Here is a 57,671-nt window from a genome sequence, read left to right as displayed (position 1 = left end):
ATGACGGTATGCGGCGGCGTGACGATAAGCTCGTCATCCCGCTGCTTGTTAGCGGGATCTCTTGTTAGCGGCTGAGATACCGCGAATGAATCGCGGTATGACGGTTCGCGACAGCATGACGATAAGCTCGTCATCCCGCTACGTGTTAGCGGGATCTAGAGATACCGCGAATGAATCGCGGTATGACGGTTCGCGGCGGTATGACGATAAGGTTTATACCTTGTCATGCAAGTACTAGAATCCAGTAAGCTTATTTATGCATGTAAAAGGCTATTATTTTGTAAAGTCAAAGTTGCTTTTGGTTTTAAGTTAAAGTACAATAAATGCAAAGGCTCATATAAACTGGATCCAAGTACTTGAATGACATCAGAGAGAGGGTAACCGAGGTTCATGCGATACACGCTACCAAAGTGTTTAAATAATTAATTAGGTTAAGGTTTGGTATTCAAACAGTCGTACACATGCCAGTCAAAATAGGTACCAGAGGAAGCAAGCTTGCAGTTGCCCAGGCTTTGGAAGCAAAACAAAAGTTGCTGGATTCTTTTCCTAACTTATCTATTGAAATTGTTAAAATAAAAACTTCTGGAGATAAGTATGCAAACGCAAATCTTGCTGAAATAGGAGGCAAAGGATTATTCATTAAAGAAATTGAGACTGAATTGCTCGAAAATAATATAGACATGGCAGTTCATTCGCTAAAAGATATGCCTGCGTTTTTCTCAGGGGGTTTAACAATTCCTTGTGTTTTAGAAAGGCTAAGTTCATGCGATGCGTTTATTTCTCATAAACACAATAGCCTTGAGTCTTTGCCACAGCAGGCTACTATTGCCACTTCTTCAATAAGAAGAAAAGTTCAGTTATTAAATGTTAGACCAGATTTAAATATAGTACCGCTACGTGGAAATGTAACAACCAGATTGCAAAATCAAAGTTTTGATGGAATAATTCTAGCTGAAGCAGGACTCATAAGATTAGAAAAACATCACTTGATTACAGAGGTATTGCCACCAAAAGTTATGTTAAGTGCAGTGGGGCAGGGGGCGGTTTGTATTCAATGTAGAAGGAATGATGTAAAAATTATCAATCTTTTAGAGAAAATTAATAATAATATGTCTTTTATAGGAGTGAAATCAGAGCGCAGTTTTATGAAGACAGTGAATGGTTCATGTTTTACACCACTTGCAGCTTTGGCTGAATATGTGAGCGAAAATATGCTACACCTTCGTTGTATGTTAGCAAGTGGAAAAAATATATACTTCACTGAGCGCACTTCATTTATAGAAGATGCGGAGAAAATGGGTATGGATGCAGGATTAGAGTTGAAATCAAAATGCTTATAAGCTTACCTAAAGTACGTGGAATCTATCGTTATGATGTCTTAATGTCTAAAGCGACGTGGTTAAATGTTGGTGGACGAGCTGATGTATTATTTAAACCATGTGATATTGAAGATTTAACATACTTGATTAAAAATACTGAACTGCCAGTTAGCGTTATTGGTGCAACATCCAACATAATAGTGCGAGATAGTGGCATTCGAGGAATAACAGTAAAATTAGGTAAGGAGTTTACATATATTAAAAGTAAGGGTAACAACTCTATTGTAGCTGGGGGAGCTGTGCTGCTCAGCAACCTTGCTCACTTTGCGGGAAATCAGCAGATTAGTGGGTTGGAGTTTCTAGTTGGAATTCCAGGAACAGTTGGTGGCGGAATAGAAATGAATGCAGGTGCATATGGTAGTGATATCGCAAGTGTTGTACAATCCATAAAAGCAGTGAATCTAGAGGATGGAAACCTATATGAGTTCTCCAGCGAAGAAATGGGGTATTTTTACCGTGGACATAGCCTAAAAGGAAATTGGATTTTTGTTGAAGCTGAGTTTAAAGGAATAAACTCAGAGTATGAGCTTATACTGCAAAGGTTAAAGGAAGTTATTGAGAGGAAAAATAAAAGCCAGCCAATAAGAGGAAAAACTGCTGGGTGCATATTCAAAAATCCAAAAAACTACCGAGCATGGGAGTTAATTGATAAATCTGGCTGCCTAGGGTTAAATATTGGTGGAGCTAGAATCTCTAAGAAACATTGTAACTTCTTGCTCAATTACGATAATGCAACTGCATCTGACTTGGAAAACCTTGGCAACAAAGTAAAAGATGCAGTAAAGGATAAATTTAATGTTGAACTTGAGTGGGAAATAAGGGTTTTGGGTAGCTATTAGATAGTTTTTATAGCTTATGTATATTCGTTCAGGAGAACGGCAAATAAGGTAAACAAGTAATCTAAAAAAATAATCATAGAGAAACCGTGAGGTAATGTGGTTAATCTTGTAGAACTTTGCAAGAATCTAGAGAGAAAAATAGCAAAGTTATACCAATTCTCATTATTAGTGAATCAAATAAGCGATATTGTAGAGTTATTTAATTGTGGAGTGAGAAAGAAAGGCAATAGTATGGCTTTTTTTCCATTGTTATCTATCCGTTTATTGTGCAGTGGGAATTGGTATTAGCTGAACGGACACTATTGTTATACTATATCTTATATACAATTGTGCAATATGGACAATGGCAACAAATTTACTAGCGAAATTCAGTGATTTATGATTGATAATTAAAGTTCTTAATTAGTAACCGTTCACACTTAATTCTTCAATCTCACTAATAGAAAGGCCAGTAAATTTGACAATAGTGTTGACATCAACATTGTTAGCCAGCATTGCTTTTGCGACTTCGATTTTTCCTTCGATTTTTCCTTCAATTTTCCCTTCCTCTTTACCGATTTTGATGCCTCTTTCTTCGCCAATTTGGATGCCTTTTTCAGTAGCAAGGTCAAGTCTGTATTCAAGAATGGCTTCTTCTTTCCGTAGATCCATTATTCTTTCTTCATAAGCTACTAAATCTTTTTCATTCCAGCTAAACCTGTCTAATTCATCGTAGGCTAACTTTATTATTGGTGCTTTTTCTGCTATTTTCCTTAAGTCTTCTTCCGTAGTTTCATCTGCATATTTGAAGAAAAATAACCAACGATCCACTATGCTTTCTAGCTGTTCTTCCTTATTCTTAGGAAATTTAGGTAGTTCAATAAATACAAATTGAAAATCTTTTAAGTCATGCTCATTGGTTTTCTCATCTCTTATAGTGTGGCTGGATATATAATCAAGCTTATCAGGAAATAAATTACAATTAGAGATAGCAATAAAGAAAACCTTCTTTAAATCAATGTACTTACCAGATTTATCAGCTTGCCTTGAGTAAGCCTTAGCAGCATATAGTTGAGCTCGTTTTTCGAAGCCTTTATCGCGAGTAAGCTGCATTTCAATCACATACCTGGCCCCACTAGAATCCCTGCAAAGAACATCAACTATACTTTGTTTATCAGATGCAATTTCAGGATCCATTATAGTACTGAGGAATTCCACTTCTTGTATAGTATTTATCTCAGTAAACCCTAAAATATCATTCAAAAAATGTATGAGAATATTCTTATTTTTTTCAGTGCCAAATATTTTTTTGAAGGTCAAATCCAGCTTAGGGTCGAGAAACTTAGATAAAGCCATAGCCAAAGTGCTTAAAAATATTAATAATTATACACTATTATTAACAATTATTCAACCATATTTTTGAAGATAGCTATGCCGCCGCGAACCGTCATACCGCCGCGGTATCTCTAGATCCCGCTAACAAGCAGCGGGATGACGAATTACTTAACCGTCATACCACCGCGAACCGTCATACCGCCGCGGTATCTCGGCATAGATTCCGCTAACTAGTAGCGGAATGACGATTGTGTATCGTGTTTTGCTAAAAATCACAGAATGCAGTCTGGTTACCTTATTAGAAGTTTAGCTTTAACTTTAAATGGACTACTCAACCGTGACAGACTTAGCTAAATTTCTTGGACAATCTGCATCTAACCCTTTTTTTGCTGCAGTAAAGTAAGCAAGGAATTGCATAGCAACACTGTAGATGATTGGAGAGATAAAATTATCAGTGTCTGGAAGTTGCACCACATCTGCGCAAACTCCCCTTAGGAATGGCGCTCCTTGTTTATCACTGAAGGCAATTACTTTGCCTTTTCTTGCAATAATCTCTTGTATATTAGATAGCGTTTTAAAGAATAAATCATCATAAGGGATAATTGCTATAACAAGCACAGTAGAGTCTATTAAAGCAATAGAACCATGCTTCATTTCTCCCGCTGCAATACCAGTTGTATTGATATATGAAAGCTCTTTTATTTTCAATGCGCCTTCCATTGCAACTCCGTATGAACTTCCTCTGCCGATTAAAATAACGTTATTGTGTTCTAATATACTGCCCGATATATGTTGTATTTTCATCACATTCAAAACGTGCTCAACATACTCGGGAATAGAATTGATAGCACTGCTTAGCTGTTTTATTCTCTCTCCACCCAGTATACCTTTTATTTTTCCAAGCTCCACGGCAAAGCATGCTAAAGTTGCAAGTTGCGCAGAAAAGGTTTTTGTTGAAGCAACACCAATTTCTGGCCCAGCAAGAGTATGTAACACAATATCTGAGATCTTTTCAATGCTGCTGCTAAATGTATTAGTTATACTTATGATTGTTTGCTTCTGTGATTTCGCATAACGCAGCGCTTCTATGGTATCTGCAGTTTCGCCAGATTGAGAGATAAATAACCCAATGCTGCCTTCTTCCAGCTTGACGTTGCTATACCTAAATTCTGATGAGATTTCTAGATATACTCGAACTTGAGCGACATTTTCCAGCCAATACTTTGCTATTAGCCCAGCAAAATAAGATGACCCGCATCCAACTATAGTAATGTGATTCAGTTCAGAGAATAATTTTTTGTTGACCTCTTTATATTGCTTGTAAAATTGGTTTATTGTTTTGTTTAATGCACAAGGTTGCTCAAAAATCTCTTTTAACATGAAGCTAGGGTAACCATTTTTGCTAATTAGAAAATCACTTGGACTACTATTTTCTATACTGCGTTTAACTTGTGTACCATTGTTGTATATACTAACTCCACTAGATTTTATCACTGCAATGTCATCATCTTCCAAATGCGATATTTTTTCCACAAATGCACTTAAAGCATTAGAGTCAGATGCAGCAAACACTGTGTTACAGTTATAGCCTATTGCTAAAGGCAAATTTCTCTTCGCAACAAATAAGGCGTCTGGATATTCTGTAAATAATAAGACCAAGGCAAATGAGCCGTGTAGGTTGTTTAAACACTTAAATAGAGAATCAACTGGCGACAATCCTTCATCAAGATATAAGGTTAGCATGTTTGGTATGATCTCTGTGTCAGTGTCAGTATGGAATGGCATTCCCCTTTCTTCTAGACCCTTTTTTAGCAGATTGTAATTCTCAATTATGCCGTTATGAGCAACAACAACATTATTTGTACGAATGGGATGAGCATTTTTAAGGCCTGGAACTCCATGTGTAGCCCAGCGAGTATGTGCTATACCAACTGTACTGTGAGACATCTTGCTGTCATCAACAACTTCACATAACCTTTCGACTTTACCTTCTGATTTTTTGACTTCTATCTTACCTTCGTTATTTATGATTGCTATACCTGAGGAATCATATCCCCTATATTCCAATTTTTGTAACCCAGTTAGTAAGGTTGGTATTACTGAATCACCGCTACTTACTACACCAAATATTCCGCACACAAATGGATCACCAAACAAACTTTTTTCTAAACATGTTAAGCATTTTTGCCTTTATTACTGGTTGATTTATATTCTTTTTATCATTCTTTCGATTTTACCTTTTTAATTGGTTTAGCTGCTACTTTTTGAGTTTCTTTGCTTAAAACCTCAGATATAGCGGACTTTAGAACTTTTATCTCAACTTTTGGTGCTATTTCTATTATAAATTGTGCATTTGCCTCATCAACTTTATTAACTTCACCTATTATTCCACCAGAAGTAATGACTGTATCACCACGTTTTATTTGATCTATCATCTTTCTATGTTCTTTTAGTTTTTTTTGTTGTGGGCGAATAATGAGAAAATAAAATACCACAAATATTAAAATCAATGGAGTAAAACTAGCAAAAGATGCGCCGATACTTGATGTATTGCTAGTTGCATCTGCTGCAAAAACTTCAGAAATGAGCATATTTAATCCTAATTGTTAATGATAAAAACAAACCTATTTAAGTATTAATTACAATACCATGCCATGTCAAGTTTGGTGGAAGCATTTCTCAATATCGGTTGCGAATTCTAAGTTATGCTAAAACTAATATGGCGGGAGTGATGAGACTTGAACTCACGACCTCATGCGTGACAGGCATGCGCTCTAACCAACTGAGCTACACCCCCCTAATTTCTTTTTAGCGTTTTCGGGCTTCAACTTTAAAGCTAATAAACATGTTGCCCTTTGTCAATATTTTTTGTTTGCGCTTTGCTGTCTTTTCTATTACTATGTAAATAATTTAATTTCACACATGGCTTGTACAAGTAGTCCCATTAGGGTTATGCCATGGAAGATAAACTATTTGGAGGAATGATATATGACAAATTTGCCTAAAGTCACTGTGCGTGATTTAGCTGAATCTGGTGTACATTTTGGTCACAAAATTAGTCGCTGGAACGCAAAAATGGCTCCATATATATATGGGGTACATCAAGAAAATCGTATACATATAATTGACTTGCGAAAAACATTACCATTGCTACAGGTGGCCATGAAGGCTTTATATGACGTTGCATTTCAAGGTGGTCGCATTCTATTTGTTGGTACAAAGTTTCAAGCTTTTGATATTATTGCAAGTGAAGCGATTCGTTGTGGTCAATATTATGTGAATCATCGTTGGCTTGGTGGTATGCTTACTAATTGGGGCACTGTTTCTTCTTCGATAAAAACCTTGATGCAATATGAGAAAATATTAAATGACGAGGATAGCATTTTAACAAAGAAAGAATTGGGAAACATTGAAAAGAAAAAGCAAAAGCTTGATAAGGCGCTTGGCGGTATTAGAGAAATGGGAGCAATTCCTGATATCTTATTCATCATTGATACTAATAAAGAGCATATAGCGGTTAAGGAGGCTAAGAAGTTAGGAATTCCAATAGTTGCAATACTTGATACTAATTCTGATCCAGATGGTATTACTTATCTAATACCTGGAAATGATGACTCAAGAAAATCAATAGAGCTCTATTGTAAATTAGCTACCGACTCTATATTAGCTGGAATAGAGTCTAGTCTAGCAAAATCTGGAGTTAAGATTGATGATATAAGGGGTGATGAGTTTATTCAAGAAAAAGAAGACGGTATTGTGCAAACTAAAAAGAGACGTAGTAAAGTTTACAAAGAAGAAGAAAGGGAGGTAGTAACAAATGAAGATGAATCCAGATGATATAAGAGAATTACGTGATAGAACAGGGCTTGGCTTAAGTGACTGTAAAAAAGCATTAGAAGAATGTGATGGTGACATTAAGAAAGCCGTTGATAAGTTACGTACAATAGGTCTTGCTAAAGCTGACAAAAAATCTGATAGAGTAGCTTCAGATGGACTCGTTGTTATGTGTTTGACTGAAAATTATGGTGCATTGGTTGAACTCAATTGCGAAACAGATTTTGTTGCAAGGAATGAGAAATTTATAGAGTTAGTTTCAAATTTAGCATCAATTGCTCATCAAGAACGCTGTACTAGCGTTGATGAGTTAAAAAATGCCAAGTATGAAAGCATTGGCACAGTGCAGGAAGCTATTATGAATGGTACGTCAGTTCTTGGTGAGAAGCTAGAGTTAAGCAAGCTTTGTTACTTAGAAGCTAAGGATGGAGTTATTGCTGGCTACGTACATGGTGATGTGTGTGGCTTAGGTAAGATTGGTGCTTTAATTGCATTGCAATCATCTGGTGATAAGGCGAAGCTACAAGAGATTGGGAAACAAATAGCTATGCATGTAGTTGCTATGAAGCCTGAAGCTTTGTCTATAGATGATTTAGATCAAATGAAGTTGAAAAATGAACGTTCTATAATTGAAGAGCAAGTGAGGGGCTTAAATAAACCTGAAGAAGTAGCAAAAAAAATAGTAGATGGACGAATGGCTAAGTACTATGAAGAAGTTGTTTTACTAGAACAAAAGTTCATAAAGGATGATAAAATGAAAGTTTCTGATTTTATAAAGTCAAGCGAGGTGAGTGCTATTAAATTATCTAATTACAAGTTACTTGTTTTGGGTGGTGCAAACTAAATGGTAAAAAATGTTTCCCTCAACAAATGAAAAAAGCGAAATAAAATATTCCAGAGTGTTATTTAAAATCTCTGGTGAAGCTTTAATGGGGTCACAGTCTTTTGGCTATGATATGGGAATAATAAGCCAATTATGCAAAGATATAGCTGATATTAACAGGCTTGGAGTTCAGGTATGTATTGTTGTTGGTGGTGGTAATATCTTTCGTGGCACATCTGCGTCTTTAAGTGGCTGTGAAAGAGCAAGTAGTGATTATATTGGAATGCTTGCAACTATAATCAATGCTTTAATTTTACAAAACTTTTTAGAAAAAAATTTAATAGCTTCTAGGGTATTATCTGCAATACCCATGGCCACTGTATGTGAACCTTACATAAGAAGGAAAGCTATTCGTCATTTAGAAAAAGGTAGAGTGGTAATTTTTGCAGCAGGCACAGGCAACCCATTTTTTACTACAGATACAGCTGCAGCCTTACGTGCTGTTGAAATGAATTGTGATGTTATTCTAAAGGGTACGCAAGTAAATGGTGTATACTCCGCTGATCCGAAAAAAAATGAGGATGCTGTAATGTATGATAGGCTTTCTTACACGGATTTATTGACTCGTGATTTAAAAGTTATGGATGCATCAGCAATTTCACTTGCTCGTGAGAATTCTATTCCAATTATAGTTTTTTCTTTGAAGGGAGAAAAAATAGTCAATATTATTAAGGGTCAAGGTACTTATACTATAGTTTCAGATTGTAAACATTAGGTAATTTATGTTAAATGAAATAAAAGCTAAAACAAAAGAAAGAATGCTAAAAACTATTCAGTCCTTTCATGATGATATTAAAGGCGTACGCACTGGTAGAGCTAGCGCATCGTTGCTTGATGGTATAGTTGTAAATATCTATGGTGGACATCAAAAGTTAAATCAGGTTGCAGGTGTTTCGGTTATAGATAACAAAACTCTATCAATTAAAATTTGGGATATTAATGTTGTCGGTGAAGTGAAAAATGCTATATTAAATGCCAACTTGAATTTAAATCCTGTTGTTGAGGGCAATACCATACGTATAGCTCTTCCGGACTTAACACAAGAAACCCGTGAAAAATTAGTGAAATTATTGCATCAGTTTGCTGAAAATGCACGGATTGCCATTAGAAATATACGTAGAGATATTATGGAAGAAATAGAAAAAATGAAGGAAAATAAAGAAATCTCAGAAGATGATTTTCATGGTGCTAAAAAGGAAATACAAAATATTACTGATAATAATATAAAAAAAATTGATGGTGAATTGTCCATCAAAGAAAAGGATATACTGAATCACTAAATGATATGGAGAAAGCTTACATAGCAAATGATGTCATTCCAGTGCTTGACACTGGAATCCAGTCTTTACTATACAACTATCTGATGCACTTGTTTGAAATCAAATTTCCTGGATCCCAGTGTCGGAGCACTGGGATGACACCAATTTTGCATTCAAGTATCAACTATTGGTGTCACTACAGTAACTCTCTTCCTGTCATGCAAGTAGCTGACACCTTCCAGGTGTCCATTGAAATCCAAAAAATTTCACTCAAGTCAAAATTAGGTTAAATTTAAATGTTGAATCAAGAATCTTTACCGAAACATTTAGCAATTATTATGGATGGTAATGGTAGATGGGCGAACAATCAAGGAAAGGTAAAAATTGATGGTTATAAAAAGGGCAGTGAAGTTGCATACGATATTGCCAAGTATTGTACGGACCTAACCATACCCTACTTAACTTTGTATGCATTCTCTATGGAGAATTGGCTTAGACCCAAAAACGAAACTGACTGTCTATTTGATTTATTTTACTCCGTTTTAACTAATGAAGATAAAGTCAATTTCATTTGCAACTGTAACATTAAGTTGAATTTTATTGGCAATTTAAGTCTGTTATCCAGTAAAATATTGGATCAAATTAAAAAAGCAGAAGAAATGACACATAAGAACGATGGTTTATTACTCACTGTGGCAGTCAGTTACGGAGCAAAGCAAGAAATTACACAAGCTATAAGCAATATTATAAAAGAAAATATTGCTTATGTATCAGAAGAGGAATTTGAAAAATTTCTGTATACTAAAGATTTGCCAAAATTGGATTTATTAATTCGCACTGGCGGCGAAAAAAGGTTAAGCAACTTTTTATTATGGCAAGCAGCTTATGCTGAATTGTATTTTTGTGATACTTTATGGCCTGATTTTTCTTGTCAAGATTTGAGTAAAGCATTAGAAGATTATACAAAAAGAGAGAAAAAATATGGTAGATAATAATTTTATAATTAGAATGTTGTCCTCAATAGTAATATTATTCATATTTTCCTTTGCTACATATTTTAGTGATTTATCGTTTTACCTATTGATTTTTTCAATAGCAGTTTTATCTTCTTTTGAATGGTATAATCTAACCCAAGGAAATAAAATTTTATACGTTTTTGCATTATTATTGATTGCACTACCAAGCGCCTCATTAATATATTTATATAATCTACCACAGGGAAAATACGCATTAGTATGGTTCGTCTTAACCATTTGGGGAATTGACGTTACTGCCTACCTATTTGGTAAGAATTTTGGTGGAGCTAAAATTTGCCCAATTCTTAGCCCTGGAAAAACTTGGACAGGACTTCTTGGTGCGATTTTAGCTGGAGTAGTGTGCACAATTTTTGGATCAATATTTTTTGGTCTATTTTCAATTTTTTATTCTCCAATCATTGGCCTTGCAATTGCTATTCTAGCGCAACTTGGCGATTTCACTGAGTCGCTTGTTAAAAGAGCTTACGGTGTTAAAGATAGTGGAAATATGATACCTGGCCATGGGGGAGTGCTCGACCGTATGGACAGTTTCATTTTTACTGCCCCTCTTATTGCTATTTACATAAGCTAAGTCTGCAGAAGTGCCATTAGAGTTCATCCCTAGTCAGCTCCCCAACCGCTTCTACAGTGCAGTCATGGACAAACGTCTTTTCACAATAAGGGCAGGCTATTTCCTCTTCTTCTCCCATATCTAAATATATTAATGGATGGCCAGAACCCTCATCATTCTCATCACCATGACAACAAACTTTTCTATTATTAACCCTCACTTTTGACATGCTGCTCCTTTAGCTTATAACATTTTATATATTGAATATACCCATTCAGAAATAAAAAACAACAAGCACTATTCTCCATTTTTTATCCTATTCAGGTTAATCAATTCGTTTTGAACGCCTTTTGATACAAATTTGCTAACATCTTCTCCTAATCTTGCTATTTCCTTTACAAAACTTGATGAGATAAATTGAGTATCTTCAGAAGCAGGAAGAAATATGGTTTCGATTTCAGGAAGAAGTTTATAATTTACCCAGCTCATTTGAAACTCGTAATCAAAATCCGATACTGCTCTTAATCCCCTAATAATAACAGAAGCATTCTGCTCTTTGGCAAACTTCACTAGCAACCCATTAAAAGATATAACATCTGCATCAATTCCTAGTCCTTTGATTTCATTTTCAGCCATGCTTGTGCGTAGCTTTGTGTCAAAGGCAGTATGCTTATTAACGTTTTCTGCAACTCCTATTATTAATTTATCGACTAGTTTACACGCTCTTTTGATTATGTCAATATGCCCAAAAGTTATAGGGTCAAATGTGCCAGGGTAGATTCCTATTTTGTCATTAATGTTCATCCTTTATTTTTATAAACTACTTTAAAAACTTTTGATAGACATAATAACATTTTTTATCTAAAAATAAAAGTATACAGTTGGCCTGATAGCTCAGTTGGTAGAGCAAAGGACTGAAAATCCTTGTGTCGCTGGTTCGATTCCTGCTCAGGCCACCTTCTCTTTCTTGGCAAACTTGCCTTTTTGTTATAAAATACTCTATATCGTAATATAAATATTAGGGAGGCAAGTCATAGTATATAAATATTATAATAAACTATTTAATATCTTATTAATTATAGTTCTATTATTAAGCAATATTACTTATGCTGGCGTTAGTGAAAAACCGGCATCTCAACATGTAACCAGAAAAGAAGAACCAGTGTCAACTGTCTTGACGGCAGAAAATACAGTAAATAATGACGTAGTTGTTGGTTTGTTGAAAACGGAAGAAGCACATGAACTTGGGCTATCTCAAAATATCTATGAGATGTTTAATAACTTTGGGGTTAAGACTGTACTGATTGATTATAATAAGATAATTAGCCTTAAAAAAATTCAGACAGAGTCACTTAATCTCGCAAAACAAGATGAAACATTGGCAAAGAAGCTAACATTAGACCGAATAAAAGTTGAAGTTGCAAAGTTTGTTAAAGAGCACAAAATAAATAGAATATTTATTCCGGATAATTTACACTCAGCACCCACTCCTTGTCGCCAGCTTGTTACTGAAGCAATTGTAAAAATAGTGGATGATAACCCTGTAATTCATTTGCTTGGCATATGTGAAGGCATAATGAATGCAAAGGGAATTGAAGTAGTGAGTGTTGTGAGTGATGAAGAGAAACGAAGATCTCATTTAAAATCAGCACCTAATCCACAGAAAGAGGATGTACCTCTCCAGCAGATAAAGATCGTTCCAAATAGTCGTTTAGCAGAAGTAGTAGCCAAATTCCTAATACCTAATGAAAATGGCTGGTTTTCAACATATTTTCCAGATGCTCATTCAGGAGCAGTAAGTAATACACCAGAAAATAGAAGAAAATTGGAGTCACTTGGATATAAAGTTGCAGCATTTTCCAGTGAGGGGGTAATAGAGGCTATTGAAGATAAGCATGGTAATGTTCACTTTCAAAGTCATCCAGAAGCCCTTGTTGTGAAGTCAGATAAAAACCTCTATTTATCAAATCACAAGGAACGTCAAGTGTCTACACTAGTTGCTATAGCGATTATGAATGATTTTCTTTATCGTGCTTAATGGCTATAGCTTTAGGCTTACCGACGATTTGATAAACGATAGATTTGTCATGTATCCGTTCAGGCAATGGCGTCAACTTAAGGAAAAATATCAGCGATAGTGTATAAAATTTCTCTCCAAATTTTTTATCATTAAATTATCCAAAGAGTGCAAGGGACAGCACTTTTGTTTCTGTTTTATTTCAACAAAGAAGTCTAAAATGTGTCCTTTTTAGGTGAAATATGCAAAAAGGAAAAAACCTTATTCTACAAATTTAAAATATAATATACTCGAAAACTTTTCAGAAAATCCATTGTGTTGAGTTTTACACGAACAAGAAAACTTCCTTTTTCGACAGTATTTTCTATGATTTTAAAGTTAGTTAAAAAAAGTTTGGGAATAGAATGTGAACTTATGGAGCCATTGACATGTGACCTTACCCAGAAAAAGTGGAGAGAAAGTTTGGAATGTTTTTCACAAAGAGAATGATGAATCAAAATGCTCAGGAATGCAATAGTTAATAGTGACGTTGTTTGTTATAAAAAATTTCTATGTATTCAAATATTGCAGTTCTAGTTTGTTGAGCAGAGTGTTGTGAAGTATCAATAAGTATTTCTCTTTTCAATGAGCTAAAGAAGCTTTCCACAACAGAATTGTTGTAACAACAACCTTTATGACTCATCTATGTTTTTTATGGATAAGAGATATTGATAACCTTGCAAAGTATATTGTGAACCTTGATCACTATGTAATAGTAGATTTTTGGCAGGTTTACGCTTGTTAACGTCCATTAATAAAGAGTCCATAACCAATTGTTTATTTATTGAACTGCTCATTAACTACCATGCGTGAATATAGATCGATTATTGTTGCCAAATATAGCCATCCTTCTTTGGTTTTTATATAAGTAATCCCATACTTTATTTGGTTGATCGACAATAAAGTTTTGGTCTAATATATTGGGAGCTACTGTCCGTTTGTTGTTTCTTAATTTTAAATTTTCTTCTCAATATAGCCTGAATACCATTTTTCTGCATAATACTTTGCACTGTTTTTAAGTTGCAACTTTTACCCAAAGCCTTTAATTCAGCATGAATTTTAGGAGCTCCATATCTACATTTAGAAGCTTGATATATTTTTTGAATATCTGCTAATAACTCTTTATTTGCTGATTCTCTACTGCTTATTTTCCTTGTAGTCCACTTATAGTAGCCACTAGCAGAAAACCCTACATAATTCCTGCACTTTATAGTGTTTACTATGCTCTTTTATGAAAAAATATTTTACTCTTTTTGACTGGCCAGGGCTTTTTTTAAAATGTCTCTTTCTCTTGTTACTTTTGCTAACTCTTTCTGTAAATCAAATCTCTCTTTGTCATAAGGTGCTACATCTGGAAATGCATTTGCCGCTGACTTTTTTTCGTTATATTTCTTCATCCATTTTCCTAATACACTATCCCTTATTCCTAGATCTCTTGCTACTTTTGCAACTGGTTGACCTACCTTTCTTTGTTCATTTGCCAGCTTAACAGCTTCCAATTTGAATTCTGCCGTATATTCTCTTGCCATTTCTAATCCTCCAAAATTTTATTTTACCCAAAAAAACTCTTTTCTTTCTCTCCACTTTTTCTGGGTAAGGTCAGTATGGGAAAAGGTGAAAGATGTACTAAAAAACCCAGAGATGATAAAAAAGGAATACCAACGTAGAGTATTAGAAAATAAAAATGATGAATCATCAGAGAAAAAGTTTGCAAGAAGAGAAAATCAAATAAAAGAAGGTATCGAAAAATTAATGGAAGATTATTATAGTCAAGAAAATGCAGGAGAGAAAGGATATATAAGCGAGGAAGAATTTAAACAGACAATGAGAAAAATGAAAGAACGCTTACAAGGGATAGAAGAAGAGAAAAAAAAGGTAGTTGATCAGAAGGCAGTAGAAAAAGGAATAAGTCTTATTATAAATAGCATAAAGAATTTTTATTCTAGTGTAAAATCGAACCTGGAACAGCTAGATTGGCAAACTAAGCGCGGCATTATTAAAGCATTAATAGGACAAATTAACATTGGTTGTGATCAGGTAGAAGTAGGATTTCAGATCGAAGAACCAGCACAGGATGGGGGAATTCTTAATTTGTATCATTGTACTACACATCATAATAAGGGGGTTGGCGAAGGGTGTCAAGTAATTCCGTTCCTTATGGGTAAAAAAAGAGAAACTCTAAGTTGCAGCCGCACAATGTTTCTCTTTTCTGCTGTTGATGATTATTTCGCCTATTGTAACTGCCGCTAGAATAAAGCAATAATATACCTGTGTTAATAAAGAAATAGGTGATACAGAGGCGATGCTACCTGCTAGCAATAGTTGGGAACCATAAGGTAAGATACCTTTTGTAGCACAAGCAAAAACATCTAATAAGTATGCGCTGCGATGTGGCGCAATACTGTGTTTTTGTGCAAGCCTTTTTGCAATGCCACCACTTAGTAAAATAGCAATGGTATTATTGGCAACTAAGGTAGTAAACATAGACGCAATTCCTGCTATCACAAATTCAGCTTTAGTTTTTGTGATATTGCTTTCATCGATGAGTTTATGCAACGCTTTTTGACCTTGCTTGTACATTATATGGCTCAATCCACCGATAAATAGAGCAAATATCACTATTTCGTTTACTTTTTTGAAACCGTCATACACGTCATGAGGAAATTGAATGATAGCATAGTCAAAAAAAGTTATTCCTAGCACACCAGCAATAATTATGTTTATAGTTATTGTTACTAAAGTGGCGACTTCAAGCAGCACCATGATTATTAAAGAAATGTAAGGAATAATTTTTATTATAGAATAATAATCTAAATTTGATATAGAAATAATTTTTGTACTATTTGAGGCAACTGCTAGGTAGATGAGTGTTATAATGCTGGCAATAAGTGCAACTTTAGAGTTCATTTTAAGTTTATCTTTTGCTGAAGCTTCCTGTGAAGAAACAGATGCAATGGTGGTATCAGATATCATCGAAAGGTTATCGCCAAACACGGCACCACCTACTACAGTTGCAGTTCCTATTTCGAGACCAAAAGCTCCACTTTTTGCCAGATTAACAGCTATAGGTACCATCAGCGCAACAACTCCCATAGATGTGCCAATTGCAGTTGAAATAAAAGCAGAAGCCAAAAATACTCCAGGCAGCAGTAATCTTGCTGGAAGGAAATTAAGAATTAAATTAGCAACAGTGTCTGCGCTACCGATTGATTGAGTCACCGCAGAAAATGCTCCAGAAAATAAAAAAATTAAACACATAGTAAGGGTGTTTTTGTCACCCATGCCCTTGATAACAGTATCGATGTTATGCTGAATTTTATTTGTACCACGTGAGACAGCAAAAAATAGTGCTGGTAATAAGCAGATTACTGGTGAAACCTGATGAAGTGGATTATCAGTTCCGATAAAAGAAAAATAAGCACCACTTCCAAGATACAAGATTAAAAAAATAATCAAGGGGACAAAAGCTGTCATTTTGCTGTACCTAAACTTATAACTATAACTAATTAAGTGGTTTTAAGCAAGTTTGGTTTTCACTAGTTCTACAGGAAGTCAATAGCAGAGTTTTAAACTTCATATTTAATCTACTAAATAAATAGCACATGTAGCTTATTGCTTGACAATAGGATCTAATTGTTGTCTAGATTCCAGCATCACGCGCACAACTGTACGAACATTTGTTTGCGAAGAAATGTTATAGCTGGTTTTGCTTCAAACACAAAGATATCATCCGAGTAGCTGAATACTTGGATCCAGAAAATTTTGCTGCGAATAAGCAAATTTGTTTGGTGAGCATAGAAAGTGGAATGTGTAAGCGCAGCCTCAACAGGGTGTCATCCAAGTAGCTGACTACTTGGATCCAGATTGGATACTGAGTTGGTGAGTATAAAAGTATAGCTAACGCGAGCTCTACGTCATACCGCCGCAGAATAATTAACCGTCATACCGCGATTCATTCGCAGTATCCCTTCGCGGTATCCCTTAGCCGCTAACAAGCAGCGGGATGACGGTTGTCGTTTAGCCATAAACATTAAGGAATTTACCAAATAAAAAAAAAGGCAAAAGAAGCCCCGTGGTTGGCTAATTACTTACATTATACTTTCAAGTATGGCGTTTTTTTATTCTAAACGCTTAATAACCGCGATTTAGCTGCTTTTTAATGCAACTAACCTTTAGTCATAAATGTTTAAGAAATTTACTAAACAGAAAAAAAGGCAAAAGAAACCCTAGGGTAGCTAATTATTCACTATCCATTTTTTAAGTTGGCGTTTTTTGATGTTTTAAATGCTTTATAAGCGTATTTCAGCTTGTATAGGTAAAAACCTAGAAATTTGATAAAGACATAGAGTGCACATAGTGCAAAAAATTAAACATGAGACGCCAGATACGTGAGTTTTTTTGTCATTTAATCTGTACAGAGAAGATAAATAAATAGCTTCAGTTTCATGATAAGGAGGCTGGCGGAGTTTGTCAAGGAAGTTTTTTCGTTTCTAATGGTTGTTAACGTGCTGCCAAAAACTATGCAAGAAGTCTATTGAAATCGCGTATATCAATCGTTGTAAAATCACACAATTGCTCTGTAGAGCTATGCCCTGTAATAATTACTATACCATTTTGCTCAGAGCGTATTGAGATTAAGTTCAGCACTAATTCACACGTTGCACTATCAAGATTACAAAATGGTTCATCTATCAGCCAAACGTTTGCATTAGAAATCAAGAGGCGAGCAAGCGCAACTCTCCTTTTCCAGCCTGCAGAAAGTTCGCCATATCTAATATTAAGTACAGGTTGCAACTGCAAGCAACAAATAGCTGCCACAATCAATTCTCTAGTATTTCGTATTCCTGCCCAGAATTCTACGTTTTGAGCAACAGTTAAGCTATCTTTACAGGCATTCTTATGGCCTATATAGACCATAGAAGATATATAGGATTTTGGATCATCATATATATCTTTTCCGCAGTGCCTTATATTGCCTGATACCGGCGGTAAAAGTCCAGATAAACTTCTAATTAAGCTGGTTTTACCACTACCATTTGGACCAGTGATTAGAATCTTTGATTTTAGCTCAGCTTTAAAACTGAGATTCTTAAATAGTACCTTATTATTACGAGTGCAGGATAAATTTTCACATTCAAGCATGGATTATCTGCCCTTTCCCTTATGTTTACCTTGAGTTGAAGCCTGAGCTTTTACAAACAGCTCCCAAAATCCTTTCTGTCCGCCTTCTCTATGTATCAATTGTGCAAAACGCTGCATTAAACCATTACCCATCATAACCATCTTTGTCCATTTACCTACCGGTTTTGCTATGTCAACTATTTCTGGATCTTCTTTATAAACTTGCACATCTTTTTGTTTCTCGCGTAGCGTTTCTTGTTGTTTCAGCAACTCTTTTTGCTTATTTTTTTGATATAATTCATTGAATTTTCTGTCTTCTTCCCACTCTTCTTTAAAAACTTTTCTAGGAAATATGATTTTTCTAATGCGATTTTTGTATATTTTTCTCAAAAAGAGAAATACTGCAGCTACAGCAAGTAATGTTACGCTATATAATATGATCTGTGTAAGTGGCATTTCCTGTATCTAATTCATTAAAAATACCCTTGCTATTATACCATAATTATAGAAATTGTGCAATTTTTTTGCGGGTAAAGACAATATAAAAGCAGTACTGCTCTATTTCGAAAATTGCGCAAATATCTGACGAACGGGCTTGTATGTAATAAGGTTTATTTCTATACTTCTTAAAGAATTTAGAAGTAAAACAAATATGAACTGCTATAAAACTCATACGTGCAATGAACTGAGGAAGAACGACGTAGAAAAGGAAGTTACCCTTTCTGGATGGTTATATCGTAAGCGCGACCATGGTAACCTAATTTTTGTTGATTTAAGGGACTTCTACGGAATCACTCAGCTAGTATTTAATAATGACAAAGACTTTTTTGATGAGATATCAAATTTAAAATTGGAGAGTGTAATTACTGTTACAGGAATAGTTGAAGCTAGAACTGAAGATACGGTAAACAGCTCTATTTCTACCGGAGAAATCGAGGTGATAGTCAACAATTTGCGCGTTGAATCGGAAGTTGAGTTCCACTTTGATGAAGAAATAGCAAAAGAAGAAAGAAGTATATTGGCAAGCATTACCGGCGAGCAAGAATACCCAGAAAACATGAGATTTAAATATCGATTTCTTGACTTAAGACGTGAAAAAGTCCGCAACAATATTATTTTGCGCTCACAAATTATTGCAGAGCTCCGCAAGCTCATGATAGAGCGAGGATTTTTAGAGATTCAAACTCCAATACTCACTGCTTCCTCTCCTGAAGGAGCACGCGACTACCTAGTGCCAAGCAGGCTAAATCCTGGCAAGTTCTATGCATTGCCACAAGCTCCGCAGATTTTCAAACAGTTGCTCATGGTTTCAGGGTTTGATAAATATTTCCAAATTGCACCATGTTTTCGTGATGAAGACGCAAGGGCTGACCGTTCTCCGGGAGAGTTTTATCAGCTAGATCTTGAAATGTCTTTTGTGACTCAAGAGGACATATTTGACGTTATTGAATCTGCTTTATATAAAGTGTTCGCCAAATTTTCTCGCAAGTCTGTCGATAAAGATTTTCCACGCATTACATACAAAGAGGCAATGCTTAAGTATGGTTCTGACAAGCCAGATTTGCGTAATCCACTATTAATCAGCGATGTTACAGAAATTTTTCGTGATTCAGGGTTCAATATTTTCAAAAGCAATATTGAGCGTGGTATGGTAGTGAGAGCCATCCCTGCACCTAAAACAGCAGAGGAACCACGCAGCTTCTTTGATAAAAAGATAGAACATGCGCAAAAAGAATTCGGTGCTAAGGGTCTTGGATATATAACGTTTGATAAAGATGGAACTGCGAAAGGCCCAATTGCTAAATTTCTTGATGAAAATAGGCTAAACCACATAAGAGAAGCAACAAACATAGAGCCAGGAGATAGTGTATTTTTTGCTTCTGACAAAGAGAATGAGGCGGCAAACATTGCAGGAAAAGTACGCACTCTTTTAGGGTCAGAACTCAGTCTTATAGATGATAATATCTTCAAGTTTTGTTGGATCATTGATTTTCCATATTTTGTATATGACGATAAAAGTAAAAAAATAGATTTCTTTCATAACCCATTCTCCATGCCACACGGTGGTCTGAAAGATTTAGAGGACAAAAATCCACTGGATATCCTTGCTTACCAATATGATCTTGTTTGCAATGGAATAGAACTGTCAAGTGGGGCGATTCGTAATAACAAACTGGATATCATGTATAAAGCTTTTGCCATTGCAGGTTATAGCCGGGGAGAAGTTGATACAAGATTCGGTGCACTTGTACGTGCATTCAGATTTGGTGTTCCTCCTCATGGTGGAATAGCACCAGGAGTTGATAGAATAGTTATGCTGCTTGCTGATGAGCCAAATATTCGTGAAGTAATCTGTTTTCCTATGAACCAGCAAGGTGAAGATGTTCTAATGGGTGCTCCTTCCAAGGTGGAGGATAAGCATTTACGTGAATTATCCTTGAAGGTTATTGAATGAAAAATTTTATAGCAAGGAGCACCGGTTAATGATATATTAGGTTATGTTAAATTGAAAGACCATGAATAATATCCGAAAAGCAATACTATCGGGCATGATCTGTAACATGATTGTGTGGTATGAACTCACTCTTTTTGGAGTATTAACAGATACAATCATCAACGTTTTTTTCCCATCAGAAGATCATTATTTGAGTACACTCAAATTCCTTGGTGTTTTTGCAATTGGTTTTGCGTTTAGACCAATTGGTGCAGTAATTTTTGGTTATATGGGAGATAAGTATGGCAGAAGAAAGACTTTACTTACTTCAGTAATATTAATTTCAATATCATCCACAATTATGGGAATTATACCTGGGTATAAAGAAATAGGGTTGCTTTCACCTGTATTGCTTGTGTTTTGTAGAATAGTGCAAGGAATAACTGCAGGAGGTGAAACAAGCATTAATACAGCATTTACGATAGAGCATTCAAAAGATAAAAAAAATCTAGGTTTCTTAGGAAGTATGAAGCCCTTTAGCGGAGCCCTTGGAACGCTCTTATGCATAACAATGATATTTATCTGCAAAAGAGTTACAGGTGAGAACTATGAAATATGGGGATGGAAGTTGCTTTTTTATTTTTGCTTTTTTTTGGGGACAATAGGTTTTTTAACTAGGTACATATTAAAAGAAAGCTTAGCATATAAAACTAATAAGTACGCTAATAATTTAGCACATTCACCATTGTTAGAACTAGTAAGAAACTATAAAAGACCGCTTATTATTTCAATCAATCTGGGAATTGCTCAGAATGCAATTGTCTACGCAGCAATAATGTTTTATAATATATCAATAAAAGAGCTAGTTATTTTATCTATTAGTGTTAAAGATTTAATGAGGATAGTAATACAGGTTGTATTTGCAGCATCTGCGGTACTTTTTGCAATTTTATCTGATAAAGTTGGAAGAAAACGCGTAATGATTCCTGTACTGATTATGCTATCTCTGATTGGTACATGTGTATTACCATTATTATCTTCCGTTAACCACTATGTCGTAATAATAACTTACTTATTGATTACTATACCAGTAGGTGCATCTTTTGGAATATATGGTTCTGTTATTTGTGAACTGTTTCCAACAAAAGTAAGATGCACTGGCGTAAGCTTAGCAAATAATATATCTGCAGGAATTTTTGGTGGCCTTTCTCCATACATATGCATGTGGCTTATAGAAAAAACCGAAACAAAACTTGCAGCAGGCATTTATCTTACTGCCTGCACATTAATTAGCCTAATATCTGTGCTTCAAATTAAAGCCAAAGACAGAAAAGTTGATTGGTGAAATCGTTTCAGTCGAAAAATAGCGCTTCAATGGATTTTTCGATGTGTTTAGTGATAGGAGCGGTGATAGTGATTTCTTTATTGTTTGGCAGTTTTAAAGATAAAGAATGCGAATGAAGGTGAATTTTATTTGCTATCCCATCAATAAAAGCTTTTTTACCACCATATTTACCGTCACCAAGAATAGGGCAATTTATATGAGCTAAATGTGCACGTAACTGATGGGTTCTGCCGGTAATTGGTTGTAATTTTAAATAAGCAACATTGTGTTTGGATTTTGCTATAATTGAAAAATGCGTAGTGGCATTCTGAGGTGAATTTTCATCAACGACCACTTTTTCTTGACCTGAAACATATTTTTTCACCAATGGATAGTCTATTGTTCCACTATCCTTGCTCGGTATGCCAGAAGTTAATGCTAAATAAGTTTTTTTTACTCTTCGTCCTTTAAATTCTTCCATAAGGTATCTGGCAACATTAGCGTTGCGTGCGAATATTATCACTCCACTCGTATCTCTATCTAGCCTATGGACAATTTTAAATGTTTCTCCCTCTCTTATTTGGTCAAGCAAATCACTCATGCTAATCTTTACTTTTACGCCACCTTGAACGATGACCCCTGCGGGTTTGTTTATAGCTAGTATATATTCGTCTTCATATAATATGTTCTCTCTTAGTAGATTCACTAACTTTTCATTATATTTGCGATCAGAATTAGCGTTTTCAATATAATTCAAGTGCTTCAGCGTTATAGTTTGCCCAGAATTTACTCTATCACTGGACTTTGCTTTGCAATCATCAACTTTGATTAATCCTTTCCTTAAAGATTTTTCAATTACAGATTGCTTTAGATCAGGAAAGATTCTTCTGATGTACCTATCCAGCCTAACGTTATCGTCTTCTATTAATATGGTTTTTATACTTTGTAGCATTCCATTATTTATAATGAATATCTAGTGAAATGTCAATTATTGGTGTCATTCCAGTGTCAAGCACTGGAATGACACCGAAGGGGTTACTGCCGTCATAAAGGAACCAGTGTCAGCTACTCGGATGACAGGAGAAGGAGACTACTGAGATGACAGCTAGCCTGACAACCGTCATCCCGCTGCTTGTTAGCGGGATCTAGAGATACCGCGAATGAATCGCGGTATGACGGTTCGCGGCGGCATGACGTAGAGCTTGCGTTAGCTATACTTTTATACTCACCAACTCAGCTGGATCCAAGTAGTCAGAGCACTGGGATGACAAAAAAAGGAGGGCACTTGGATGACGGGAGAAGGAGCTATTTGGATGACATCGTTTACTATACAATGTTTGTACAGTTCTGGATAAAAAAATTAGCTAACAAATTTATAAACATCAGTATACAGCTCATCAACGCTTGGTTCTTTACTATTTTTGGCAAAATCTTCCGACTTTTTTACTAAATCACGTATTTCCTTATCAATTACTTTGCACTCTTCTTCTGAAGCCATTTTATTATCTGTCATGTATTTCTTTAAAGTGCTTATAGGGTCATGATTTTGCTTCATATCTTCAACTTCTTCTTTTAAGCGATAAGTAGCAGGATCTGACATTGAGTGACCGCGATATCGATATGTCTTCATTTCAAGCAGGATAGGCCCTTTTCCGCTGCGTGTGTGTTCCGCTGCTTCGCTTGTAGCCTCATAAACAGAGAAAAAATCCATTCCATCAACTTGTTTTCCAGGAATACCAAAACTTTCTCCTCTTTTATATAACTCTGTTACTAAAGTTGACCTTTGCACGGAGGTTCCCATTGCGTATTCATTATTTTCTATGATGTAAACCACAGGCAACTCCCACAAAGATGCCATATTAAACGATTCATATACTTGTCCTTGATTTGCAGCACCGTCGCCAAAATATGTAAATACCACATTATCTTTTTTCTTATATTTATTAGCAAATGCTATTCCTGTGCCAATTGGAACTTGTGCTCCCACTATTCCATGCCCGCCGAAGAATTTTTTTTCAACGTCAAATACGTGCATCGAACCACCTTTACCTTTCGAGCATCCTGTTTCTTTGCCGGTAAGCTCTGCCATTACAACATTTGGATCAGAATCACATGCGAGCATTAAGCCATGGTCTCTATAACTTGTGATAAAAGCGTCACCTAATTTTGATGCAGCTTGAGTTCCAACTGCAACTGCTTCTTGTCCTATTGATAGGTGACAGAACCCGCCTATTAATCCCATCCCATATAATTGTCCTGCTTTTTCCTCAAATCTGCGTATGAGTAGCATTTTCCTGTAGAATCCAATTATCTGTTCTTTAGTGAAATTTTCTGCTTTCATATCGATTTCTTTTTCATTAAACTAACACAATACCAGGAATTTTAAATTTTTGCTAATGAACTATTACCACTGGCTTGAGGCTTTTCACGTTATCTCTGTTATCATGTGGATGGCAGGTATGCTTTATTTACCCAGGCTTTATGTCTACCATGCAACTGTAAAACCGGGATCGGAAAATGATAGCTTGCTTCAAACAATGGAAAAGAGGCTACTTAGATATATCATAAACCCTGCAATGCTTTTCTCACTTGGTCTTGGAATTACACTAATGGTTATTAGGGAAGCATATCGTGAAGGATGGTTTCATGTAAAAGCATTTGCAATACTTTTGATGTTAATTATTCATATGCTACTTGCAAAATATAGGAAAAATTTTGCAATGGGTTCGAATAAGAAGTCACATATTTATTTTCGCGTTTTAAATGAAGCAGTTACAGTATTGATAATAGTTATAGTTATTATGGTTGTTGTAAAACCTTTTTGACTGACCTTACCCAAAAAAAGCAGAAAGCTCGTATCTGTTCAGATGCATGGCTAATGTACAATACTGAAATAAAAATTCCAGTGCTCCCTTTCTTGTCATTCCAGTGCTTGACACTGGGATCCAGCTTTCTTTACAAATTCACCAAAAGTGCTTCATTCTATAACGCAAAACCCATACTCACCAAACTCAATGCATTACTTGCAATTAAGTTTCCTGGATGCCAGTGTCAAGCTACTCGGATGACACCATTCTTTTTCCTGGATCCCAGTGTCAAGCACTGGGATGACAAGAAGAGGGCACTGCCCTCTTGGATGGAAGCCAGTGTTAGCTACTTTCATGACACCCTGACAACCGTCATCCCGCTACTTGTTAGCGGGATCTAGAGATACCGTGATGGTATGAAGTAGGGGTTGCCGAGAACTTGTCATCCAAGTGCTTGACACTGAGATCCAGTTTTTCGTATAATTTTGTCAAAATCTATTGTGCTAGCAAGTTCACTAGCGTCACGCGCTGGTCTGTTAGACATTTACGTGTAGGGTGAAGAAATTTTGAAAAAGACATACCAAATATGAAAGGCCTATATATTAAAACTTACGGCTGTCAGATGAACGTTTATGACTCCGTTTTAATGGAAAATGTAATTAAACCTTTGGGGTTCAACGTTGTTAGTGATGCAGGGAAAGCCGATTTAGTGATACTGAATACTTGTCACATTAGAGAGAAGGCAGCAGAAAAACTTTACTCAGAGCTTGGGAAGATTCATTCGTTACGAAAAGAAATGACTATAGTGGTGGCTGGGTGTGTAGCGCAAGCAGAGGGAGAAGAAGTGTTCAGAAGGGCTCCTTTTGTTGATATTGTTGTTGGTCCGCAGAGTATCGCTACCTTACCGGAGCTGATAGTCAAAGCAAGCAGAAGTAAAGGTCATGTAATAAACACTGATTTTCCTGAAGTTGCAAAGTTTGATAAATTGCCAGATGAATGCTATGGCAATAGCCAGGGGTCTTCTGCGTTTCTTGCCATACAAGAGGGTTGTGATAAATTTTGTACGTTTTGTGTAGTCCCCTATACTCGTGGAGCTGAGTATTCACGGCCAGTGAATGAAATATTTCGTGAAGCATTGAAATTAGTTGCAAATGGGGCAAATGAGATCAATTTGCTTGGTCAGAACGTCAATGCTTACCATGGGGAGTGCGAAGGGGAAGTGTGGGATTTAGGAAAATTAATTAGTCATATTGCTAAAATTGAAAAGCTAGAGAGGATTCGTTATACAACTTCTCATCCAAGAGATATGCATGAATCTCTCTACTTGGCACATGCGGAAGAGCCAAAGCTCATGCCGTTTGTTCACCTGCCTGTGCAGTCTGGTTCGAATAAAATATTGCACGCGATGAACAGGAAACACACTGCAGAGGAGTATTTGGAAATAATAGACAGATTTCGCAAATTGAAACCTGAAATCGAATTTTCTTCTGATTTTATTGTTGGTTTTCCTGGAGAAACCGAAAAAGATTTTGAAGAAACTATGAAATTAGTAGAAAAAGTTAGATATGCTCAGGCTTATAGTTTTAAATACAGCCCAAGACCAGGCACACCGGGAGCGGAAAGAAAAGATCAAGTACCAGAAGAGGTTAAAACAGAGCGCCTTCTTCGTTTACAGAAATTAATTAGTAAGCAACAACTTGAGTTTAACCAGAGTATGGTAGGTAAAACTATACCTGTTCTATTTAGCGATAAAAAAGGTAAACACCAAAACCAAATTATTGGTAAAAGCCCATATATGCAATCAGTGTGCATTGATGATTCTGAAGATAAATACAGGGACAAAATAGTAAATGTGAAAGTGTTGGAAGCTCGGCAGAGTAGTTTGCTGGGGTGTGCATTTCACTGATTTTAAGCAGCGTTAAATATAAATCTTAAGCAAAGAGTATTGAAAAAATGCAATCATAATCTTTTTCAAAAGTTACAAAGTTTAATTGCTACCTCTGCTGAACGGGTACCTTAAACCTACAAATTTGAGCTTACCTATATCAATTTTTTGTACAAGATGAGTTAGTAACAACTTTATGTATAAAATTGAAGAAGAATAAAAATACAATAACGAGCATTAAATTAAATATTCCCACCTTTAAAAAACCCTCTTTATATATTTCTAAAGATTCTAAATAATTTATTTTACCATTTACTGAAGGAACTGACATAAATTTTGATATTGCAACTCCGGCTAGGTTAGAAAACGCTAATGACAGCATTACTATACCCATCACTACTCCTCTAAGGTTTTTGGGGGCTAGTGTAGTTGCTTGTTCTTGGACTAATGGAGCAATACATAATTCTCCCAGTCCCATAAAGGAGATAGCAATTATTAAATATAAGTATTCTACTTTACCTTCAATGTTAGAGTTTAAACATCCTATGTACAGTGTGAAAAAACACATAGCCATTGTCAGAAGGCCAAGGGTAAACATGGAAGTTGCATATTTTTGCTTAAACTTCATGTATGTTCCAAAAAGAAAGCCAAATATTATAATTGACAAAGGATTTATGGCTTGAGAAACTGAAGCTGGGATTGTTATACCTAATACATTGTTAATAACGTTTCTTTCGGTGAATAAGTTAACCAAAGAGCTAAGCTGCATTTCTAAAGCAAAAAAACACAAGAAAAATACCACAAGAATAGATAATGCCACTAATTTTCGTCTTTGTTCTGCTGATAATTTAGATATTATATAAATAAATATGCCCAGAGCTGTTATTCCAATAAATATGAGCATATTAGTAAAAAATTCACTATGTATAAGCATTTTAGCAATTATTGATGATGACAAAAAGCTTCCTATCAATACTATACCAAAAATTTTAATCCCTAATATGCGCTTATTCATAAGCTCTGGATAAGGAGAAAGGCCGCTATCTCCTAAAAGATTCTGAAATTTGAGAAAAAAGATTAGCCCTATAGACATCCCAATACCAGCTAAACCAAAGCCGTAGTGCCAGCCAAACAAGTGGGCTACATAACCACATGAAATAGAAGCCAATATTGCTCCAATATTCACACCTACGTAAAATAAAGTAAAGCCTCTGCTACGTTCAGAATCGTCTTTGCCATAGCATGAACTAAGTAAGTTAGTTACGTTCCCTTTAAACATACCAGTACCTATGGCTATTAGAGATAAACCTAAATATAATAAACCTGGTTCAAACTTAACCAATGACATGCAAGCATGACCTGCTATCATCACTATCCCTCCAAGCAACACCATGTTGCGGAATCCCATCAACTTATCAGCTAAAAAACCTCCAAGTATTGGTATAGCATAACCTGTTGCAGCAAATAATGAGTAAATAGTAAAGGCCCTCTCATCAGTGAAACCTAAGTGAGAAGTCAAAAATAGGACCAAAAGTGCCCTCATTCCATAGTAAGAGAAACGTTCCCACATTTCAACAAAGCACAACATTTTTAAAAATTGTGGAAACTTATCTGTCTTCTGATCCATAAAATACCCCTAAAGCTTGGGTTAATGTTAAGTAAAACAATAAAAACTGCAAGTAAAACTTAAAAAAAGGTATTGGAAGCTTGGCAGAATAGTTTGTTGGGGTGTGAGCTACGGAAATATTTTTGAATTTGTAATTTTTCAGAAAGCCCTATATTCTTTAGTTTTACATAGCGAACATGAAGTCAAAGCATTATCCTGATACAGTAAGTAGTCCTGATTTTTCATCGTTAGAAAAGGAAATCATAAAATTTTGGCAGGAAAACAAAGTTTTTGAGCGGTCAGTTGAAGAACGTTCCAAGGATAATTGTTTTGTCTTTTACGATGGGCCTCCGTTTGCAAATGGACTTCCGCATTATGGACATTTACTCACTGGTTTCATCAAAGACGCATTTGCAAGATATCAAACTATGCTTCAAAAAAGGGTTGAACGTAGATTTGGCTGGGATTGCCATGGATTACCGGCTGAGATGGGAGCAGAAAAGGAACTTGGAATATCTGGCGGAACTGAGGTAGAGAAGTTTGGTATTGATAAATTTAACGATCATTGCCGTACTTCTGTGATGAAATTTTCATCAGAGTGGGAGAAGTATGTAAATAGGCAAGCAAGGTGGGTAGACTTTTACAATGACTATAAGACTATGGATAAATCATTCATGGAGTCGGTCATGTGGGCATTCAAGCAGCTTTATGATAAGGGTCTGGTGTATGAATCAATGCGCGTTGTACCATATAGCTGGGCATGCGAAACTCCATTATCTAATTTCGAAACAAGGCTTGATAACGCGTATAGAGAAAAAGTTAGCAAAGCTGTAACTGTTGCATTTGAGCTTTTAGAAAACCCACAGCAATTTAAAAGTGTTAAACGAAAGTGTAAATTACTTGCTTGGACTACAACTCCTTGGACGTTGCCGAGCAACTTGGCTTTGGCGATAGGGAAAGATATTGAGTATTGTGCAGTTTCAGTTCACTCCTTGATGTCATTCCAGCGCGTGACGCTGGAATCTATTTCTGGATCCCAGTGTCGAAGCACTGGGATGACAGAAGTTAATGAAAGGAGTTCAGTGAACAGTGAAATTTATATTTTTGCTGAAAGCTACCTAGAGAAATTTATCAGCCACTCTGAACAAAACAATATTCCATATGAAAACTGCAATATAAAACTTAAAGCGAATGATCTTGCAGGTCTTCCTTATAAACCACTATTTGATTACTTTAAAGATACGAAAAATGCATTCCGCGTTTTCATCGCTGATTATGTGACAGAAGAAGATGGTACTGGCGTTGTGCATACTGCTCCTGGATTTGGTGAGGAAGATTTTTACCTTTGCCAAAGCCATGATATTCCAGTTATTTGTCCAATTGATAACAGTGGAAAATTTACTGCTGAAGTTTCAGATTTGGCAGGGGTTCATGTTTTTGATACCAATGATACAGTAATAAAAAAATTAAAAGAGCAAGGGAATTGGTTTAAAACTGAGCAATATATTCACAATTATCCACACTGCTGGAGAACTGACACTCCTTTGATCTATCGCACTATGCCTTCTTGGTATGTTGCAGTTACAAAATTCAAAAGCAGAATGGTAGAGCTAAATAAGAGAGTTAATTGGATACCAAACCACATTAGAGATGGTCAATTTGGAAAATGGCTTGAAGGGGCACACGACTGGTCAATTTCACGCAATCGATTCTGGGGTACGCCAATCCCTGTATGGAAATCAGATGATGCGAGATATCCAAGAGTAGATGTATATGGTTCAATAGAAGAACTGGAGAGAGATTTTAATGTTAAAATAGACGACTTGCACAGACCATTTATCGATACTTTAACAAGACCAAATCCTGATGATCCAACAGGAAAATCAGTTATGCGCCGTGTACCTGACGTGTTTGACTGCTGGTTTGAATCTGGCTCGATGCCATTTGCGCAAATCCACTATCCGTTTGAAAATAAGGAGTGGTTTGAATCTGCGGATTTTATCACTGAATACATAGCGCAAACCAGGGGGTGGTTTTATACGCTCTTTGTATTGTCCACTGCTTTGTTTGATAGGGAACCATTTAAGAACTGCATATGCCACGGTGTTGTTTTGGATGTAAAAGGGCAAAAATTGTCCAAACGTTTGAATAACTATGCAGATCCAATGGAGGTTTTTGATAGATACGGTTCTGATGCACTGCGTTTTCTTATGCTTTCTGGATCTATTGTTTGTGGTGGTAATTTGCTACTCGATAAAGAAGGAAACTCAATACGAGATGTTCTGAAAAACGTAATAAAACCTATTTGGAATAGCTATCACTTTTTTACCATGTATGCAAATGCAGATGGGATTAAAGCTGAAGTTTGTAAGGATTATCAAAGCACTATTGATCGTTACATGATTTCCAAGTGTTTTGAAGCTGTAGAAGGTATCCAAGCTTCTATGAACAACTATAACTCCCAAGAGGCTTGCAAAATTTTAATGAACTTTTTTGAAGTGCTAAATAATTGGTATATTCGTCGCAGTCGCGAGCGTTTTTGGAAAAGTGATTTGGATCAGGATAAAACTGATGCTTATAATGTTCTATATACGGTTTTTTATTACATACTAAGAGCTGCAGCTCCTTTGTTGCCACTTATAACAGAGAATATATGGCAAGGGCTTAAGTATGAAGAAACATCTGTTCATTTGGCTAATTTTCCACAATTAGAGAAGTTTGATAGTCAGCTCATTGCCAAGATGGATTTGGTGAGAGAGATATGCAACTCTGCACTCTCTATTAGAAACACTTTTAACATACGTATCAGACAGCCACTTGGCAGTATGATCATTTATCATCAGTCTTCCTGTAGTTTTCTTGAAGGTGAGCCGTTTTCTGTCATCCCAGAGTTCTCTCCTGTCATCCGAGTAGCTGACACTGGGATCCAGAAAGAAAAAAGTGCTGGAATGACACCAAGCATGAATGAATATCAAGAGATGATAAAAGATGAGGTAAATGTAAAAAAACTGGAGTTAGTAAACAGACTTGAAGATATTGCATCACTAGAGTTAAAGCTAAGTTTTCCGCTGCTTGGAAAGAGAATACCAGATAAAATTAAGAAACTAGTTCAATATGTCAAAGAGGGAAAATGGAAGCAAGTTGAAAATGAGCAAGTTTTTTTAGGTAATGAGTCAGAAAATTACATCATAGAAAAAGGCGAATATGAACTATTGTTAAAAGCAAATAGTGGATATTCTGCTGTGTTTGATAACAACAAAGGAGTTGTCATTCTAAATACTGAACTAAATGATGAATTAATTCTAGAAGGGTTAGCGAGAGATGTCGTGAGGCTCATTCAAGAAACCAGAAAACAAGCTGATTTTCATATATCAGATAGAATCAGAGTAATAATCAAAACAGAAGAAGAGAAAATTAAGGAAGCAATAAATACGTGGTTTGAATATATAAAAGAGCAGACCCTTGCCTTATCTTTGGACATTAATACAGAAATTGGAACTAACTTCTATTCTAAGGAATATCAGGATTTAAGTGTTGGTATTAGGTTAAATTATTAGTAGTTGAAAGTTGTCATTGTTTATGCTATACTTAGGTTACTTGAGGTAAGGTTATAATGTGAATAAGGCTGTTGCAGATGATTATGAAAAAGTTGTTGATTTGAATAACAATAGTGATGATTTAGGTAAAGTAGAATCTGTTGCTACTTTGGAGGAGGAAGAAGAATTTTTTGATGCTGTGGAAGAACAAGAGCCGTTAGCTAATTTTAACGTTCCACTCAGTATATTTCATTATAAAGATTATAACTCTGATTTTTTTACTTCTTGGTATAATATATCAAGTAGAATATTTAAAGAGGTAAATCGAGCTTGCCCGGAGAAGAAAGTATTAAATTTAGCTCTATCAGTTTTAATGTTTCCTTATATAGTTTTCACTGCGTTAGGATTAGCCGTATATAATAAATTAAAAACAAATGATAAGACACAAATCAGTTCAGAGGAGAATAAAACAAAAAAAAGTGAAGTAAGTGAAAGTACAGCAAAAAGATTGGCATATGGTGTTCTTGCTGCAATAGTGATTCTTGTTAATATCGCTGTGCTTGCAGCATTACTTATTCCTGCAACACTCGCTTTGGCTACTTTTTATCTTTTAAATAAAAAATTATCTCATTTTTTGATTGCTGCTATTAAAATAAGTAATGGGTTATGTCAAAATGAACACCAAAATATTGAGGTGTCTTTTCATGAGATAGAGGCTATTGAAGCAGACATTAAGTGGAATATGGAAGTTAAGTTTCCACCGCAATTTAAACAACTAGTTAGAGATTTATACGAAGATAAAGATGGTAGTTGGTTTAATGTTGCACGTGATTCAGAACATAATACCATACTGAAATTATCAGCTAATATCCACTTAAAAAATGGTCTTAAGCCTTTACGTAATGAGATCAAGAATGTGCTTGCAACTTCTATTCAAGAATTTGCGAAGACTATGGAAGAACTGATAAAACTAGAAAAGAAAGAGATTACATATGATAAATTGAAGGAATTGTTGGACGAATTCAGGTTAAAAGTGGTAAGTAGCATAGATTTTAAGTTGACAACTCACTTAATATACAACGCCTATCAAGTTGCCTTTATACAAGCAATTAAGTTTCAGCGAGATAGACGGGGAGAAGATTTTTCGCTGGAAGATGAGATAAAAAATTCTTTAGTGAGACAGGAATTAGAGAGCCAAGGTAAGGAATTACCAAGTAGAAAAGAGATTATAATAGAAGATTTGAAAAACGCAGGAATGGAAGTAGAAGACTCAAAAGATGATGAATTTTCTGTACATGAGGCGGAATGGAAAAAGCTTATAAAGGAAGGCGAAATAGTTAAAAGGACAGTAATTGATATTTATAAAAATAAGCATCTCCAAGCAACAGAGAAAGCCTTAGGTAATGCGAAAGAAGAAATTGAACGTTTAAGAGGAATAGGTCAAACAAGGTATAACAATATATATAAGAAATTAAAAGAAATACATGAAAACAGTAGCTTAACAAATGACACCTTAAAAAGGGGGTTAGAAGACCTTTTTAAATTCGAATATCATGATCAAGAGATTGAGCGCAGGCTGATAAAATCAGTAATGAAAAAAGTTCAAGGTAAGTTAAGTCAATCAGATATACCGGATAAGGAGAAGCAAAGCCTAAGGAAGCAGCTTGAAGATTTAGAAAAAAAAGTAAAGGTTCCATCGGATAAGGAAGCTTCAGCTAAAATAAATGACTTTATAGAAAAGATGTATTTAGAAATAAAAAAATATAAAGTGCAAAGGTTACTTCGAGAACAAAAAAAGGGTGTTTTACGTTTATGCAAGAAATTAAGAAAATATGGTGAATCAGGTCTAGCAGAAATAATTGAAGCTTTTCGCGTGCAAGATGAAGGACATTTAGAAAAATCTACATTAGAACAAACACTCAAAGATCAAAATAAGCGTTTACAAGCTGAACAAAATAACAGGGAAAAAGGGCATCCGGGTACAAGATCAATAGAAGTGCTCTTAAAAAGGAATGAAGAAATTCTGAAAGCATTAAAACAGTTAGAATTAGGCAAAAAAGAATTATTGATAAATGAAGAAACAAAAAATGATTATAAAGAAGAACTAACGTCTCGTGAAAAAATAAAATTTGCAGTAATAGAAGATGATTTACTGAAGGTATTCAAGCTTGAAACTTTTGATGAAAAAGAAATCAAGAAGTTATTAGAAAGAGCAGAACTGGAGTACTGTTTAGCAGAAAAACGCATCAAATATCCTGTAATTAAAACAAAAGATAATATCAAACATTTTAGTCAAAATTTATTGTCTCCTTTGATAGACAATTTGACAAAAAATATAATAAATAATATACCAGGAAATAGTGAAGGTTGTATACAGAAAGTTAAGAACTGGAGTAAAGTTATGTTTGGTGCAATAAAGATTGGAGCATCAAATGCTTATAAAGAGACTACAGAGAGAAAAGCGTTAAATGTGGCACATAATACTTATAAAGAAGGAGAGACATTTCTTCAATGTTTTCAGTCAAATTATGAAGGTATTGGAGCCTTTTTAGGTAATTTATTTTCTGATGATGGGGTAACATTTAAAAATGATGTGTGGCCTAAAATAGAAGAGCATTTGCATGGAATGTGGGATAGATTTTTCAAGGATATTGAATTCAATATTGGAAATAAATTGGATGAAGTAAGTGTGACACAGCAACGGCAGGAAACTATGATTGTGACTCAACGATAAGTTCTCAAAGTTCCTCCGGTATTTTCACATACTAAATTAACTATAGCACTTGATTCTTTTTGGATCTCTTTTTCAGTTAAAGTGTGGATTGGAGAGCAAAAAGTAACTGACAACGCTATAGACATCTTATTCGGTTCTATATTATTTCCATGGTATACATCGAATATCAAAACTTCTGTGATGAGCTCTGAGCTTTTTTTTATCACATTGATTATGTTACCTACTTCCACATCCTTATTTACTATAAATGCAAAATCACGTTTTACACTTTGGTATTTATAATCGATAAATTTCTTTCTACTTACAGGTAAATTTTCAATATTTTCTAGTATTACCTCAAAACCTACAACTTTTTGCTTGATATCAAAAAGATCTAATATATTAGGATGCAACTCTCCAAAATAACCTGCTACTTTATTCTTAAAAGAGAGAGTGACTGACTTTCCTGGGTGGTAATGTTCTTTTTCTGCTTTCTCTATCGTTAAATTATCACAATTAACGTTAAAAAACTCCAAAGCTGCTATGCAATCAGCCTTTGCGTCAAAAACATCTACTTTCCTATCAGTATTATAATGGTTTCGCGGTAAATTATTTCCTGACCTAATTCCACTTAAAACATACTTAGACTGAGCTTCACCATCGTAAATCGGCCCGATTTCGAAGATTGCAAGATCAGATATTCCATGGGCAATATTATCAGCAGTAACTTGCAATAAATTTGGCATAATACTTGGTCTCATTATATTAAAGCTATTGTTAAACGGATTATCGATGATAAATAACTTATTCGAGTAACCAAATTTTTCAGCTGTTGATTCACTCATAAACGACCAGGTTAGCACTTCATGAAACCCTCTGTTTGTCATCAAAATACGCAAATTGTCGTATGTACTATCTACTTCTTCAACATTATTTGGTAGTGGTTCTTCTTTTATTTTGTCATAGCCGTATATCCTTGTTACTTCTTCGATTAGGTCAGCAGGTATTGTCACGTCCGGTCTCCAGCTTGGTACTTGTACATTCCAATTGCCTTCGGTTTTTTTATCAATACTAAACCCTAGTTTCGTTAAGATATCAAGCACCTCATCAGGCGATACAGACACACTTCCAAACTTGTTCACATCCTGATAATCAAAGCTCACCTTGGTGTCAGCACTATCTAAACTGCCAGCAGACACTACGCTTGAGGTTTCTCCACCACATAAGTCCAGAATCATTTTAGCTGCAAGGTTGAGTCCATCAAAAGTAAATCCAGGATCAACTGAACGTGCAAATCTGTAACTAGCGTCTGTGGAGATGCCGAGCTGCCTTGAAGATTTAGTAATAGAGATGGGATCGAACCAAGCAGACTCTAAAAAGATATCAGTAGTTTCAAGAGTACATTCACTGCACTTACCACCTATAATTCCAGCAATTCCATGAATATTTTTATCACCTGCAATAACGCTTATGTCTTTGTTTAATAAGTATTCTTTACCGTTCAAACCAGCAAATTTTTCTCCGTCGTTTGCTTTGCGTACTGTGAGCTCTCCTTCTATTTTTTTTGCATCATACGCGTGCATTGGGCGGCTGAAAGATATCATAATATAGTTCGTGATATCAACTATTGCAGAAATGGAGCGCATTCCTATCGATTCCAGCCTATCTTTTAACCATTTTGGGCTTTCTTGATTTTTTACATTGGCGATGTATATTCCACTAATAAAACTTTCCCCGTCAGTAACTTCAACATCGATTGGTGAATTTATGGAGCTGGTAAGTTGTGGAATGCTTAAAGTCTTTAATGTCCCAATTCCAGTTGCAGCAAGGTCGCGAGCTATTCCATAAATGCCTAAGCAATCTCCACGATTTGGAGTAACATTTATATCAATTACAGGGTCACAATTGAAAAATTTATCCCCTACTTTATAATCATCGGAAAGCTCGATTATTCCTTCACTTTTCTCTTGAACCAGCGCAAGTTCAGAAGCAGAGCAGAGCATCCCTTCACTTAGCATTCCTCGTATTTTTGTGGACTTAATTGTGAGATCACTTTCTGGCAACGTGCTACCAAGAGATGCAAGTACAGTTTTCATACCTTCTCTAACATTGTTTGCTCCACAGACTATTTGTAGAATTTTACTTCCATCATTTACTTTACATAATTTTAATTTATCAGCATTTGGATGAGGTACGACTTCTAATACCTCTGCAACGATAAACCCAGTCAATCTGGAATTATCGATCACATCTTCTACTTCTAACCCTATGTGAGTTAATTTATCGATAATTTCTTCTAAACTAGCATTGGTTTCTAAATACTCCAGTAACCAAGATAACGTGAATTTCATCGATCTAACAAGAAATAAAAAAGTTATTGTAATATAAAATGTAGTGCTTTTAAAGCTTGTTGTAGTGGAATACTTCTACATCATAAACAATGATGTAGAAGCTTTTGTAACTTTATATCTTCTTGCGAAGAGAAAGAATTTTTTCTATGTCACCTTTTAAATCTATCTCCGGAAAGAATTTAAGACTTCCATAATCCCAGGCATCCTCATCAATGTTACCATCAAAAACGAAGTGTTTTATTGCATTATGGCTTTCATCTAGTACGTTGAGTCCTATGTAATAATCGCGAGTATCTTCGTCAAGGAAACAATCTACAAATTCGATGTATCCGTTACCAAATTCCTGCTCCAAATTTAAAAGATGATTAATGTTAATAAAATCTATTTCGTTCATTATATACCTCACTAAAAATTAAATTATAATCAAAATAAGATATTAAGTCAAGATATTGAATAATTTAACAAGATTAGTAAATTTTAAAATACAGAGCTGACTGTAATTAACATTCTAATTACATATTGTGTTAATATGTTAATGTTATAATAATACAGAGCCTTATCTTAATTCTTGACTTTGTCCTATAAAATTCATACTTTATTTACTGTTTATAATTCAGATTAAAATGGCACTAAATCCACTGGAACAGTTTAAGGTATATACAATAATAGAGTTACCTAGGTTATTTGGGTATGACGTAAGCTTTACCAATTCATCTTTTTTCACGATGATTTCGGTGATATTGATGATACTCTTTTTGCTTTTTGGAATAAAGAAGGGGTCAGTAATACCAGGATATTTGCAAGCTGCAGTTGAGTATGTATATGATTTTGTTATTTCAATAATAGAAAATAACACTGGAAGCAAAGGCTTGCAGCACATTCCATTGATATTCACAGTATTTATTTTCATTTTATCGTGTAATTTAGTTGGTGTTCTTCCTTATAGTTTCACGGTCACAAGTCATGTGATAGTCACCTTCGCTTTATCGATGGTGGTTTTTATTTATATAACGATTGTTGGATTTAAAGAAAGGGGAGTAGAATTTTTACGCATATTGCTACCAAAAGGAACTCCTTCGTGGCTTGCACCTATAATAATTATTATTAAGTTGTTTGCTTATTTAGTAAGACCGATTAGCCTATCAATAAGGCTTGCAGCAAATATGATTGCTGGTCATACAATCATCAAAGTGATAGCAGGGTTTATTGTAAATATGAACATATTTTTCACTCCTGCGCCGTTTTTGTTCATAATTGCATTGATAGGATTTGAAGTATTTGTTGCAATTTTACAAGCTTATATATTTACTATATTAACATGTGTATATTTGTCAGATGCAGTAAAGTAATTGACTTCCTTGTAGAATATTTTACAATTATATTATAAAGAAATAATTAAAGGTAATATATGGATTTAGTAGCTTTAAAATTTATAGCAATTGGTTTAGCTGTGTTTGGAATGCTCGGCGCTGGTTTAGGTATAGCTAATATCTTCTCTGCTATGTTAAATGGGATTGCGAGGAACCCTGAATCAGAAGGTAAAATGAAAAGTTACGTTTATATTGGTGCTGCCATGGTTGAAATCATGGGATTGCTTGCGTTTGTACTTGCAATGTTATTAATATTTGCTGCTTAACAGATGCCACAGCTTGATGTTTCAACCTTCTTTTCTCAAGTTTTTTGGTTTTTAATTTTTTTCTCTTCACTTTTTTTCGTAGTAAGTTGTTTATTTTTGCCAAAGTTAGATGAAATAATAAGCACTAGAAGTAAAGAAGTATTGGATTCTTTTAATAGTTCTGTTCATCTTTTAAGACTCACGGAAGATCAGGTTGCCAAGTATAACGCAGCTTTAACCCAAGCTAGAATACAGGCAAAAAAAATCATAGATGATGCACTTGCTCAGGTAGAAGAAATGAGAGCTAATGTAAAGAATATATTAGAAGAGGAAGACAAAAAAAAGAGCAAGCTTATTGAAGAAAAAGTGGCAGAATTTAAATCTGAATATACTGATCAGTTAAAACAAATGGCTACTAGTATTGCTTTAATTTATTATACTAAATTGACCAATTCTGAAATTGAAGAGGAGTTTGTTGCTGATTTGGTGTCCAAAGAATTTTAGGGGTTTTTATGTCTACATCACTGATTATCGGTCTTGCCTTTTTGGTAATTTTTGTCCTTTCGTATAAATTGCTGAAGAAAGTGATAAAAAATGCGTTTAACAATAAGCGTAACAAAAGCAAATTTTCAAGTGAAGAAACTGAAAAATTCAGGAAAGATATGTTGGAGTATTACAAAAAATCTTCTGAAAAATACAAAAAATTAGATGCAGAAGTTAATGAAATGATGAATGAAGCACTTGATAAAGCTAATAGTATCATTAAGCACAATAGACAGCAGCTAGATCAGACATTAGATGACAATGCCCATTCTAACTTGAAGAAAGTCACTGACCAAGTTGAAAAAGCTCTTGGAGATTTACAGGCTAACACAGCGAGTATAGCTGCTGATGCTGTAAAAAAAATAATGCATGAACGTAAAGATGATAAGCGTAGTAGCGAGGTCATATCTTCATTTTCACGTGACTTAAATAAAAAATTGCATTAGGTTTAATGCCTATACTTCAAGCTGATAATGTAGAAAAAATTAAGTTTGATTCTAGTTTATGCAAAGAGCAAGAGAAACTTTTTTACTATAAATTTAATATAATTCCTTGGCAAAAATTAAATGATACTACTTTTTTTATGGTTGAAGACACAAGTCTAGATATCACCCGTTGGGTCGAAACTCATTACGGTATTGACTATGTATTAATAAAAGTGGATAGCGAACAGATTTTAAATCTTCTTAACTCGCACTTTGGTATTTCAGAATTTGCAAGCAACTACTTATATTACAAGAATCCTAATTTTTCAGCCAAAAGCATTAAACTAAGCTCAATATTTTTTGCTTCTTTCTTTATTGTAACTTCAATTTTAACACTCACAGAGAAATGTACATATTTTGCTTTGATGTTGATATTTATAATCGGATGTTCTAGTTATTTATTCAAGTTTATAGCTACAGTTTTTAGCTTATGTGAAATCTCTAATCAAAAAGTGGATTATAGTAAGTTGAATGAACCTATATATACTATTTTACTGCCTGTATTTGAAGAAAGTGCAGTAATAGGGCAATTAATTGAAAGCGTTAAAAGTTTGGATTATCCAAAGTCGAAATTAGATGTAAAGCTTCTGGTAGAAAGTGATGACCAGGAAACGCTAGCAGCTATAGAAAAGTACACTTTACCACAGTATTTTGAAGTAATAAAAGTGCCTCATTCTTTGCCTAGAACAAAAGCCAAGTCATGCAATTATGCTATGAGCTTTGCTAGAGGAAAGTATGCAGTAATATATGATGCGGACGATAAACCAGACCCATTGCAGTTAAAAAAAGCACTGATTGAATTTAATAAGGGCGACGATAAGCTTGCCTGTGTACAGGCGAAATTAAATTACTATAATTGTGATTATAATTTTCTCACAAAATCCTTTTCTCTGGAGTATATGAACTGGTTTCAATACTTATCGCCTGGATTCCAAAAAATGAACATGCCGATGCCTTTGGGTGGTAGCAGTAATCATTTTTCAGTAAAAATTCTAAAAAAAGTGTTTTTCTGGGATGCTTATAGTGTTACCGAAGATGCTGACCTCGGTTTGAGACTTGCGCAAATGGGATATAAAACCAGGATGATTGACTCAGAAACATTGGAAGAGTCACCAATTGCTGTATTTGCTTGGATTAAGCAAAGAGCGCGCTGGATCAAAGGCTATATGCAAACTTATATTGTTCATTTAAAAAATATAAAGTCACTTTATAAACACACTGGATTTAAGGGAATTTTGCTATTGAATCTTTTTGTTGGCTCTGCAGCTTTTATATTTTTTACTACTCCATTTTTACTGCTTTCATTGATATTAACTAAAGTTTTAAATGAATTATTTTTGTACTACTTTGTAGTGGTATACGTTACTAACCTGATTCTTTTGGTAATAGCTGTCAAACAGCAAAAGATGCCTTTTTATTTTTATATAGTATCGATATTTTTTCCGGTCTATAGTCTGCTACATAGTGTTGCAGCTTTTCTTGCCTTGTGGGAGTTTATTCTTTACCCTGAGCGATGGAACAAAACTAAACATGGTTTATGGAAGCAAAACCTGTAGCCATTTGGCTTTTTCTCTGCTGTATTATGGTAATTCTTATGGTAGGAATTGGTGGATTTACCAGACTTACAAGAGCGGGATTGTCAATCACGGAGTGGAAACCTATTACTGGAACATTACCACCACTGAGTAAACAAGACTGGCTACAAGAAAAATTAAAATACGAAGCTACACCTGAATATAAAGCACTTAACTATGGTATTAGTATGGAGGAGTTTCGCGCTATATACTTAATAGAATATGTACACAGATTGGTGGCAAGACTAACAGGTTTAGTTTTTGTCCTGCCATTTATATATTTTACATTAAGAAGAAAAATATATAAAAAGGTAGTAATAAAGCTATTTGTGGCATTATTATTTGGAGCTTTACAAGCTTTTGCTGGTTGGTATATGGTTAAAAGTGGTTTAGTAACTGAACCTCATGTTAGCCACTATAGGCTTGCACTTCACTTATTATTAGCATTAATTATCTTTGCATTATTGTCATATCAATTTTTTGATTATCAGATAAGGCCACAACAAACAAAACTTAAGGTTAGTGGTAACACTATATACTACGCAAGGATGATTTTGGTCCTAATTGTAATACAAATAATTTTCGGCGCATTTGTTGCGGGATTAAATGCTGGTTTGATTTACAATACCTTTCCACTAATGGACGGACAAGTCGTTCCAGAAGATTTATTTTTCTTACAGCCTATATGGCTGAATATCTTTGAGAACAGAGCGACAGTGCAATTTATACATCGAGCACTGGCATTGCTAATACTAACTTTGGTAGTAATACTCACAGTAAAAAATGCTAGCGTAAAACCGGTATATATTATGCTGCTCTCCATCATCATTCAGATAATTTTAGGAGTGGTTACTCTTTTGTTACACATACCAATAGCCATTGCCATAGCTCATCAAGTGTTTTCATTTATCTTGTTTGGGTCAAGTTTGTACTTCTTGTGTTATTTAAGAAAGCAGACTACATCACCAATCTGCACATTTTTTCCTTCTTGAACGGGAATATTTTTTATCACCATTGCTGCTTCAGCACATATGATATTTTCCATTTTCATTGCCTCCACCACAAATAAAGGTTGTCCTATTTCCACCTGATCTCCTACATTTACGTGCAACTTAACTAATAAGCCAGATATTGGGGATTTTACAGCATCTGCTGAAATCCCTTCTGTTTCATTATTTAGCATTAACCTACTTAATTCAGCTACATGAGGCTTAAATATACAACACTCAGCTTTCATGCCTGCATGTCTTATGAAGTACTTGCTGCCTTGTCTTTCTATTTTAAGTGCTATATTGGTATCGTCATTAATTGTGATATATAGCAATCTATAACTTGATTTCCACTTGCCTATAACGGAGTATTTATTGTGATTATATACCGTTATTAATATATTATCTTGGTATTTTGCATTTACGGAGTACTCATTGTCATTTATATTCACTATGAATAAATCTCTTGCACGGTCACCTGCCATCCGAGTAGCTGATACTGGTGCCCCTTCTTTTTTACTAGATTCCAGTGTCACGCACTGGAATGACACCTGAGATGTTTCATTCACTGCTTTATGATGGTACCTTTCTTCATTTTCCAAATGAACATATAACGCAGTGAAAATAAATATTTTAATATACTCCTCTGTAACAAAATCGCCGTGAAACCCACTAGGGTAATGATCTGGAATGAATCTCGTATGGAGCTTTGCTGCGATAAAATTTGGGTGATGGAAGATGGATTCTAGAAATTCTATATTATTTGTTACTCCTTCTATATAGCATTCAGACAATGCTTTTTGCATTCTGCTGATCGCTTCTACTCTATCTTTTCCATATGTTATCACTTTGGCAATCATCGAATCATAGAACATGCTAATTTCTGAACCTGCAGCAACTCCATCATCTATTCTTACATAATCATTTTCACCCGGTTTATCGTAATATTTTATTCTTCCGCTGGAAGGGAAAAATTTCTTCGATGGGTCTTCAGCGCAAATTCTACTTTCTATTGCAGAACCAGTAAGTTTAATATCATCCTGATTGAATCTCAATTTCTCTCCACAGGAAGTTCTAATCATTTCTTCTACTATGTCTATTCCAGTTATAAATTCTGTTACTGGATGCTCAACTTGCAATCTCGTATTTACCTCAAGAAAATAGAAGTTTTGGTCTTTATCTACAACAAACTCAACAGTGCCTGCTGAAAAATAGCCAACTTGCTTTGCCAGAGAAACACATTGAACATACATTTTTTGTCTTACTTCTTCACTAATGAATGGACTTGGCGTTTCTTCTATTATTTTCTGATTATTCCTTTGTATCGAGCATTCTCTTTCTCCAAGACAAACTATATTGCCATATTTATCTGCTATGATTTGTATTTCAATATGTCTTGGCAACTCTATATATTTCTCTATAAAGATACTGCCATCCTTAAAACTTTTCTCTGCTTCATTTGTGGCTGATGTAAATGCTAGTTCAATTTCTTTTTTGGAGTTTACAATTCGCATTCCTTTGCCACCACCGCCTGATGCAGCTTTAAGCATAACCGGAAAGCCAATTTCTTCAGCAACTTGAGCTGCGTGGGCAGCGTCGCTAATCTTACCCATATATCCTGGCACTACATTCACTCCAGCTTTTTTTGCCGCTTCTTTTGCTGTTATTTTGTTGGCTGTAACTTCTATTGTTTCTGCACTGGGGCCGATGAAGTCTATATTGTGTTTTTGCAAAGCACGTGGAAAATCTGGATTTTCTGCTAAAAAACCATAGCCAGGATGAACTGCCTGCGCACCTGTTTCAACTGCTACTTCACATATTTTTTCAATGTTTAAATAACTGAGGCAAGATGGCGAAGGGCCGATATATCTTGACTCATCTGCTTGTCTTACATGCACAGAATTTACATCTGCATCCGAGTATATGCACACACAAGATATACCCATCTTATGGGCAGTTCTGATAATCCTGCAGGCAATCTCTCCTCTATTTGCTATTAAAATCTTACTGTACTTCTTTTCTATCATCGTATGAGTATACTTTCTGAAGTTAAGAAAGTAAATTTCTATATCATTGCCTGCAAGTAATTTCTAGCTTCATCAAACACCCAAACTTTCTCCTGCAAGTTGTACATTAGCATTTTCCACTAAAGTGCTTTCGTTATGCAAGGCATGTATCTCGCTACATGCTTTAACTGACAGGTATGTGACTCCGCCAGAAGCTATTGCAACCATCGAGCTTAGTGCAAAAGATTGAGAAACTAAAAATAAAAAGTATAAAGACAAACATAAAGCAGCGATACATGCTATCGCTCCTATTATATATAAGCACAGGTGAAACTTCTGGTTACATATAAAGCTGTCTTTTATGCCTGCGATTTGCTTAATTTCTTTCTGTTGTGCAGCATTTAAGTAATAAAGAGGAGTTTCCCTCTTCTTATTAAAAGCATAGTCTTTACTGCAGAGCGCATCTTTAATATATTTTTTATTACATTTGAGTTCCTCTTTCAATCTGCTTACTTCTTTCCGATCTCCAGCTTCTTCTGCTTTCGTAATTTTGTTATCAGCTTCCGTCTCTAAGTCATTCACAATCTCTTGTACTGCAGGCAGCAAAATTCCACTTCTTGCTGCTTCATGAAATGGATTATCTCCATATTCATTATGCGCAGTTACAGAAGCAATGTTCTTCTTACAAATGTCTACAAATTTACCTTTGTTTTGTATTCTTGCAGCTAAATGCAGGAGATTATCTGCCTGTACTCTTTGTTTTGTTTTATCAAAAGGGCCGGTGTAACGCCAATTGATATTAGCTTCATTATCTGAAAGCAATTTTGCTATATCTACAAGTCCATCCATAACTCACCTCGCTATATTCAACCAGTACTAAATTATACAACACAATTTATGAAAAACAAGTAAATTTTATCTCTCAGAACAAATAAATTCTAAATTGTTACAAACATAAATTTTAGCTATCATCATTTATATTACTGTAATAGACAAATATGCCAGACGTAGTCACTAGATTTGCTCCATCACCAACAGGATTTTTGCACATTGGAGGAGCTCGTACTGCTTTATTCAATTGGCTCTATGCAAAGCATCATGGTGGCAGGTTTTTGCTGAGAATTGAAGACACCGACAGAAAACGTTCAACGAAAGAAGCAATTGATGTAATTATAGAAGGGCTAAGATGGCTCGGTGTGAGCTATGATGGGGAAATAGTATATCAGTCAAAAAGAATAGAGCGGCATAAAGAAGTAGCAAACCTTTTAGTTGAGAAGGGTAGGGCGTATCACTGTTATTGCCCTGAGGATGAAGTTGCAGAAAAGAAAATAAAAGCAAGAGAAGAGAGCAAGATATACAAGCATAAATGTACTACAAAACCTCCTTCTTGTCATCCAAGTAGCCGACACTGGAAAAATATGTGGTCACGCGCTGGAATGACATCGGGTGTGAAGTCAGTTGTCCGCTTTAAAGTGCCAGATTCGCAAGAGATCGTTATTGATGATAAAATATACGGCCAAATCAAAGTAAATAGCAACCAGCTTGATGATATAGTGATCTTACGCTCTGACAACACTCCAACATATATTTTTGCTGTCGTAATTGACGATCATGATGCTGGAATAACTGATATAATACGCGGTTCTGACCATCTCACTAATACCTTTAAACATCTGCTAATATACCAGGCTCTTGATTTTGACATTCCACGCTTTGCACATGTGCCGCTTATCCATGGGGAAGATGGGAATAAGCTATCCAAAAGGCATGGTGCCACAAGCGTTTGCGATTATGAAAAGATGGGAATATTGCCAAAAGCGATGCGTAATTACTTGCTGAGACTTGGCTGGAGTCACGGCAACGATGAGATTATTAGCGATGAGCAAGCAATAGAGTGGTTTAATTTAGAAAGTATTGGTCGTTCACCTGCACGGCTCGATTTCAAAAAACTGGAGCATTTGAATAACCACTATATTAGTAATATGAGCAATGAAGATATTCTGACTCTAATGCTTAGAGAAAATACTCTAACTGACAAAAAAAAGGGCTATTTACTGCAGGGACTGACAGAGCTAAAAAAAAGAGCAAACTACCTGACCGAATTATTGGATTTAGCAAAATTTTATATTCAAGATCCGCCACTTGATTTAAGTGAAGAGGCTGAGCAAATTGTCAAATCTAACCTCAATATAATTAAGTTACTCGCGTCATTTCTGTCAAAGATCGGTGATGAAAATTGGAATAAGGGTTTTTTATCTTCTCAGATCAAGGAATGTGCAAAATTGCACGATATGAAAATAAGCGATGTATACCACTCATTACGCGCCCCTATAACTGGAGTAATGGATGCACCTGGAATCATTGATATCATGGTGATTCTTGGTAAAGATGAGTGTATAAGAAGGTTACAAGCAATTTAAATGAAATAAGAAAATTACTTGACATCCTTCGCCAGCCCCTTTATCATGACGTGTATAACAATGTTACAAAAAATAATATCATAGAATTCAAGAAGATAATTCCTAGAGGGTTACTCATCTATAAAAGGCCGAATTTTGTTAGCTATTTAGATGTAAAAGGTAAGCTAAATTTTTATAAGGAAAAAACAGTAATTAACTAAAAGAGAGCGCTGGACGAGGCAACTTAATTGGTTTGCTATTTCAACCACCATAACTCAATCAACAAATTTTGGAAAAAAAACACCGTGTTTTAAGAACCTTATTTATCGACATATAAAATTTTTTCTTGCCTCTTTTCAAAAAATAAAACATCTTAAATTAAGAATATTGATAATTCTTTATAGGGGGTATTATGCACGTAGGAAATTCTAATAGTCAGCAGGTAAGTCAGAATTTGCTGTCTTTTTCAGCTAATTCCTCTGATGAGTAGTACTGTGATGCTAGTGATAAGGTTGAGAGATCTTCTATATCTTGTGAAAGTGATTCTGACCTGGAGTCTATTCCTACTGTATCACATTTTAAGCAGCGTACTTGGAAAGATGGCAAGTCTGGAAAAGCTGGTCAAGGTAGCTCTAATGAAAATAAGGGAACAAGGAAGTCATTTGGTGAAAATGGATATATAGAGGGACAATGGGAGAATAATCATTTAATAAAACTAGATTCGTGTCAATTTACTCATCCATATAATAATAAAACAGTTTATATCAGGAAGCAAAGTCCAGGTTATTTATTTACTTTTGATCAGGAAAACTTTATTGCAAGAGTAAGCTTCAACAAGATTGAAGAGTTAGATTTTGCTGGGCATCCTATAGATATAAAACGAAATTTTCTTAAAAAGCTTAAAATTACTAAAATTATAGAAGATGAATTATTAAATGACAGGGATAAAGCTTATGAACAGTTTAAACAACTTTTGCAGGATAGAAGTGGTAAAACTGCAGATAATCTTGAGTATGCAGAGGATCTTTTTCAGTTTTCTAAAAGATTAGAAGATTGGAGAAAGTTCTCTAGTAATATATTGATATTAGATGATATAGTTAAGAATAAGAACATTTCGTGCGAGACGAATAGTAGTAATCAACAATTGCTTGATAGAGAAAGAGCTCTGGATGTAAGAAAGAAAGAGTTTTCTCAGGTTGATCAATTTTATACAATGGATTTACTAACAGGATTACAGCAGATCTGTAAAGGTGGAATAAATAATCATAGAAACACCTTACATGATAAATATTTCGGGTCTATTTTTGTGATGGCTCCATCTGTCATGGCAGGTCATTTATCTCGCTTGAATGATAAGTCAATATTTTATATCAGCAATAAAGATATAGAATTGTTTGCAGACCTTATTGACATGATGAATAAGCAACCTTTTCTAGATTTTATAGGCAATTCGTGGGACATTTTGTTTAAAAATGTAGAGGAAATAAGGCAGCATGAGTCAGTAAGAAATTTTGCGCCTTTAACCAATCCTATTTATTTTTATCTTTGTAAGAGCTTTAAGGAGTTAATTTTAGAGATTAGTAGTAAAACAGACATTCCTGTTAATGATTTGCTTAAAAAAAATGAACAAGGAGAATGGGGCTTGATAAAAACTATAAATTGGCAATCAACTTCCTCTTTAAACCACTCTCTTGAGCAGCAATATCACTTTATCTTTACACTAATAAAACATTTTGAGCCAGGTTATTATTCTAATAAAAGGAAATTTGAGAATGATAAAACATTATTGCAATTTATCAAGAGCTTGTTTGTTAGCAGTGACGAGTTGTCAGCTATACCTGAAGAGCGCTTAGTATGGATTTATATTCTTAACAATGCTATTGCCAATCCACTTTCCAAAGAAGAATTAAAGTTATTTGAACCTCTTATACAAGGCTATACTGATTTTATTAAAAACACAGAAGGTGATTATTATGAGTCATTTCGAATAGCAACACATAATGTTATAAGATTTATAGCACAAACAAGTACTTATCTCTCAAAAGAAGTTTCAGAAATTGATCGAGATATTTTAACAAAACAAATAAAATCTATTAAGAAGGCGTTTTTAGATGAACAATCTAGTGATTTTAGAGACTTGGTAGATGTATATAACGAGTATTGGAAGAATAGAGAATTTATTTTAGAAAAAATTCCTGGTAAATTCCCTCATGGGAAGTTCAAGCAAGACATGGAAGCAATACGTAACACACTACTTGATGTTGTAAGTACTGTACTTGAGCAAAAAGCAAAATCTCAAGGGTTAATTAAGTACTTTAGATCGTTTAATGAGTTTTTAGAGGATTTAAATAGTATAGAATTCATTTGGTTGATTAAAGGAACCAATAATTTAACTAAAGGAGAAGTAGAGGCAGTCAATGCAGATAAAAATTCATGTAAAGTTTTAGATCCTAAAAATTTCATCAAAAAACGTCATAATGCCCCTAAGCATTATCTTATTGAAATTACTCAAGATCTATTAAATAGTGTAAGTAATTTACTTAAGCAAAAAAAGTGGTCTGATGATGATAATGTAAATGCAACAAGTGAGTTACTTTTAGCAATTAAGAAATCTTTTCTTTATCTAAAGGAACAACCTAATTACGTGTCTTTCGATACATTCAAAGAAGAAAGTACAAAGCCGTTTATTTCGGTAGTGGATAATAGCAGCTCTTATGAGGATTTTAACAAACGAATTGGTATCATAGGGGAATCTTTTTGGTATCTGAGAAAGCAGGATGAAATTGATATAGACAAAGCTTTAGAGCTATATAGAAAAGAAAACAATAGTACAGTAGAAACAGAAAAAATATTAAAAGACTGTTATAGCAGATACTTAGAAAAATTTAATTTTTGTATACAGGAAACTGTAAATAAGAGCTTTGAAAAGAAAATTAAATTTATTACTGAAGAAGTCAAGAAGCAATCAAAACAAATTAAAACTAATGAATGGAACACAAAATTCAAGAGAGAAACTTTACCTGATCTTCTTGCTGGATTAGCTGCTGTGTGGTCTATACAGCAATCAAAAGATATTACAAGTACAGGAAAGAGCTTAAAGCCGCATTGCATTCAAATATTATGCATTTTGCGATTGTTAAGTGTTGATAAAGACTCTAAAGGTGTTGATAAGCATCTTGCGCAAGTCTTAACAGGACAAGGCAAATCGCTTGTACTAGGTTTACTCTCTTCACTATTAGTATTGACAGGTCATAAGGTCAGAACTGTTTGTTATAGTGAATACTTAGCAACTCGAGATCAACAAGATTTTAACGGCTTTTTTAAGGAGTTTGGTATTGGTGACAAGATAACTTATGGTACATTTGAGGAGATGGCAAATGAAGTGCTGAAACCTGAAATAAATGGTAAGAAGCAAGGTTTAAGGGAGTTAGTTAAAGATCGAATCTTAAATCACAGCGTAGAGCAAGCTGGACAGGTAAAGCAAAAGGATATCAGTAATACTACTCTTTTAATAGATGAAGTGGATGTTTTCTTTTCTGATCAATTCTATGGGAGTACTTATGGTGCATGTAACACTATAGATATTCCAGAACTAGCTAGTATTCAAGAAAAAATATGGGAAATGGCCAGCAAAAGTTATGAAAAAAGTACTATTTTGAAAGAGGTAGAAGAATTCATTAAGAAAAAGATAGGAGAAAGGAATCAAAATTTTAAAGAATTTAATAAATTTTTGTTTAAACCTGGAAAATACTATCTTTTGAAAGAAGAAGATAATGTGGTTATTAAAAAAGAATATACTAATCGGTCTCTCTATCAAGAACATCTAGAGAAAATGATTGATGCTGCAATAAAGGTTGCAAAAGGAAGTGATGAGTACATTAACAACTATGAAATTAACGATAAAGGAATCATAAGTTATAGAAGAGATGATGGATTTTACTCTATTTTTACTTACTGCGGCTATTACAATATATTTCATTATTTTAGGTTAAAGAATAAAGACTTTGATCGTAAAAATTATGGTTATTTAAATATAAGTTGTGGTAAAATCTCTTACGCCAAATTGCCTGAGAAATATCCTCTTATCTTAGGAGTTAGTGGTACCTTAACTACGCTCAATGATCATGAGAAAAAAGCGGTAAGAGAATCTTATAACATAAGAGAAAATTCCATCATGCCATCTTTTTTTGGTGATTCTCATTTGAAATTTAATTCAAGTGAAAATTTTACATCTCAGAGTTCAGAAGAAGAATGGCTCAGTAAAATTTTTAATCGTGCAAACTCTAAGGTTGGTTCAGGACAATCAGTGTTAATATTTTTTGATACAGATGTAGAAATAAGAAAGTTTAAAGAAAAATTCTTCGGTAAATTTGATCGCTTACACATATTAACAGAAAATACGGAAGAGCATACCAAAGAGAAGTACATCGATGAGGCAGGTATTGTGAAAACAATAACGCTAGCAACAAGAGGTATGGGTCGTGGTGTTGATTTTAAGTCTAGTGTTGCTGTAGAAAATAGCGGCGGGGTGCATGTTATACAGACATTCTTTTCACTTGATATAAAAGAAGAAACACAGATTAAGGGTAGAACTGCACGTAAAGATAATAAGGGTAGTTATGAGTTGATACTCTGTAAAGAACATTTGGTAAATGCTGGGTTTCTAAAAGAAGAAGAAAAAGAAATTACTATAAATTATGAAAGCTTGAATAAATCCAGAGAACAAAAAGTAAAAGAAAAAGGCTCAAACAATGAAAAAAGAATTAGAGAGTCAGAAAGTAATCATAAGACAACGATGGATTTTCTTGAATCTTTTTTTCAAAAAGAATGTAGCACTAATATAGATCAGCCATCTGTGGAACCAGCAGTAAGTAGACAACAAAATAGGTAGGAGTTATGTATGTTTAATGTTCAAAATCAACAGATTAGTGACAGTGGAAGAAATGTAAGCTCTGTTTTGAATATTGAGCAAGCTATTCAGTATTTAAATTCTTTGGGGAGTTGGGTAGGAAATGAGCCTTGGCTAGCAAACGTGTCAGAAGAATTAAATAAACGGTATAGAGAGCTAAGGAAGGACATAAGAGAAAATACTAATTCTTGGTCTTATTCACAGTATTATGAGCGTTTAGCTTACCACTATTATAACCTTGCGTGCTACTATAATGATGAGCTATTTAATAAATATAAGGTTAACTTAGAAAGCGTAAAACAATGTTTAGAAAAATGTTTAGAGAAGCTTGCTGAAGCTTCTGGAGAAGGCTATTCAGACAGGACAAAAGAATTAAAGAATGATGCTGAAAAGTTTTTGACAGAAGTAAAGAAAATACATGAGCAGCAAGAAGATCTGCTGACAAAATATAGCACTTTTAATAAATTCAAAAAGTACACAAAATTATGTATTGTTTTAGGTAGTATAAATCAGGTTCCTTTGCAACAATGCTCTGCTGAGAATAGACAGCAGATTCAAAATATTCAGCTGTTAAAAGTCATTAACATGCTAGAAGATGCAATTACTGTACCTGAGTACAAAAATACTTTCATTACTGCAGAGCAGTCTGACTATTTAGGTCAAGTGTATCAATTGGCTGGCCAACCTGCACTGAGTATACGATATAAGAGAACTAATGACAATCTCAAAAAAACTGTAAATGCAACGAAGGAACATAGTGATAAGAAACAGGAGATAAAAGATATTATTAGCAAAGAAGTTAAAGAGTATAGAAGTAATTTAGTACAAGTTAAAGATTATATAGAAGAAAGGCTTCATAGATCGCTTAGCACTATTGACAATGCTTATATTGAGAGAAAATATATAAAATATTGCGCAAGGCTTTGGCTACAAGAAACAACAAATTTACTAAAAGAACTGACTGAAAGTAAAAGCCGTACTGTTATTCAAGAAATTTTTAATTCACTAGATGACATACAGGGTTTTAGCCAGATTCCTAATCCTTTAAACCAACTTGAGTATTACACCCTTTTAATGGAGCACTATAAATTGGTTAGGAAAGAAGATGAAAAAGTTTTCATAAGTCGGTTTAAAAAAGAGTGCTTGGAACAAATAGTTGCCTATAGTGATTCTGCTGAAAAAGAATTAGTTTTTCTAGAAACTTTTGTTGACTTTTTAAGTTCCTCTAAAAATCTTCAATCCATTATTGCTGAACTGGAATTAGAAGACTTTTGTCGTGGTGATTTATCGTTTGATGAGCTGATCAATAATATTATGAAGCTTGAAGTAGATACTTATGGTGAAAATCTTATAGTTTTGAAAAAAGTGACAGAGAGCTTAAAGGAGAAAGAAGATCTTTTTTTAATAGACAAGTTTAAGGAAGTTATAGGTGTTTATATAAAACCAGTAGGAATACAAGAAAGAAGAATAGATGATCGATTGGTTGTTGAAGTGATAGGAAAGAACATTGTTGTCAGTGAAACTTTACGGCAATTAGAAAATGCACTTTTAGAAAATCCAAATATAGAGGAAGTACGTTTTGTTGGTGCTGATATTATACATATTGATACAAACTTTAAAAGTGAAGTTTGGCAGGGAAAGAATGTAGTTATTTTAACAAAAACAATAAAAGTACATGATAAAGTAACCTGGGATGTATCTGGGAAAGATAACAATCATACCTATTCCGATAATGCAGGTACTGGAAAAGATGGTCATGGTAAACAAGGAGCAGATGGTTATGCTGGAGAAAGTGGTGGAAATGTTTTAATTTTAGCGAAAAAGATAGAAGGCCAAGAAAACTTTACCATTATTTCAAATGGTGGTAAGGGTAGTAAAGGTCAAGATGGTGGAAATGGAGAAAGTGGAGAGGATGGAAAGAGCATTACGGAGGCAGAATTTAAAGAAAAATTTCCTCCGGCTGCTAAATTTACCCACGTGGACAGAGCAAATAATATATTAAAAACTGTTAATAACATTAAAAAAGATTCACAAGTCATAATATCTGAGTGGTATGAAAGCAAACGGGACGCATTCCCTTTTAAACGTGATGTGACTTTTAATGAAGAAATTATTGAAGAAGTTATAAAAGATTCTAAAGAAACAAAAGAACGTCATGGTAGAAGTTATGGAAGGGGGGGCACAGAGAAATGCCCTTTTGAGGGAAATATTTTCATAAATGCAATGACGAATCAAGAAAACGAGATTATCTTTTCTTTTGAACGTGGAGGTAAGACTACAAATTGCCAAGCTTTTCTGCTTTACAAAGGATCATTAGGGCAACCTGGAGGACATGGTGGAGAATATGGATTAGGTGGTCAAGGTGGATATGCTGGAGAAATAACAGTAAAAAACCCAGAAAGCAGCCAGGAATTCAATACTATAAGAGAAGTTAAGCAAGGGAAAGAAGGAGAAAAAGGACAGGGAGGCTTATATGGTAATCATGGAGAAAATGGCTGGGATATGGGTTATATGGACTATTCGGTTTCAGAGTTTTTTACAGAAGAATGGCCTAAATTTCCTGGTGTAAAAGAAAAAAGTAAAGTTGAGTTAAAATACTATAGTGATAATTCATCAAAACGTATACGATGTCCCTATAAAGAACGTAAAGGTGAAGGGGATATATATGCTGAACTGGAACCTTCTAAGATTGAGCATAAAAAGCAAAAAAGGTATGAAGAAAGGAAGAGTACTAGACAGAATAGTGAGCAACAACATCACGCACAAGCTGTAAGGAAAAAAAACATTTCACAAAGCAGCATTTTAGCTAATTATTCTCATCATCTTAGTTCTATGGAAAAAAATACACTGCAGAACTTACGATCTGATTTAGAAAATACTAAACAACAAGCCTTACAAGCGATCACTGAAAATCAAGAACAGCAGGAAAAGCAAACTACAGAATTAAAAATTAAGCGTCATTCTCCTTACCAGAATAAAAGTAAGCATTATAATGGTATCTTTATTACAACATCTAGTACCACTTACAGAGAGACCATTAATGTTGAAAGTTTTATTGGTAAGCTAGAAAAAGAACCATTGTTGCTAGATAATTGGTTTCAATTAAAGGATATAGAACTGAGCTTCTCTCAACTTAATCAGTTATTTTCAGTTCTTAAGACCTTAGAAGGTGATTTCCCTGAAATGAGAAGCTCACAGAATAATACAGAGCTACAAAGTGTCAAAAAGCTTTTAACCGACAAGTATAGACTTGCTACATTGCAAGAAATTGCAAAGCAATTACCGCTTTATCAGGAAGTTACAGATAATATAGAATTAACACCTGAAAGTGCAGCAAGATATCTTATTGCAGGAGAAGAAAAAGATAACGACATTTCTCATCCTATTTTAGGAACTTTAAATCAATATTTTTATGAAGATAGTAAAGCACAACGTGAAAAGATCTCTAGGTTTTGTAAAGAGGAGTTACAGAATAAAGATAATAAAACTTTAAAATACTCAATTAGAGCGTTTGTTTTAGAAGTAGGAAAGTTAGAAGAGGAACATACAGATGTTAAAAAATATTATAACGAATATAAAGAATTTCTAGAAAAACAGGAACGCAGTTTGAATATATTCTTTGAAGCGTTTGAAAGTGAGTTATCTCAGCCAAGACATGCAGAAGTATTTGATTTATGGATTGAAAGTATTAAAGATAAATCTCTAAGAAGTAAGCTAGAAGAAAAAATACAAAAAGACGATTTTTTGAAGGCTCTTTATAATCGTTTTAATAATCAACTTAGACAAGAATATAATTGGAAAGAGTGTTGCAAAGATCAAGCTGTTCTTCAGAAATACGATGATTATATTCAAGAAAAAGGCCCATTATCGGGAAGTTACAGAGAATTATTAGCCTACGTTTTTGGCATTAACATCAGATTATATGCTGAAGATCAAGATAATAGATTGTTCCTGCGAGGTGATCACAATCCTTCATCTAAGAAAATTATTCACATATTATGTAGAGACAATAAATTTATACAATTAAATATTGATAAAAGCTACTTAAAGCTAGAAGAAGAGCGCAAAAAGAAAGACAGTCTTTATGCACAGATTTTTGCAGAAATTAGGCCATTTAAACAAAAACAGGAGTTCGATTATTACTTAAATAATCAAGCTTTTCTATCCAATAACAGTCCTTCAGAAGATGAACAATATTTTAATGAAGAGGAAGATATAGAAAAAATTATAGAATACTTTCCTGAAGGGGAAAAACAACAGTTAAAAGAGCGATTGAACAAAATTACATCTCAATATATTGGGCAGCAAGGAATTTTGCATAACATGTTGAAAAGCTTTTCTAGCGAAGGAAGATATGTATCCTCTCAAGAATTATGTTGTTTAGTGAACTCAATTCTAACCTTTATTATTGAAGATAGAAAAGAGATGAATATCTTTTGCTGGATAGTTGCAGCTTATCCTCAAAAGAATTGGATAGATGAATTGATATTATTGCAACTCGAAGATTATTTCAAAAAAACATTAATAGAGAAACCTGAATGGAGAAAGTACTTATCGAAAATAGAAAATAAGGACGTTTTACTGTTATTTAAAGTAAAGTTAGATCAACATAAATCAAGCAATCCTATTTCTACTCAATGTATTGAAGATACTCTACGTTTATTAAGTAACGTTCCGAATGAAATAGTTAGTCTGGAAGGACTAGAATTAACAGAGTGGCCTTATGCACTGAAAGAAAAATACTGGACATGCAAGCTATCAAAATTAGTAGATTGGCAAAAGGATGACTTACCAACAGCTTCTTACTATCTTTTATCTATAGAGAATATTTTTGGCGCTCTTTTAGCGGAGAAATTTATAGAGGCTCTAGAAAAGAAAAAACAAGAATTGTCATCTGATAAGCTTACTAACATTTTATCTAATTTTCATAATGAAAAATGGAACTTAAGTGAAAAAGAGTTAAATATCCTTAACAGTTGTATAATTGATAAGTGGGCACAGAAAATGCAGCAGAGGTTTACTGCTAATAAAGAAGAACGGAAGATACCGCAGTTAGTTGAACTAATTAAAGGTAATGCTAATACTTCGAAAGAAATTTTAAACAAATTGCCAAAAATTAAGAATTATATTGAAAGTATTGATAAGTATGTAACTGCTGGAAAACCTATAGGTAGTTTTACGGAAGATGATATTAAAAATTGGGTAAAAGAATTTCAGAGCAATATGGATAAAGGAAAGCAAGATGTAAAAGAGGAAATGCTTGCTGTAATATATAGAGCAATAGAGTTAAAAAAAGAATTAGAACTAAAAAGAGTATTTAAGCTTCGTGATACTCAAAAATTAACTGTATTGGCGTTATTGACAAATGATCGCAGCACCCTAGCACAAGTGTCTACTGGAGAGGGAAAATCATTAATTGTAGTAGCAGCATCAATTATGAAAGCACTTTGTGGAGAGAAAGTAGATGTTATAACTAGTTCTTCTGTATTGGCAAAACGTGATGCTGAGGATAATAGAGATATCTATAATTTGTTTGGTATTAATGTATCACATAACTGTAGTGAAGATATTGAAAAAAGAAAGGAAGCATATTCAGGTAATCAAGTGGTATATGGTGATTTATCTAATTTCCAGCGCGATTATTTATTAGATAGATTTTACGGGAAAAATATTTTAGGAGATCATAATTTTAACAATGTAATTGTTGATGAAGTAGATAGTATGTTGCTCGATAAAGGTAACAATACGTTGTACTTATCTCATGATCTGGCAGGCCTAGATAAGCTGGAATCTGTTTACATTTATATTTGGCAGTGGATTAATAGACCAGCTAGGGACCATGAAGAAATTTCCTATGCTTTTGACATTAAAGCAATCAAAGAAGCAGTGATAAGTGACTTATGTGGATTGGTGAAAAAAGAAGATATTGGAAAACTTGGATCTGAATTAAGTGAGCAGCAAAGAAATATTATATGGGAACGTTTAATCAAAGCTGAGATATTGGATGACCAGGGTAAATTGTTAAAAGAAAGCATTAATGATAATGAACTTGATAAAATACTTTGTAAGATACTTTTGCCTGAATTTAGTAGTTATAAAGATCGTCTCAATTACCTTTTAAAAGAATGTATTGGAAGAGAACAATGTATACATGTTCCTCATCATCTCAAGCCTTTTATTAAGCAGCACCTTGAGTCCTGGATTAATAGTGCTATAACTGCAT

43 protein-coding genes, 2 tRNA genes and 2 pseudogenes (1 of these 47 cut by a window edge) are annotated in these 57,671 nt (G+C 34.5%); 29 read left to right on the top strand and 18 right to left on the bottom strand.

Features of this window, described 5'->3' with window-relative positions; all coding sequences use genetic code 11:
• Window positions 1-461 precede the first annotated feature (461 nt).
• The 3 genes from hemC (at window position 462) to WHA_RS06325 (ending at window position 2,506) form a co-directional block, all read left to right on the top strand.
• On the top strand, window positions 462-1,340 hold the full coding sequence (hemC, locus tag WHA_RS02300) for a hydroxymethylbilane synthase (RefSeq protein ID WP_015589059.1): 879 nt from the start codon (window positions 462-464) through the stop codon (window positions 1,338-1,340).
• Window positions 1,331-2,218, top strand: a complete 888-nt coding sequence (gene murB, locus WHA_RS02295) for a UDP-N-acetylmuramate dehydrogenase (protein WP_015589058.1) — start codon at window positions 1,331-1,333, stop codon at window positions 2,216-2,218. Before hemC ends, murB begins: the two co-directional genes overlap by 10 nt.
• 96 nt (window positions 2,219-2,314) lie before the next feature.
• Window positions 2,315-2,506, top strand: coding sequence for a hypothetical protein (locus tag WHA_RS06325; protein WP_070356842.1), 192 nt, complete (start codon window positions 2,315-2,317; stop codon window positions 2,504-2,506).
• Window positions 2,507-2,620: 114 nt separating this feature from the next.
• Here WHA_RS06325 and WHA_RS02290 read toward each other — a convergent pair whose 3' ends face one another.
• The 4 genes from WHA_RS02290 to WHA_RS02275 form a co-directional block, all read right to left on the bottom strand.
• Entirely contained in the window at window positions 2,621-3,553 is a 933-nt protein-coding gene (locus WHA_RS02290; RefSeq protein WP_015589057.1) for an Rpn family recombination-promoting nuclease/putative transposase, read from the bottom strand.
• A gap of 306 nt (window positions 3,554-3,859) precedes the next feature.
• Entirely contained in the window at window positions 3,860-5,671 is a 1,812-nt protein-coding gene (gene glmS / locus WHA_RS02285) for a glutamine--fructose-6-phosphate transaminase (isomerizing) (protein WP_015589056.1), read from the bottom strand.
• 80 nt (window positions 5,672-5,751) lie between these two features.
• Window positions 5,752-6,123: a preprotein translocase subunit YajC gene (gene yajC / locus WHA_RS02280; RefSeq protein ID WP_015589055.1), complete on the bottom strand. Its 372-nt coding sequence runs from the start codon at window positions 6,121-6,123 to the stop codon at window positions 5,752-5,754.
• Window positions 6,124-6,252: 129 nt separating this feature from the next.
• Window positions 6,253-6,329 (bottom strand) — tRNA-Asp (locus WHA_RS02275).
• A 191-nt stretch (window positions 6,330-6,520) separates the two neighbouring features.
• Between WHA_RS02275 and rpsB the strand changes: the two genes are divergently transcribed.
• The 7 genes from rpsB to WHA_RS02245 are packed head-to-tail and all read left to right on the top strand — an operon-like array spanning window position 6,521 to window position 11,116.
• Window positions 6,521-7,369, top strand: a complete 849-nt coding sequence (rpsB, locus tag WHA_RS02270) for a 30S ribosomal protein S2 (RefSeq protein ID WP_015589054.1) — start codon at window positions 6,521-6,523, stop codon at window positions 7,367-7,369.
• The gene (tsf, locus tag WHA_RS02265; protein WP_015589053.1) at window positions 7,350-8,210 is read left to right on the top strand and encodes a translation elongation factor Ts; all 861 of its coding nucleotides are present in this window, start codon (window positions 7,350-7,352) and stop codon (window positions 8,208-8,210) included. Before rpsB ends, tsf begins: the two co-directional genes overlap by 20 nt.
• A 10-nt stretch (window positions 8,211-8,220) precedes the next feature.
• Window positions 8,221-8,964 (top strand): UMP kinase, encoded by a 744-nt coding sequence (pyrH, locus tag WHA_RS02260; protein WP_015589052.1) that lies wholly within the window; start codon window positions 8,221-8,223, stop codon window positions 8,962-8,964.
• Between the two features lie 7 nt (window positions 8,965-8,971).
• Complete coding sequence (gene frr / locus WHA_RS02255; protein WP_015589051.1) at window positions 8,972-9,529, top strand: ribosome recycling factor; 558 nt, start codon at window positions 8,972-8,974, stop codon at window positions 9,527-9,529.
• A 5-nt stretch (window positions 9,530-9,534) separates the two neighbouring features.
• Complete coding sequence (locus tag WHA_RS07355) at window positions 9,535-9,798, top strand: hypothetical protein (RefSeq protein ID WP_039964055.1); 264 nt, start codon at window positions 9,535-9,537, stop codon at window positions 9,796-9,798.
• A gap of 6 nt (window positions 9,799-9,804) precedes the next feature.
• The gene (gene uppS / locus WHA_RS02250) at window positions 9,805-10,500 is read left to right on the top strand and encodes a polyprenyl diphosphate synthase (protein ID WP_015589050.1); all 696 of its coding nucleotides are present in this window, start codon (window positions 9,805-9,807) and stop codon (window positions 10,498-10,500) included.
• On the top strand, window positions 10,490-11,116 hold the full coding sequence (locus WHA_RS02245; protein ID WP_015589049.1) for a phosphatidate cytidylyltransferase: 627 nt from the start codon (window positions 10,490-10,492) through the stop codon (window positions 11,114-11,116). Before uppS ends, WHA_RS02245 begins: the two co-directional genes overlap by 11 nt.
• Before the next feature lie 16 nt (window positions 11,117-11,132).
• On the opposite strand, the gene WHA_RS02240 is transcribed toward WHA_RS02245, so the two are convergent.
• A complete protein-coding gene (locus WHA_RS02240; protein WP_006279326.1) occupies window positions 11,133-11,324 on the bottom strand; it encodes a zinc-finger domain-containing protein in 192 nt (63 codons plus the stop codon).
• A gap of 68 nt (window positions 11,325-11,392) precedes the next feature.
• A complete protein-coding gene (coaD, locus tag WHA_RS02235) occupies window positions 11,393-11,899 on the bottom strand; it encodes a pantetheine-phosphate adenylyltransferase (protein ID WP_015589048.1) in 507 nt (168 codons plus the stop codon).
• Window positions 11,900-11,978: 79 nt separating this feature from the next.
• Between coaD and WHA_RS02230 the strand changes: the two genes are divergently transcribed.
• From WHA_RS02230 to WHA_RS06755, 3 genes and pseudogenes are all read left to right on the top strand, one after another.
• A tRNA-Phe gene (locus tag WHA_RS02230) sits at window positions 11,979-12,051 on the top strand.
• A 218-nt stretch (window positions 12,052-12,269) separates the two neighbouring features.
• Window positions 12,270-13,133, top strand: a complete 864-nt coding sequence (locus WHA_RS02225; RefSeq protein ID WP_015589047.1) for a gamma-glutamyl-gamma-aminobutyrate hydrolase family protein — start codon at window positions 12,270-12,272, stop codon at window positions 13,131-13,133.
• Window positions 13,134-13,393: 260 nt separating this feature from the next.
• A pseudogene (locus WHA_RS06755) lies at window positions 13,394-13,562 on the top strand (IS4-like element ISWosp8 family transposase); the annotation flags it as partial.
• A gap of 24 nt (window positions 13,563-13,586) precedes the next feature.
• On the opposite strand, the pseudogene WHA_RS07485 reads toward WHA_RS06755, so the two are convergent.
• Window positions 13,587-14,680, bottom strand: a pseudogene (locus WHA_RS07485) (IS3 family transposase).
• A gap of 85 nt (window positions 14,681-14,765) precedes the next feature.
• Here WHA_RS07485 and WHA_RS02210 point away from each other — a divergent pair.
• Window positions 14,766-15,401, top strand: coding sequence for a hypothetical protein (locus WHA_RS02210; RefSeq protein WP_041573515.1), 636 nt, complete (start codon window positions 14,766-14,768; stop codon window positions 15,399-15,401).
• Here the strand turns inward: WHA_RS02210 and WHA_RS02205 are convergent.
• The 3 genes from WHA_RS02205 to WHA_RS02195 form a co-directional block, all read right to left on the bottom strand.
• Window positions 15,330-16,625 (bottom strand): Na+/H+ antiporter NhaC family protein, encoded by a 1,296-nt coding sequence (locus tag WHA_RS02205; protein WP_015589046.1) that lies wholly within the window; start codon window positions 16,623-16,625, stop codon window positions 15,330-15,332. The genes WHA_RS02210 and WHA_RS02205 overlap by 72 nt on opposite strands.
• Before the next feature lie 1,044 nt (window positions 16,626-17,669).
• A complete protein-coding gene (gene ccmA / locus WHA_RS02200; RefSeq protein WP_015589045.1) occupies window positions 17,670-18,293 on the bottom strand; it encodes a heme ABC exporter ATP-binding protein CcmA in 624 nt (207 codons plus the stop codon).
• 3 nt (window positions 18,294-18,296) lie between these two features.
• A complete protein-coding gene (locus tag WHA_RS02195) occupies window positions 18,297-18,728 on the bottom strand; it encodes a hypothetical protein (protein WP_006279891.1) in 432 nt (143 codons plus the stop codon).
• Window positions 18,729-18,924: 196 nt separating this feature from the next.
• On the opposite strand from WHA_RS02195, the gene aspS reads away from it, so the two are divergent.
• On the top strand, window positions 18,925-20,727 hold the full coding sequence (gene aspS / locus WHA_RS02190; RefSeq protein WP_015589044.1) for an aspartate--tRNA ligase: 1,803 nt from the start codon (window positions 18,925-18,927) through the stop codon (window positions 20,725-20,727).
• 61 nt (window positions 20,728-20,788) lie between these two features.
• Window positions 20,789-22,051, top strand: coding sequence for an MFS transporter (locus WHA_RS02185; protein ID WP_015589043.1), 1,263 nt, complete (start codon window positions 20,789-20,791; stop codon window positions 22,049-22,051).
• A gap of 7 nt (window positions 22,052-22,058) precedes the next feature.
• Here WHA_RS02185 and WHA_RS02180 read toward each other — a convergent pair whose 3' ends face one another.
• Both WHA_RS02180 and pdhA read right to left on the bottom strand, forming a co-directional pair.
• Complete coding sequence (locus WHA_RS02180; RefSeq protein WP_006279888.1) at window positions 22,059-22,982, bottom strand: RluA family pseudouridine synthase; 924 nt, start codon at window positions 22,980-22,982, stop codon at window positions 22,059-22,061.
• Between the two features lie 408 nt (window positions 22,983-23,390).
• On the bottom strand, window positions 23,391-24,371 hold the full coding sequence (gene pdhA / locus WHA_RS02175; RefSeq protein WP_006279887.1) for a pyruvate dehydrogenase (acetyl-transferring) E1 component subunit alpha: 981 nt from the start codon (window positions 24,369-24,371) through the stop codon (window positions 23,391-23,393).
• 55 nt (window positions 24,372-24,426) lie between these two features.
• Between pdhA and hemJ the strand changes: the two genes are divergently transcribed.
• Complete coding sequence (gene hemJ, locus WHA_RS02170) at window positions 24,427-24,855, top strand: protoporphyrinogen oxidase HemJ (RefSeq protein WP_010082641.1); 429 nt, start codon at window positions 24,427-24,429, stop codon at window positions 24,853-24,855.
• A 194-nt stretch (window positions 24,856-25,049) separates the two neighbouring features.
• Here the strand turns inward: hemJ and WHA_RS06860 are convergent, their stop codons facing one another.
• Entirely contained in the window at window positions 25,050-25,193 is a 144-nt protein-coding gene (locus WHA_RS06860) for a hypothetical protein (protein WP_167482809.1), read from the bottom strand.
• A 230-nt stretch (window positions 25,194-25,423) separates the two neighbouring features.
• Between WHA_RS06860 and miaB the strand changes: the two genes are divergently transcribed.
• Entirely contained in the window at window positions 25,424-26,743 is a 1,320-nt protein-coding gene (miaB, locus tag WHA_RS02160; RefSeq protein WP_010962578.1) for a tRNA (N6-isopentenyl adenosine(37)-C2)-methylthiotransferase MiaB, read from the top strand.
• A 139-nt stretch (window positions 26,744-26,882) separates the two neighbouring features.
• Here miaB and WHA_RS02155 read toward each other — a convergent pair whose 3' ends face one another.
• Window positions 26,883-28,349 carry a peptide MFS transporter gene (locus WHA_RS02155; protein ID WP_015589042.1) on the bottom strand — a complete coding sequence of 489 codons (1,467 nt, stop codon included), beginning with the start codon at window positions 28,347-28,349 and terminating at the stop codon, window positions 26,883-26,885.
• A gap of 176 nt (window positions 28,350-28,525) precedes the next feature.
• Between WHA_RS02155 and ileS the strand changes: the two genes are divergently transcribed.
• Window positions 28,526-31,885: an isoleucine--tRNA ligase gene (ileS, locus tag WHA_RS02150; RefSeq protein ID WP_015589041.1), complete on the top strand. Its 3,360-nt coding sequence runs from the start codon at window positions 28,526-28,528 to the stop codon at window positions 31,883-31,885.
• Window positions 31,886-31,943: 58 nt separating this feature from the next.
• On the top strand, window positions 31,944-34,598 hold the full coding sequence (locus WHA_RS02145; RefSeq protein WP_015589040.1) for a hypothetical protein: 2,655 nt from the start codon (window positions 31,944-31,946) through the stop codon (window positions 34,596-34,598).
• Here the strand turns inward: WHA_RS02145 and pheT are convergent.
• The gene (gene pheT, locus WHA_RS02140; protein ID WP_015589039.1) at window positions 34,589-36,928 is read right to left on the bottom strand and encodes a phenylalanine--tRNA ligase subunit beta; all 2,340 of its coding nucleotides are present in this window, start codon (window positions 36,926-36,928) and stop codon (window positions 34,589-34,591) included. The genes WHA_RS02145 and pheT overlap by 10 nt on opposite strands.
• A gap of 112 nt (window positions 36,929-37,040) precedes the next feature.
• Window positions 37,041-37,322: a hypothetical protein gene (locus WHA_RS02135; protein WP_015589038.1), complete on the bottom strand. Its 282-nt coding sequence runs from the start codon at window positions 37,320-37,322 to the stop codon at window positions 37,041-37,043.
• 229 nt (window positions 37,323-37,551) lie between these two features.
• Here WHA_RS02135 and WHA_RS02130 point away from each other — a divergent pair, with 229 nt between their 5' ends.
• Genes WHA_RS02130 through WHA_RS02105 form a run of 6 tightly spaced genes read left to right on the top strand, consistent with a single transcriptional unit; the run spans window position 37,552 to window position 42,137 of the window.
• Window positions 37,552-38,277 carry a F0F1 ATP synthase subunit A gene (locus WHA_RS02130; RefSeq protein ID WP_015589037.1) on the top strand — a complete coding sequence of 242 codons (726 nt, stop codon included), beginning with the start codon at window positions 37,552-37,554 and terminating at the stop codon, window positions 38,275-38,277.
• Between the two features lie 59 nt (window positions 38,278-38,336).
• Complete coding sequence (locus WHA_RS02125) at window positions 38,337-38,564, top strand: F0F1 ATP synthase subunit C (RefSeq protein ID WP_006014985.1); 228 nt, start codon at window positions 38,337-38,339, stop codon at window positions 38,562-38,564.
• A 3-nt stretch (window positions 38,565-38,567) separates the two neighbouring features.
• A complete protein-coding gene (locus tag WHA_RS02120; RefSeq protein ID WP_015589036.1) occupies window positions 38,568-39,047 on the top strand; it encodes a F0F1 ATP synthase subunit B family protein in 480 nt (159 codons plus the stop codon).
• A gap of 8 nt (window positions 39,048-39,055) precedes the next feature.
• On the top strand, window positions 39,056-39,532 hold the full coding sequence (locus WHA_RS02115; RefSeq protein ID WP_015589035.1) for a F0F1 ATP synthase subunit B family protein: 477 nt from the start codon (window positions 39,056-39,058) through the stop codon (window positions 39,530-39,532).
• 5 nt (window positions 39,533-39,537) lie between these two features.
• On the top strand, window positions 39,538-41,127 hold the full coding sequence (locus WHA_RS02110; protein ID WP_015589034.1) for a glycosyltransferase family 2 protein: 1,590 nt from the start codon (window positions 39,538-39,540) through the stop codon (window positions 41,125-41,127).
• Window positions 41,109-42,137 carry a COX15/CtaA family protein gene (locus tag WHA_RS02105; protein ID WP_015589033.1) on the top strand — a complete coding sequence of 343 codons (1,029 nt, stop codon included), beginning with the start codon at window positions 41,109-41,111 and terminating at the stop codon, window positions 42,135-42,137. The genes WHA_RS02110 and WHA_RS02105 overlap by 19 nt, the downstream gene beginning before the upstream one ends.
• On the opposite strand, the gene WHA_RS02100 is transcribed toward WHA_RS02105, so the two are convergent.
• Both WHA_RS02100 and WHA_RS02095 read right to left on the bottom strand, forming a co-directional pair.
• On the bottom strand, window positions 42,086-44,161 hold the full coding sequence (locus tag WHA_RS02100; protein WP_015589032.1) for an acetyl-CoA carboxylase biotin carboxylase subunit: 2,076 nt from the start codon (window positions 44,159-44,161) through the stop codon (window positions 42,086-42,088). The two genes, WHA_RS02105 and WHA_RS02100, sit on opposite strands and share 52 nt — an antisense overlap.
• Before the next feature lie 72 nt (window positions 44,162-44,233).
• The gene (locus WHA_RS02095) at window positions 44,234-44,989 is read right to left on the bottom strand and encodes an ankyrin repeat domain-containing protein (RefSeq protein ID WP_015589031.1); all 756 of its coding nucleotides are present in this window, start codon (window positions 44,987-44,989) and stop codon (window positions 44,234-44,236) included.
• Window positions 44,990-45,138: 149 nt separating this feature from the next.
• Between WHA_RS02095 and gltX the strand changes: the two genes are divergently transcribed.
• The 3 genes from gltX to WHA_RS02070 form a co-directional block, all read left to right on the top strand.
• Window positions 45,139-46,560 carry a glutamate--tRNA ligase gene (gltX, locus tag WHA_RS02090; RefSeq protein WP_015589030.1) on the top strand — a complete coding sequence of 474 codons (1,422 nt, stop codon included), beginning with the start codon at window positions 45,139-45,141 and terminating at the stop codon, window positions 46,558-46,560.
• Between the two features lie 952 nt (window positions 46,561-47,512).
• Complete coding sequence (locus tag WHA_RS02075; RefSeq protein ID WP_015589029.1) at window positions 47,513-51,430, top strand: hypothetical protein; 3,918 nt, start codon at window positions 47,513-47,515, stop codon at window positions 51,428-51,430.
• Window positions 51,431-51,439: 9 nt separating this feature from the next.
• A protein-coding gene (locus tag WHA_RS02070; protein ID WP_015589028.1) for a DEAD/DEAH box helicase crosses the window boundary here: on the top strand, window positions 51,440-57,671 show its 5' portion. It continues 4,085 nt past the right edge of the window; 6,232 of the gene's 10,317 nt are visible here — the first part of the coding sequence; the start codon lies at window positions 51,440-51,442; its stop codon lies beyond the right edge, outside the window.

Origin of the sequence: Wolbachia endosymbiont of Drosophila simulans wHa (assembly GCF_000376605.1) — a bacterium.
GTDB classification, from domain to species: domain Bacteria; phylum Pseudomonadota; class Alphaproteobacteria; order Rickettsiales; family Anaplasmataceae; genus Wolbachia; species Wolbachia pipientis.
Note: the sequence above shows the minus strand (reverse complement) of the source record. Positions and strands in the feature narration are given on the sequence as shown.

Bases quoted from the DNA above. Each gene is read 5' to 3' on its own strand.
- hemC (WP_015589059.1), top strand. From the start codon at position 462: ATGCCAGTCAAAATAGGTACCAGAGGAAGCAAGCTTGCAGTTGCCCAG.
- murB (WP_015589058.1), top strand. From the start codon at position 1,331: ATGCTTATAAGCTTACCTAAAGTACGTGGAATCTATCGTTATGATGTC.
- WHA_RS02290 (WP_015589057.1), bottom strand. From the start codon at position 3,553: ATGGCTTTATCTAAGTTTCTCGACCCTAAGCTGGATTTGACCTTCAAA.
- yajC (WP_015589055.1), bottom strand. From the start codon at position 6,123: ATGCTCATTTCTGAAGTTTTTGCAGCAGATGCAACTAGCAATACATCA.
- rpsB (WP_015589054.1), top strand. From the start codon at position 6,521: ATGACAAATTTGCCTAAAGTCACTGTGCGTGATTTAGCTGAATCTGGT.
- tsf (WP_015589053.1), top strand. From the start codon at position 7,350: ATGAAGATGAATCCAGATGATATAAGAGAATTACGTGATAGAACAGGG.
- pyrH (WP_015589052.1), top strand. From the start codon at position 8,221: ATGTTTCCCTCAACAAATGAAAAAAGCGAAATAAAATATTCCAGAGTG.
- frr (WP_015589051.1), top strand. From the start codon at position 8,972: ATGTTAAATGAAATAAAAGCTAAAACAAAAGAAAGAATGCTAAAAACT.
- WHA_RS07355 (WP_039964055.1), top strand. From the start codon at position 9,535: ATGGAGAAAGCTTACATAGCAAATGATGTCATTCCAGTGCTTGACACT.
- uppS (WP_015589050.1), top strand. From the start codon at position 9,805: ATGTTGAATCAAGAATCTTTACCGAAACATTTAGCAATTATTATGGAT.
- WHA_RS02245 (WP_015589049.1), top strand. From the start codon at position 10,490: ATGGTAGATAATAATTTTATAATTAGAATGTTGTCCTCAATAGTAATA.
- WHA_RS02240 (WP_006279326.1), bottom strand. From the start codon at position 11,324: ATGTCAAAAGTGAGGGTTAATAATAGAAAAGTTTGTTGTCATGGTGAT.
- coaD (WP_015589048.1), bottom strand. From the start codon at position 11,899: ATGAACATTAATGACAAAATAGGAATCTACCCTGGCACATTTGACCCT.
- WHA_RS02205 (WP_015589046.1), bottom strand. From the start codon at position 16,625: ATGACAGCTTTTGTCCCCTTGATTATTTTTTTAATCTTGTATCTTGGA.
- ccmA (WP_015589045.1), bottom strand. From the start codon at position 18,293: ATGCTTGAATGTGAAAATTTATCCTGCACTCGTAATAATAAGGTACTA.
- WHA_RS02195 (WP_006279891.1), bottom strand. From the start codon at position 18,728: ATGCCACTTACACAGATCATATTATATAGCGTAACATTACTTGCTGTA.
- aspS (WP_015589044.1), top strand. From the start codon at position 18,925: ATGAACTGCTATAAAACTCATACGTGCAATGAACTGAGGAAGAACGAC.
- WHA_RS02185 (WP_015589043.1), top strand. From the start codon at position 20,789: ATGAATAATATCCGAAAAGCAATACTATCGGGCATGATCTGTAACATG.
- WHA_RS02180 (WP_006279888.1), bottom strand. From the start codon at position 22,982: ATGCTACAAAGTATAAAAACCATATTAATAGAAGACGATAACGTTAGG.
- pdhA (WP_006279887.1), bottom strand. From the start codon at position 24,371: ATGAAAGCAGAAAATTTCACTAAAGAACAGATAATTGGATTCTACAGG.
- hemJ (WP_010082641.1), top strand. From the start codon at position 24,427: ATGAACTATTACCACTGGCTTGAGGCTTTTCACGTTATCTCTGTTATC.
- WHA_RS06860 (WP_167482809.1), bottom strand. From the start codon at position 25,193: ATGAAAGTAGCTAACACTGGCTTCCATCCAAGAGGGCAGTGCCCTCTT.
- miaB (WP_010962578.1), top strand. From the start codon at position 25,424: ATGAAAGGCCTATATATTAAAACTTACGGCTGTCAGATGAACGTTTAT.
- WHA_RS02155 (WP_015589042.1), bottom strand. From the start codon at position 28,349: ATGGATCAGAAGACAGATAAGTTTCCACAATTTTTAAAAATGTTGTGC.
- ileS (WP_015589041.1), top strand. From the start codon at position 28,526: ATGAAGTCAAAGCATTATCCTGATACAGTAAGTAGTCCTGATTTTTCA.
- pheT (WP_015589039.1), bottom strand. From the start codon at position 36,928: ATGAAATTCACGTTATCTTGGTTACTGGAGTATTTAGAAACCAATGCT.
- WHA_RS02135 (WP_015589038.1), bottom strand. From the start codon at position 37,322: ATGAACGAAATAGATTTTATTAACATTAATCATCTTTTAAATTTGGAG.
- WHA_RS02130 (WP_015589037.1), top strand. From the start codon at position 37,552: ATGGCACTAAATCCACTGGAACAGTTTAAGGTATATACAATAATAGAG.
- WHA_RS02125 (WP_006014985.1), top strand. From the start codon at position 38,337: ATGGATTTAGTAGCTTTAAAATTTATAGCAATTGGTTTAGCTGTGTTT.
- WHA_RS02120 (WP_015589036.1), top strand. From the start codon at position 38,568: ATGCCACAGCTTGATGTTTCAACCTTCTTTTCTCAAGTTTTTTGGTTT.
- WHA_RS02115 (WP_015589035.1), top strand. From the start codon at position 39,056: ATGTCTACATCACTGATTATCGGTCTTGCCTTTTTGGTAATTTTTGTC.
- WHA_RS02110 (WP_015589034.1), top strand. From the start codon at position 39,538: ATGCCTATACTTCAAGCTGATAATGTAGAAAAAATTAAGTTTGATTCT.
- WHA_RS02105 (WP_015589033.1), top strand. From the start codon at position 41,109: ATGGAAGCAAAACCTGTAGCCATTTGGCTTTTTCTCTGCTGTATTATG.
- WHA_RS02100 (WP_015589032.1), bottom strand. From the start codon at position 44,161: ATGATAGAAAAGAAGTACAGTAAGATTTTAATAGCAAATAGAGGAGAG.
- WHA_RS02095 (WP_015589031.1), bottom strand. From the start codon at position 44,989: ATGGATGGACTTGTAGATATAGCAAAATTGCTTTCAGATAATGAAGCT.
- gltX (WP_015589030.1), top strand. From the start codon at position 45,139: ATGCCAGACGTAGTCACTAGATTTGCTCCATCACCAACAGGATTTTTG.